Source organism: Piscinibacter gummiphilus (assembly GCF_032681285.1).
GTDB lineage: Bacteria > Pseudomonadota > Gammaproteobacteria > Burkholderiales > Burkholderiaceae_C > Rhizobacter > Rhizobacter gummiphilus_A.
Window position 1 is genome coordinate 335,554 of record NZ_CP136336.1, and the last position, 53,457, is coordinate 389,010.

The 53,457-nt window shown below is 68.2% G+C and carries 60 protein-coding genes and 1 riboswitch (2 of these 61 cut by a window edge); of the genes, 25 read left to right on the forward strand and 35 right to left on the reverse strand.

The window, feature by feature from the left end; translation table 11 throughout:
* Together RXV79_RS01600 and RXV79_RS01605 are read left to right on the forward strand one after the other, a co-directional pair.
* Positions 1–378, forward strand: partial view of an RNA polymerase factor sigma-54 gene (locus RXV79_RS01600; protein ID WP_316701613.1) — the final stretch only. The gene continues 1,143 nt to the left of window position 1, outside the view; only the last 378 of its 1,521 coding nucleotides appear in the window; the start codon falls outside the window, past its left edge; it ends in the stop codon at positions 376–378.
* Positions 379–390: 12 nt separating this feature from the next.
* Positions 391–1,635: a THUMP domain-containing class I SAM-dependent RNA methyltransferase gene (locus tag RXV79_RS01605; protein WP_316701614.1), complete on the forward strand. Its 1,245-nt coding sequence runs from the start codon at positions 391–393 to the stop codon at positions 1,633–1,635.
* Here the strand turns inward: RXV79_RS01605 and RXV79_RS01610 are convergent.
* From RXV79_RS01610 to RXV79_RS01655, 10 genes are all read right to left on the reverse strand, one after another.
* Positions 1,624–3,003 carry a sensor histidine kinase gene (locus RXV79_RS01610; RefSeq protein WP_316701615.1) on the reverse strand — a complete coding sequence of 460 codons (1,380 nt, stop codon included), beginning with the start codon at positions 3,001–3,003 and terminating at the stop codon, positions 1,624–1,626. The genes RXV79_RS01605 and RXV79_RS01610 overlap by 12 nt on opposite strands.
* Positions 3,004–3,044: 41 nt before the next feature.
* Complete coding sequence (locus RXV79_RS01615) at positions 3,045–4,217, reverse strand: MFS transporter (protein ID WP_316701616.1); 1,173 nt, start codon at positions 4,215–4,217, stop codon at positions 3,045–3,047.
* Positions 4,218–4,227: 10 nt separating this feature from the next.
* On the reverse strand, positions 4,228–4,944 hold the full coding sequence (locus RXV79_RS01620; protein WP_316701617.1) for a 16S rRNA (uracil(1498)-N(3))-methyltransferase: 717 nt from the start codon (positions 4,942–4,944) through the stop codon (positions 4,228–4,230).
* Positions 4,945–4,991: 47 nt separating this feature from the next.
* Positions 4,992–5,492, reverse strand: a complete 501-nt coding sequence (locus RXV79_RS01625) for a hypothetical protein (RefSeq protein WP_413816657.1) — start codon at positions 5,490–5,492, stop codon at positions 4,992–4,994.
* Between the two features lie 25 nt (positions 5,493–5,517).
* On the reverse strand, positions 5,518–6,018 hold the full coding sequence (locus RXV79_RS01630) for a hypothetical protein (protein WP_316701618.1): 501 nt from the start codon (positions 6,016–6,018) through the stop codon (positions 5,518–5,520).
* 195 nt (positions 6,019–6,213) lie between these two features.
* Positions 6,214–7,887, reverse strand: coding sequence for a long-chain-fatty-acid--CoA ligase (locus RXV79_RS01635; protein ID WP_316701620.1), 1,674 nt, complete (start codon positions 7,885–7,887; stop codon positions 6,214–6,216).
* 211 nt (positions 7,888–8,098) lie between these two features.
* Positions 8,099–9,523 (reverse strand): NAD(P)(+) transhydrogenase (Re/Si-specific) subunit beta, encoded by a 1,425-nt coding sequence (locus tag RXV79_RS01640; RefSeq protein ID WP_296723995.1) that lies wholly within the window; start codon positions 9,521–9,523, stop codon positions 8,099–8,101.
* Complete coding sequence (locus RXV79_RS01645; RefSeq protein WP_316701625.1) at positions 9,520–9,840, reverse strand: NAD(P) transhydrogenase subunit alpha part 2; 321 nt, start codon at positions 9,838–9,840, stop codon at positions 9,520–9,522. The genes RXV79_RS01640 and RXV79_RS01645 overlap by 4 nt, the downstream gene beginning before the upstream one ends.
* An 18-nt stretch (positions 9,841–9,858) precedes the next feature.
* Positions 9,859–10,224: an aspartate 1-decarboxylase gene (gene panD, locus RXV79_RS01650; protein WP_316701627.1), complete on the reverse strand. Its 366-nt coding sequence runs from the start codon at positions 10,222–10,224 to the stop codon at positions 9,859–9,861.
* A gap of 9 nt (positions 10,225–10,233) precedes the next feature.
* A complete protein-coding gene (locus RXV79_RS01655; protein ID WP_316701628.1) occupies positions 10,234–11,349 on the reverse strand; it encodes a Re/Si-specific NAD(P)(+) transhydrogenase subunit alpha in 1,116 nt (371 codons plus the stop codon).
* Between the two features lie 136 nt (positions 11,350–11,485).
* On the opposite strand from RXV79_RS01655, the gene RXV79_RS01660 reads away from it, so the two are divergent.
* The 3 genes from RXV79_RS01660 to RXV79_RS01670 all read left to right on the forward strand — a co-directional run bounded on the left by RXV79_RS01660 (position 11,486) and on the right by RXV79_RS01670 (position 12,957).
* Entirely contained in the window at positions 11,486–11,989 is a 504-nt protein-coding gene (locus RXV79_RS01660) for an NUDIX hydrolase (protein WP_316701629.1), read from the forward strand.
* A gap of 82 nt (positions 11,990–12,071) precedes the next feature.
* Positions 12,072–12,563 (forward strand): DUF1579 domain-containing protein, encoded by a 492-nt coding sequence (locus RXV79_RS01665; RefSeq protein WP_316701630.1) that lies wholly within the window; start codon positions 12,072–12,074, stop codon positions 12,561–12,563.
* A complete protein-coding gene (locus RXV79_RS01670) occupies positions 12,553–12,957 on the forward strand; it encodes a hypothetical protein (protein ID WP_316701631.1) in 405 nt (134 codons plus the stop codon). The genes RXV79_RS01665 and RXV79_RS01670 overlap by 11 nt, the downstream gene beginning before the upstream one ends.
* 16 nt (positions 12,958–12,973) lie before the next feature.
* On the opposite strand, the gene RXV79_RS01675 is transcribed toward RXV79_RS01670, so the two are convergent.
* Positions 12,974–13,669: a BamJ family beta-barrel-assembly machinery protein gene (locus RXV79_RS01675; RefSeq protein ID WP_316701632.1), complete on the reverse strand. Its 696-nt coding sequence runs from the start codon at positions 13,667–13,669 to the stop codon at positions 12,974–12,976.
* A 99-nt stretch (positions 13,670–13,768) separates the two neighbouring features.
* On the opposite strand from RXV79_RS01675, the gene RXV79_RS01680 reads away from it, so the two are divergent.
* Complete coding sequence (locus RXV79_RS01680; RefSeq protein WP_316701633.1) at positions 13,769–14,182, forward strand: MerR family DNA-binding transcriptional regulator; 414 nt, start codon at positions 13,769–13,771, stop codon at positions 14,180–14,182.
* Positions 14,179–14,589, forward strand: coding sequence for a PaaI family thioesterase (locus tag RXV79_RS01685; protein ID WP_316701634.1), 411 nt, complete (start codon positions 14,179–14,181; stop codon positions 14,587–14,589). The genes RXV79_RS01680 and RXV79_RS01685 overlap by 4 nt, the downstream gene beginning before the upstream one ends.
* On the opposite strand, the gene RXV79_RS01690 is transcribed toward RXV79_RS01685, so the two are convergent.
* The gene (locus tag RXV79_RS01690) at positions 14,576–14,872 is read right to left on the reverse strand and encodes a DUF1330 domain-containing protein (RefSeq protein WP_316701635.1); all 297 of its coding nucleotides are present in this window, start codon (positions 14,870–14,872) and stop codon (positions 14,576–14,578) included. The genes RXV79_RS01685 and RXV79_RS01690 overlap by 14 nt on opposite strands.
* A gap of 12 nt (positions 14,873–14,884) precedes the next feature.
* Positions 14,885–15,529: a 3,4-dihydroxy-2-butanone-4-phosphate synthase gene (ribB, locus tag RXV79_RS01695; protein WP_316701637.1), complete on the reverse strand. Its 645-nt coding sequence runs from the start codon at positions 15,527–15,529 to the stop codon at positions 14,885–14,887.
* A 91-nt stretch (positions 15,530–15,620) separates the two neighbouring features.
* A riboswitch (FMN riboswitch) is annotated at positions 15,621–15,771 on the reverse strand.
* Positions 15,772–15,959: 188 nt separating this feature from the next.
* Here ribB and RXV79_RS01700 point away from each other — a divergent pair.
* The 4 genes from RXV79_RS01700 to RXV79_RS01715 all read left to right on the forward strand — a co-directional run bounded on the left by RXV79_RS01700 (position 15,960) and on the right by RXV79_RS01715 (position 21,366).
* The gene (locus RXV79_RS01700) at positions 15,960–16,937 is read left to right on the forward strand and encodes a TRAP transporter substrate-binding protein (protein ID WP_316701639.1); all 978 of its coding nucleotides are present in this window, start codon (positions 15,960–15,962) and stop codon (positions 16,935–16,937) included.
* 71 nt (positions 16,938–17,008) lie between these two features.
* The gene (gene mnmA, locus RXV79_RS01705; protein ID WP_316701640.1) at positions 17,009–18,136 is read left to right on the forward strand and encodes a tRNA 2-thiouridine(34) synthase MnmA; all 1,128 of its coding nucleotides are present in this window, start codon (positions 17,009–17,011) and stop codon (positions 18,134–18,136) included.
* A gap of 153 nt (positions 18,137–18,289) precedes the next feature.
* Entirely contained in the window at positions 18,290–18,895 is a 606-nt protein-coding gene (locus RXV79_RS01710; RefSeq protein ID WP_316701642.1) for a methylamine utilization protein, read from the forward strand.
* Positions 18,896–18,906: 11 nt separating this feature from the next.
* A complete protein-coding gene (locus RXV79_RS01715) occupies positions 18,907–21,366 on the forward strand; it encodes a putative bifunctional diguanylate cyclase/phosphodiesterase (protein WP_316701643.1) in 2,460 nt (819 codons plus the stop codon).
* 28 nt (positions 21,367–21,394) lie between these two features.
* Here the strand turns inward: RXV79_RS01715 and RXV79_RS01720 are convergent, their stop codons facing one another.
* From RXV79_RS01720 to RXV79_RS01735, 4 genes are read right to left on the reverse strand one after another with little or no spacing between them, the layout of a single operon-like run.
* The gene (locus RXV79_RS01720) at positions 21,395–21,829 is read right to left on the reverse strand and encodes an ExbD/TolR family protein (protein WP_316701644.1); all 435 of its coding nucleotides are present in this window, start codon (positions 21,827–21,829) and stop codon (positions 21,395–21,397) included.
* Positions 21,830–21,832: 3 nt separating this feature from the next.
* A complete protein-coding gene (locus RXV79_RS01725) occupies positions 21,833–22,498 on the reverse strand; it encodes a MotA/TolQ/ExbB proton channel family protein (protein ID WP_316701645.1) in 666 nt (221 codons plus the stop codon).
* Between the two features lie 2 nt (positions 22,499–22,500).
* Positions 22,501–23,313 carry a 4-hydroxy-tetrahydrodipicolinate reductase gene (gene dapB / locus RXV79_RS01730; RefSeq protein ID WP_316701647.1) on the reverse strand — a complete coding sequence of 271 codons (813 nt, stop codon included), beginning with the start codon at positions 23,311–23,313 and terminating at the stop codon, positions 22,501–22,503.
* Positions 23,310–23,831 (reverse strand): outer membrane protein assembly factor BamE, encoded by a 522-nt coding sequence (locus RXV79_RS01735; RefSeq protein WP_316701649.1) that lies wholly within the window; start codon positions 23,829–23,831, stop codon positions 23,310–23,312. Before RXV79_RS01735 ends, dapB begins: the two co-directional genes overlap by 4 nt.
* 104 nt (positions 23,832–23,935) lie before the next feature.
* Here RXV79_RS01735 and fur point away from each other — a divergent pair, with 104 nt between their 5' ends.
* On the forward strand, positions 23,936–24,367 hold the full coding sequence (fur, locus tag RXV79_RS01740; protein WP_316701651.1) for a ferric iron uptake transcriptional regulator: 432 nt from the start codon (positions 23,936–23,938) through the stop codon (positions 24,365–24,367).
* Between the two features lie 5 nt (positions 24,368–24,372).
* On the opposite strand, the gene hprK is transcribed toward fur, so the two are convergent.
* The 3 genes from hprK to hpf all read right to left on the reverse strand — a co-directional run bounded on the left by hprK (position 24,373) and on the right by hpf (position 26,416).
* Entirely contained in the window at positions 24,373–25,323 is a 951-nt protein-coding gene (gene hprK / locus RXV79_RS01745; RefSeq protein ID WP_296723953.1) for an HPr(Ser) kinase/phosphatase, read from the reverse strand.
* Between the two features lie 34 nt (positions 25,324–25,357).
* Positions 25,358–25,828, reverse strand: coding sequence for a PTS IIA-like nitrogen regulatory protein PtsN (gene ptsN / locus RXV79_RS01750; protein WP_296723951.1), 471 nt, complete (start codon positions 25,826–25,828; stop codon positions 25,358–25,360).
* Positions 25,829–26,077: 249 nt separating this feature from the next.
* Positions 26,078–26,416, reverse strand: a complete 339-nt coding sequence (hpf, locus tag RXV79_RS01755) for a ribosome hibernation-promoting factor, HPF/YfiA family (RefSeq protein WP_296723949.1) — start codon at positions 26,414–26,416, stop codon at positions 26,078–26,080.
* A 484-nt stretch (positions 26,417–26,900) separates the two neighbouring features.
* On the opposite strand from hpf, the gene corA reads away from it, so the two are divergent.
* Both corA and RXV79_RS01765 read left to right on the forward strand, forming a co-directional pair.
* Positions 26,901–27,863, forward strand: coding sequence for a magnesium/cobalt transporter CorA (corA, locus tag RXV79_RS01760; RefSeq protein WP_316701652.1), 963 nt, complete (start codon positions 26,901–26,903; stop codon positions 27,861–27,863).
* Positions 27,864–27,893: 30 nt separating this feature from the next.
* Positions 27,894–28,760, forward strand: coding sequence for a 2-keto-4-pentenoate hydratase (locus RXV79_RS01765; RefSeq protein ID WP_316701653.1), 867 nt, complete (start codon positions 27,894–27,896; stop codon positions 28,758–28,760).
* Here RXV79_RS01765 and RXV79_RS01770 read toward each other — a convergent pair whose 3' ends face one another.
* On the reverse strand, positions 28,761–29,081 hold the full coding sequence (locus tag RXV79_RS01770; protein ID WP_316701654.1) for a metalloregulator ArsR/SmtB family transcription factor: 321 nt from the start codon (positions 29,079–29,081) through the stop codon (positions 28,761–28,763).
* Between the two features lie 74 nt (positions 29,082–29,155).
* On the opposite strand from RXV79_RS01770, the gene RXV79_RS01775 reads away from it, so the two are divergent.
* Positions 29,156–29,575 carry a thiol-disulfide oxidoreductase DCC family protein gene (locus RXV79_RS01775; RefSeq protein WP_316701655.1) on the forward strand — a complete coding sequence of 140 codons (420 nt, stop codon included), beginning with the start codon at positions 29,156–29,158 and terminating at the stop codon, positions 29,573–29,575.
* Positions 29,576–29,604: 29 nt separating this feature from the next.
* Positions 29,605–30,318, forward strand: coding sequence for a bifunctional 2-polyprenyl-6-hydroxyphenol methylase/3-demethylubiquinol 3-O-methyltransferase UbiG (gene ubiG / locus RXV79_RS01780; protein ID WP_316701656.1), 714 nt, complete (start codon positions 29,605–29,607; stop codon positions 30,316–30,318).
* On the opposite strand, the gene RXV79_RS01785 is transcribed toward ubiG, so the two are convergent.
* From RXV79_RS01785 to RXV79_RS01825, 9 genes are all read right to left on the reverse strand, one after another.
* Complete coding sequence (locus RXV79_RS01785) at positions 30,310–30,765, reverse strand: nuclear transport factor 2 family protein (protein WP_413816658.1); 456 nt, start codon at positions 30,763–30,765, stop codon at positions 30,310–30,312. The two genes, ubiG and RXV79_RS01785, sit on opposite strands and share 9 nt — an antisense overlap.
* Complete coding sequence (locus tag RXV79_RS01790) at positions 30,747–31,520, reverse strand: SDR family NAD(P)-dependent oxidoreductase (protein WP_316701658.1); 774 nt, start codon at positions 31,518–31,520, stop codon at positions 30,747–30,749. Before RXV79_RS01790 ends, RXV79_RS01785 begins: the two co-directional genes overlap by 19 nt.
* 1 nt (position 31,521) lies before the next feature.
* Positions 31,522–32,049, reverse strand: a complete 528-nt coding sequence (locus RXV79_RS01795; protein ID WP_316701659.1) for a DUF3833 domain-containing protein — start codon at positions 32,047–32,049, stop codon at positions 31,522–31,524.
* Positions 32,046–33,320 (reverse strand): MFS transporter, encoded by a 1,275-nt coding sequence (locus RXV79_RS01800; RefSeq protein WP_316701660.1) that lies wholly within the window; start codon positions 33,318–33,320, stop codon positions 32,046–32,048. Before RXV79_RS01800 ends, RXV79_RS01795 begins: the two co-directional genes overlap by 4 nt.
* Positions 33,317–33,844, reverse strand: coding sequence for a chalcone isomerase family protein (locus RXV79_RS01805; protein ID WP_316701662.1), 528 nt, complete (start codon positions 33,842–33,844; stop codon positions 33,317–33,319). The genes RXV79_RS01800 and RXV79_RS01805 overlap by 4 nt, the downstream gene beginning before the upstream one ends.
* Before the next feature lie 2 nt (positions 33,845–33,846).
* Positions 33,847–35,073, reverse strand: coding sequence for a cyclopropane-fatty-acyl-phospholipid synthase family protein (locus RXV79_RS01810; RefSeq protein WP_316701664.1), 1,227 nt, complete (start codon positions 35,071–35,073; stop codon positions 33,847–33,849).
* 24 nt (positions 35,074–35,097) lie between these two features.
* Positions 35,098–35,889 (reverse strand): DUF1365 domain-containing protein, encoded by a 792-nt coding sequence (locus tag RXV79_RS01815; RefSeq protein ID WP_316701665.1) that lies wholly within the window; start codon positions 35,887–35,889, stop codon positions 35,098–35,100.
* Entirely contained in the window at positions 35,886–37,199 is a 1,314-nt protein-coding gene (locus tag RXV79_RS01820) for an NAD(P)/FAD-dependent oxidoreductase (RefSeq protein ID WP_316701666.1), read from the reverse strand. The genes RXV79_RS01815 and RXV79_RS01820 overlap by 4 nt, the downstream gene beginning before the upstream one ends.
* Positions 37,200–37,508: 309 nt before the next feature.
* Complete coding sequence (locus RXV79_RS01825; protein ID WP_316701667.1) at positions 37,509–38,063, reverse strand: glutathione peroxidase; 555 nt, start codon at positions 38,061–38,063, stop codon at positions 37,509–37,511.
* A 159-nt stretch (positions 38,064–38,222) separates the two neighbouring features.
* Between RXV79_RS01825 and RXV79_RS01830 the strand changes: the two genes are divergently transcribed.
* Positions 38,223–39,098: a ferritin family protein gene (locus tag RXV79_RS01830; RefSeq protein WP_296723902.1), complete on the forward strand. Its 876-nt coding sequence runs from the start codon at positions 38,223–38,225 to the stop codon at positions 39,096–39,098.
* A 66-nt stretch (positions 39,099–39,164) separates the two neighbouring features.
* Here the strand turns inward: RXV79_RS01830 and RXV79_RS01835 are convergent, their stop codons facing one another.
* On the reverse strand, positions 39,165–39,812 hold the full coding sequence (locus RXV79_RS01835) for a glutathione S-transferase family protein (protein ID WP_316701668.1): 648 nt from the start codon (positions 39,810–39,812) through the stop codon (positions 39,165–39,167).
* Positions 39,813–39,898: 86 nt separating this feature from the next.
* On the opposite strand from RXV79_RS01835, the gene rfaE2 reads away from it, so the two are divergent.
* A complete protein-coding gene (rfaE2, locus tag RXV79_RS01840) occupies positions 39,899–40,375 on the forward strand; it encodes a D-glycero-beta-D-manno-heptose 1-phosphate adenylyltransferase (RefSeq protein ID WP_316701669.1) in 477 nt (158 codons plus the stop codon).
* A 1-nt stretch (position 40,376) separates the two neighbouring features.
* Here rfaE2 and RXV79_RS01845 read toward each other — a convergent pair whose 3' ends face one another.
* Genes RXV79_RS01845 through glnE form a run of 3 tightly spaced genes read right to left on the reverse strand, consistent with a single transcriptional unit; the run spans position 40,377 to position 44,604 of the window.
* Positions 40,377–41,270: a DMT family transporter gene (locus RXV79_RS01845; RefSeq protein WP_316701670.1), complete on the reverse strand. Its 894-nt coding sequence runs from the start codon at positions 41,268–41,270 to the stop codon at positions 40,377–40,379.
* Positions 41,267–41,878 carry a rhombosortase gene (gene rrtA, locus RXV79_RS01850; RefSeq protein ID WP_316701671.1) on the reverse strand — a complete coding sequence of 204 codons (612 nt, stop codon included), beginning with the start codon at positions 41,876–41,878 and terminating at the stop codon, positions 41,267–41,269. The genes RXV79_RS01845 and rrtA overlap by 4 nt, the downstream gene beginning before the upstream one ends.
* The gene (gene glnE, locus RXV79_RS01855) at positions 41,875–44,604 is read right to left on the reverse strand and encodes a bifunctional [glutamate--ammonia ligase]-adenylyl-L-tyrosine phosphorylase/[glutamate--ammonia-ligase] adenylyltransferase (protein WP_316701673.1); all 2,730 of its coding nucleotides are present in this window, start codon (positions 44,602–44,604) and stop codon (positions 41,875–41,877) included. Before glnE ends, rrtA begins: the two co-directional genes overlap by 4 nt.
* Positions 44,605–44,710: 106 nt before the next feature.
* On the opposite strand from glnE, the gene RXV79_RS01860 reads away from it, so the two are divergent.
* Positions 44,711–45,514, forward strand: coding sequence for a carbon-nitrogen hydrolase family protein (locus tag RXV79_RS01860; protein WP_316701674.1), 804 nt, complete (start codon positions 44,711–44,713; stop codon positions 45,512–45,514).
* Positions 45,515–45,604: 90 nt separating this feature from the next.
* Here RXV79_RS01860 and RXV79_RS01865 read toward each other — a convergent pair whose 3' ends face one another.
* Positions 45,605–46,822 (reverse strand): FAD-dependent monooxygenase, encoded by a 1,218-nt coding sequence (locus tag RXV79_RS01865; protein WP_316701675.1) that lies wholly within the window; start codon positions 46,820–46,822, stop codon positions 45,605–45,607.
* A gap of 246 nt (positions 46,823–47,068) precedes the next feature.
* Between RXV79_RS01865 and RXV79_RS01870 the strand changes: the two genes are divergently transcribed.
* The 6 genes from RXV79_RS01870 to RXV79_RS01895 form a co-directional block, all read left to right on the forward strand.
* Entirely contained in the window at positions 47,069–47,596 is a 528-nt protein-coding gene (locus RXV79_RS01870) for an FxDxF family PEP-CTERM protein (protein WP_316701677.1), read from the forward strand.
* Between the two features lie 105 nt (positions 47,597–47,701).
* Positions 47,702–48,739 carry an SPFH domain-containing protein gene (locus RXV79_RS01875; protein WP_316701680.1) on the forward strand — a complete coding sequence of 346 codons (1,038 nt, stop codon included), beginning with the start codon at positions 47,702–47,704 and terminating at the stop codon, positions 48,737–48,739.
* A gap of 22 nt (positions 48,740–48,761) precedes the next feature.
* Positions 48,762–50,342, forward strand: a complete 1,581-nt coding sequence (locus RXV79_RS01880; protein WP_316701682.1) for a DUF4178 domain-containing protein — start codon at positions 48,762–48,764, stop codon at positions 50,340–50,342.
* Between the two features lie 43 nt (positions 50,343–50,385).
* Complete coding sequence (locus RXV79_RS01885; RefSeq protein WP_316703956.1) at positions 50,386–50,604, forward strand: DUF350 domain-containing protein; 219 nt, start codon at positions 50,386–50,388, stop codon at positions 50,602–50,604.
* 4 nt (positions 50,605–50,608) lie between these two features.
* The gene (locus tag RXV79_RS01890; protein ID WP_316701684.1) at positions 50,609–52,156 is read left to right on the forward strand and encodes a polyamine aminopropyltransferase; all 1,548 of its coding nucleotides are present in this window, start codon (positions 50,609–50,611) and stop codon (positions 52,154–52,156) included.
* Positions 52,153–53,457: the 5' portion of a flavin monoamine oxidase family protein gene (locus tag RXV79_RS01895; protein WP_316701685.1), read on the forward strand. 297 nt of this gene lie beyond the right edge of the window; the window shows 1,305 of its 1,602 coding nt (coding positions 1–1,305); its start codon is at positions 52,153–52,155; its stop codon lies off the right edge, out of view. Before RXV79_RS01890 ends, RXV79_RS01895 begins: the two co-directional genes overlap by 4 nt.

Here is a 53,457-nt window from a genome sequence, read left to right on the forward strand (position 1 = left end):
AAGAGTTTCTTCACCCACGGCGAGATCGCGATGAAGCCGCTGGTGCTGCGCGAGATCGCCGACGAGCTCGGCCTGCATGAGTCGACCATCTCGCGCGTGACCACCGCCAAGTACATGGCGACGATGTTCGGCACCTTCGAGCTCAAGTACTTCTTCGGCTCCTCGCTCAACACCGAGGCCGGCGGCAACGCGTCGAGCACCGCGGTGCGGGCGCTCATCAAGCAGCTCGTGGCCGCCGAAGACACCGCCAAGCCGCTGTCGGACAGCCAGCTCTCGAAGATGCTCGAAGAGCAGGGCATCCAGGTGGCGCGACGCACGGTCGCGAAGTACCGCGAAGCGCTGCGCATCGCACCGGCCAACCTGCGAAAGGCGATGTGAGGTGACAAGCTAATGGCGCTGCCACTCTTCCTGCCTTGCGCGGCCGGTGTCGAGCCGCTGCTGGCCGACGAGGTGAAGCGCATCCTGCCGGGCCGCGAGGTGCATGTCGGCCGTGGGGGCGTGGGCGTCGATGGCGACCCGGCCGACGTGATGGCGCTCAACCTGGAAAGCCGCCTCGCGCAGCGTGTGCTGGCCGAAGTGGCCTCGGGCCCGTACTTCGCCGAAGACGACATCTACGCGCTGGCCCGAGGTGTGGACTGGACGCAATGGATCACCCCGCAGCACACGCTGCGTGTGGACACCACCGCCCACCGCAGCCCGCTGCGCAGCCTGAACTTCGTCGCGCTTCGCGTGAAAGACGCAGTCTGCGACGTGCTGCGCGACGCGACCGGCGAGCGCCCGAGCGTCGACACGCGCCACCCCGACCTGCCCCTCTCGCTGCACCTCGGCGAAACCCACGCTTCGGTCTACGTCGACACCTCCGGCGAAGCGCTCTTCAAGCGTGGCTGGCGCGAAGACAAGGGTGAGGCCCCGCTCAAGGAAACACTCGCCGCGGCGATGCTCGCGGCCGCCGGCTGGCGAGGCACGCCCGAGGCGGGTGGCGCCTTGCACGACCCGTGCTGCGGCTCCGGCACGATCGCCATCGAGGCAGCGCAGATCGCCTGCGGCGTGGCGCCCGGCCTGAAGCGCCGCTTCGCCTTCGAGCGCCTGCTGCCCTTCGCCGACGCCGACAGCCGTGCGCAGTGGCAGCGGCTCAAGAGCCATGCGCAGTCGCGCATCCACGCGAGTGCGGTGCCGATCTACGCGAGCGATGTGTCGTTTCGCATGGTCGACTTCGCGCGCCGCAACGCGCAGCGCGCAGGGGTGGAGCACGCCATCCAGTTCAACGGCGGCGATGCGCTGGAGCGGCCGGCTCCGCAGCTGCCCGAAGGCCTCGCCGGCACGCTGATGATCAACCCGCCGTATGGCGAGCGCATCGACGTGGCCGGCAAGGCGGCGCGGCCGTCGGTGCACGAGCACCCCGACGACAACCGAGCCGCGCCCGACGATTTCTTCCCGCGCCTGGCTGCGCATTGGAAACGCGCCTACACCCAGCACCCCGCGGGCTGGACGGCCTGGGTGCTGAGCCCCGACATGAAGCTGCCGAGCGCGATGCGCCTGAAGGAATCGCGCCGCGTGCCGATGTGGAACGGCCCCATCGAGTGCCGCCTCTTCCGCTTCGACCTCGTGGCCGGCTCCGCGCGATCAGTGGTGTGACGGCAGGCTGAAGTAGAACGTGGCGCCTTGATGGCGCTTGGCCTGTGCCCAAAGGCGCCCACCGTGCCGCTCGACGATGCGCTTGACGATGCTCAGGCCCACCCCGTGCCCCGGGAATCGCTGGCCGTGCAGACGCTGGAAGGGTTGAAACAGGCGCTCGGCCTCGTCGGCGTCGAAGCCCACGCCGTTGTCGCGCACGAAGCACACCTGCTCGCCGTCGCGCTCGAAGGCGCCCACCTCCACCTGCGGCGCCGCACCCTCGCGGCTGAACTTGAGCGCGTTGCCGAGCAGGTTCACGTACACCTGCCGCAGCAGGCCCGGGTCGGCCTCGACCGTGGGAAGCTCGCCCACGCGCACCGGCAGGTCGGCCGCTTCGGGCTGCGCCTGGCGCATCTGCTCCAGCGTGTCGCGTACGAAGGCCTGCAGGTCGATCGGTTGCAGGGCCAGGTCGGCATCGTTCACCCGCGCCAGTGCCAGCAGGTCGTTGACGAGCTGCCCGGAGGAATCGGCCTGCGTGGCGATGACCGCGAGCATGCGCTCGACCGTCGGCAGGTCGTGGCGGGCGAGTGCCTCGCTGGCAAGGCGCGACACCCCGGCGATGCCGCCGAGCGGGCCGCGCAGGTCGTGCGAGACGCTGCGGTTGAAGCTCTCCAGCCCGGCGACCATCTCGCGCAGCTCGGCGGTGCGCTGGGCCACGCGCTGCTCCAGCGTGTCGTTGAGCGACTGCAGGGCCGCCTCGGCCTGCTGGCGCCGGGCCAGCTCGTCGGCCGCTTGCTGCTGGGCCCGCAGAAGGCCGGTGGTGAGCACCGTCGTGCCGCTCACCACCATCGGCACGATCACCGCATAGCGCAGCAGCGGCACGTCGATCAGCCCCTGCCACGCGGCCACCAGCACGGCGGGGTACAGCATCATCGCGAGGAACACCAGGCTGTGGCCACGGCCCGGCTCCCGCCGCATGGCCCACAGGGCCAGCAGGCCATGGAAGGTGAGAAAGCCCGCAAACCCCGTGAACATGCCGAGCCGGCCAACCTGGCCGGTGTGCCCCATGACGAGCAGCGCCAGCGCGACCGCCGATGCCACCGCGGCGATGCGCCGGGCGGCCCGCTGCGGCACGCCGACGTACTGCACCAGTCCGAGGGTGAACAGCAGCACGGCCGGCACCGCGATGGTCCGCGCCACCAGGTTGGACCTGTCGCCCACGGGCTGCAGCTGCTGGTCGAAGGCGTAGACCACGCCGATCAGCAGATAGCTCAAGGCGAAGTACGCCGACCACGGCTCACGCTGGCGGCGCCACACGAGGAAGTGCAGCACGCTCAGCATGCCCGTCGTCAGCGCACCCGCGAGGGCGTAGACCTCGGTCATCTGCATCGTGTCAGTGAACGCCGGAACGGCACATCCGCTGCCTGGGGCTAACCAGCAGTGGCGAGCGCTCGCCGCTGCCGGCCCAGCCAGATCAGCGTGCCGGCCAGCACGGCCAGCGGCACCAGGGTGCCGAGGTTCATCCAGGTCCAGCCACCGGTGGTGACGAGCGCACCGGAGCCGAAGGCGGTGAGGGCCATGGTGATGTAGACCCAGAAATCCATGGCTGCCTGCGCGGTCGTGCGCTCTTCTGGACGGTAGGCTTCGGTGAAGAGCGTGGTGCCGCCGACGTAGAGGAAATTCCAGCCCACGCCGAGCAGCAGCAGGGCGCCGATGAAGTGCATGAGGTCGATGCCCGACAGCGCGATCACGACACACGCGATGTTGAGCACCAGGCCCACGACGAGGATCGGCATCACGCCGAAGCGCTTGATGAGGCTGCCGGTGAAGAAGCTCGGCACGAACATGCCGAGCACGTGCCACTCGAGCACCAGCGCGGCGCTGGAGAACGGGTGCTTGCACTGCGCCATCGCGATCGGCGTGGCCGTCATCAGCAGGCTCATCACGCCGTAACCGAGCGCACACGCCATCACCGAGGCGATGAACACCGGCTGGCGGGCGATCTCGCGCAGGGGCCGCCCCGGGTGGGTGGCACTCGGCAGCGGCAGGGGCGGGAACGGGATGAAGGAGATCACCGCGAGCGCCATCACGGCCACCACGACCAGCGCCGCATACGCGCCGGCAAAGGGCACCGGCAGCACGTCGCGCGTGAGGTTGGCGAGCTGCGGGCCCACCACGCCGCCGAGGATGCCGCCGGCCAGCACCCAGGAGATCGCACGCTCCTTGAAGGCGGGCGTGACGAGTTCGGTCGCCGCGAAGCGGTAGAGGCCGGCGCTCGCGTTGTAGTAGCCCGCGATCACCGTGCCGGCCACCAGCCACCAGAACTGGTGGGCCATTGCGGCCCAGGCGCACAGTGCGGTCGAGACCATCGCCACCAGCAGGCTCACCTGGAACGCGCGCCTTCGGCCCCAGGCTCGGTGATGGCGGGCCACGAGGCCGGTGAAGAGCGCGCCGCCCGCCACGTAGCCCATCACCGGCAGCGTGGCCAGCCAGATGTTGGGTGCGAGCTGCAGGCCGACCAGGCCGTTGATCGCGATGAAGGTGACGTTGTTGATCAGCAGGAAACCCTGGCAGAGGGTCAGCCACAGCAGCGATGCATTCATGGGGCGACTTTCAAAGCGAACGCAGGGAGAGATGGGCCAGCACGGCGAGCGGCGCGGTGTCGGCGCGCAGCACCCGCGGGCCGAGGCCCACGCGGCGGAAGCCGGCGGCTTCGGCGAGTTGCACTTCGGCGTCGCTCAGGCCGCCTTCGGGGCCGCTCAGGAACAAGGCCGCGCCCGTCTCTGGCAGGGCCGCGGTGCCGGCGCGGGGGTCGAGCACGCAGGCCGACATCCCGTCACGCACCGGCCCGTTCGCCAGCCATGCAGGCAAGGTGAGCACCGGCGCGATGGTGGGCACGCGGGTGCGCCCGCTCTGCTCACAGGCCGCGACCGCCACCGCCTGCCAGTGGGCCTGGCGTTTCTCGGCACGCTCGCCGGCCAGGCGCAGCACCGAGCGCTCGCACACGAGCGGCTGCAGCGCGGCCACGCCAAGCTCGGTGGCCTTCTCGACGAGCGTGTCCATGCGCTCGTTGGCCGGCATGCCGACCGCCAGCGTGACGTGCCGGGCCAGCTCGCGGTCGACCGGATCGTGCGTCAGGATCTGCACGCTCACCTGGCTGCGCCCCATCTGTTGCACGCGGGCCGAGCATTCGCCGCCCTGGCCATTGAAGAGCGTGAGGGCGTCGCCGGGCTGCAGGCGCAGCACCTGCACGTGCCGGGCCGGGCCGGGCGGCAGGTCGATCACGGTCTCGAGAGGAAGGGCTTGGTCGACGAACACGCGGGCGGGCATCCGGCGAGTGTGCCGCAAGCCGCACCGAGCAGCTCACTCCGCGCGCTTCAGCGCGCGATCCGGCGCAGCATCAGCCGCACACGTCGACGCAGCGCCTGCAGTGTGCGCCACAGCGCCGAGCGGTGCAGCGCGGCTTTCACGCGCGCCTTCGTCGCGATCCACCAGCCGAGCGCCCGCGCGAACCAGGCGTACTGCATCAGCTGCGCCTGTGTGAGCAGGTAGATGCGGCCCACGAGCGCGGTGCCGACGAGTTTCGCCACGACGATGACCAGGAGGCCGAGGCCGGCCTGGCCCCGGTGCATCAGCCACAGCGCGGCCAGCTTCACCGGGAAGAGCAGCACCGCGGGCACGATGAAGAGCAGCAGCGCGCCGAGCGGCGGCAGGCGCCGGATCGCGGCTTCGAGCCGTGCGAGCGGCGGCCAGCGGGCGCTCCACGCGACGCAGGCCGCGAGCGGGCGCCAGCCCCACTCCTCGACGAAGAGCACGACGGCGGCAACGCTCAGCAGCACGGCCCGAAGGCCGCGCCGCAGCGCTTGCACGAAATTCAAGATAAGCGGCCGGTCAGCCCGCCGGTCAACTGCCGTAGAGGGTGCGGCGGGCCTTGTCGGCGACGGCCACGCCCTTGCGCTCGCGGATCTGCTCGAGCACCCGGTCACCCACCGCGCGCAGCTCCTCGATGGTCGAGGCCTTCTCGACCGCAAGCGTGAGCGTGAAGCCGCGCAGGCCGAGTTCGCTCGAGATGAGCTGCGTCAGCCTGGCGGTGAACTGACCGTAGTCCATCTCCCCGGCTTCTTCGAGCGGCGGGGGCAGCGTCATCGGCTGGGTCGCGGCGCCGCCGCGGTCAGACGACGAGCCGGACGAACGCCCGTTCGACGACGAGGCGACCGGGGCGATCAATTGCAGCGATTCGAGGAACTTGAAGTCCTCGGGCTTCAGTCCGACCACGTTGGCCAGCAGCATCTCTTCGGTCTTGACCCCGTCGATCAGCAGCAGCAGGTTGCGCTGCAGGCGCTCTTTCACCAGCGCGCGTGCCTGCACTTCGGCTCGTCCTGCTTCGGTCTTGCTCCAGATCACTGACAACCTCCCGTGGACCACGTGGTTTCGGCGACGGGGCTCGGTTGGCCCCTCACCAAACTCCCTTGGGGTCTGTATGCACCCCTTCGGTCACCCGCGCGCGGCGACGTTCCGCATTAGAACCGCCTCGCCACGAAATTTTCACGAATTCCCGCCGCTTGCGAAGGTATTGCGTCACGGCGGGCCAGGCGGAAGTCAGGCGGCCTTGTCGCGCAGCTCGCGACGCAGGATCTTTCCGACCGGCGTCTTAGGCAGCTCGTTGCGGAACTCCACCACCTTGGGCCGTTTGTAGCCCGTCATGTTGGCCTCGCAATAGGCCCGCACATCGGCTTCGGTGACGGCGGGGTTGCTGCGCACGATGACGAGCTTCACCGCCTCGCCGGCCTTCGCGTCGGGCACGCCGACTGCGGCGCATTCGAGCACGCCGGGCATCTGCGTCACCACGTCTTCGACCTCGTTCGGGTACACGTTGAAGCCGCTCACGAGGATCATGTCCTTCTTGCGGTCGACGATGCGGAAGAAGCCGCGGTCGTCCACGGTGCCGATGTCGCCGGTGCGGAAGAAGCCGTCGGCCGTCATCACCTTCGCGGTCTCGTCGGGGCGCTGCCAGTAGCCGGCCATCACCTGCGGGCCGCGGATGGCGATCTCGCCCGGCGTGCCGGGCGGCACTTCGTTGCCGTCGTCATCGAGCAGCTTGAGCTCGGTGCCCGGCAGCGGCAGGCCGATGGTGCCGGTGAACTTGTCGCTGTCGGTCGGGTTGCAGGTGGCGGTGGGCGAGGTCTCCGACAGGCCGTAGCCTTCGACGATCGGGCAGCCGGTCTTCTCGAGCCACAGCTTAGCGGTGGCCTGCTGCACGGCCATGCCGCCACCCACCGAGATCCTGAGGTGGCTCCAGTCGACGGTGTTGAAGTCGGGGTGGTTGGCCATCGCCATGAAGAGCGTGTTCACCGCCGGGAAGCTGTGGATGCGCTCGCGCGACAGGTCCTTGAACACGGCGGGGATGTCGCGCGGGTTCGGGATGAGGATGTTGCAGCCGCCCATGCGCATACCGAGCATCATGTTCGAGGTGAAACCGAAGATGTGATACAGCGGCAGTGCGGCCACGGTGGTGATCTGCTCGCCGGGCGTCATCTTCTTCAGCGCCGGCTGGTACCAGGCTTCGCACTGCAACGTGTTGGCCACGAGGTTGCGATGCAGCAGCACCGCGCCCTTGCTCACGCCAGTGGTGCCGCCGGTGTACTGCAGCACGGCGATGTCGGTCGGCTTGGTGTCGGGTGCGCGGTAGGCGGCCTTGCGGCCGGCGGCCACGGCGTCCTTGAAGCGCACGGCGTTGGGCAGGCTGAACGCCGGCACCATCTTCTTCACGTTGCGCACGACGTAGTTGACGATCAGGCCCTTCAGGCCAAGCATGTCGCCCATCGAGGCGAGGATCACCTTCTTGGTCGGCACGGCGGCATAACAGGCCTGCAGCGTGGCGGCGAAGTTCTCGATGATGACGATGGCCTTGGCGCCCGAGTCCTTCAACTGGTGCTCGAGCTCGCGCGGGGTGTAGAGCGGGTTCACGTTCACCACCACCAGGCCGGCGCGGATGATCGCGGCCACGGCCACGGGGTACTGCGGCACGTTGGGCATCATGATCGCCACGCGGTCGCCCTTCTCCAGGCCCTGCGACTGCAGGTAGGCGGCAAGCGCCCGCGACTGCTCGTCGATCTGGGCGAAGGTGAAGCCCTTGCCCATGAACTTGTAGGCCGTGGCCGAGGCGTGCTTCTTGAACGACTCTTCGAGCAGGGCCAGCAACGACGGGTACTGCCCGAAGTCGATCTGCTCAGGCACGCTGGCCGGGTACTGCTTGAGCCACACTTTTTCCATTTTTGATTTCTCCGAAAGAGAGTCCGAGACCGCGGTCTGCATGAAGCGGGCGATTCTGACGTGGAACTGACGTGTACTCCATCAGGGGTTTCGAGCGAACGATCGTTCTTTTCTGAGTTTTTGCCTCTAGAAAGGGCCCCAAAAGACATCGGCCCAGACCCCCTTTGGAAGGGTCTGGGCCGAGAACTACGTCACGACTGGCGAGGCGTGCCTACTCGACCGCCTTCACCATGTCTTCCACGACCTTCTTCGCATCGCCGAAGACCATCATGGTCTTGTCCATGTAGAAGAGTTCGTTGTCAAGGCCGGCATAACCGGCGGCCATCGAGCGCTTGTTGACGATGATGGTCTTGGCCTTGTACGCCTCGAGGATGGGCATGCCGTAGATCGGGCTGCCCTTCACGTGCGCAGCCGGGTTCACCACGTCGTTGGCGCCGAGGATGATGGCCACGTCGGCCTGGCCGAATTCGCCGTTGATGTCTTCCATCTCGAAGACCTGGTCGTAGGGCACTTCGGCTTCGGCGAGCAGCACGTTCATGTGGCCCGGCATGCGGCCGGCCACCGGGTGGATGGCGTACTTCACCGTCACGCCCTTCTCGGTCAGCTTGGCGGCGAGTTCCTTCACCGCGTGCTGGGCGCGGGCGACGGCCAGGCCATAGCCCGGCACGATCACCACCGTCTCGGCATTGCCGAGCACGAAGGCTGCGTCGTCGGCGCTGCCGCTCTTCACGTTGCGCTGCTGCTGAGCGCCGCCCACCGCCGCCGTGGCGTCACCGCCAAAGCCGCCGAGGATCACGTTGAAGAACGAGCGGTTCATCGCCTTGCACATGATGTAGCTCAGGATCGCGCCCGACGAGCCCACCAGCGAACCGGCAATGATCAGCATGCTGTTGTTGAGCGAGAAGCCGATGCCGGCTGCCGCCCAGCCCGAGTAGCTGTTGAGCATCGACACCACCACCGGCATGTCGGCGCCGCCGATCGGGATGATGATCAGCACGCCCATCACGAAGCTCAGCGCGAGCATCGCGAAGAAGGCGTTCCAGTTGCCGGTGAACATGAACACGAGGCCGAGGCCCACGGTGGCCAGGCCCAGCACCAGGTTCAGCATGTGCTGGCCGGCGAACACGACCGGCGCACCCTGGAACAGGCGGAACTTGTACTTGCCCGAGAGCTTGCCGAAGGCGATCACCGAGCCGCTGAAGGTGATGGCGCCGATGGCCGCACCGAGGAAGAGCTCCAGCCGGTTGCCGGTGGGGATCGGGTCGCCCTTGGCCGCGATGTTGAACGCATGCGGCTCGGCCACGGCGGCCACCGCGATGAACACCGCGGCCAGGCCGATCATGCTGTGCATGAAGGCGACCAGCTCGGGCATCTTGGTCATCTCGACGCGCTTGGCCATGATGGCGCCGGCCGTGCCGCCCACCAGCAGGCCCAGCAGCACCCAGCCGAGGCCGAGGGCGCTGCCGCCGGCCAGCTTGACGATCAGGGCGCCGGTGGTCACCACGGCGATGGCCATGCCGACCATGCCGAAGAGGTTGCCGCGGATCGACGTGGTCGGGTGGCTCAGGCCCTTCAGGGCCTGGATGAAGCAGATGCTCGCAACGAGGTAGAGCAGCGTGACGACATTCATGCTCATTTCGCGCCCTCCTTGGCGGGGGCCTTCTTCTCTTTCTTCTTGAACATCTCGAGCATTCGCCGTGTGACCAGGAAGCCGCCGAAGACGTTGACCGCGGCCAGCGCCACGGCGAGCACGCCCATGGTCTTGCCAAGCGGTGTCTCGGTGAGTGCGGCGGCCAGCATGGCGCCCACGATCACGATGGCCGAGATGGCGTTGGTCACGGCCATCAGCGGGGTGTGCAGGGCGGGGGTGACCGTCCAGACCACGTGGTAGCCCACGTAGATCGCGAGCACGAAGATGATGAGGTTGGTGATGGTCGGCGAGATGATGTCCATCCGACGTTCTCCTTGTGATTAGAGCTTGCGAATTTCTTTGACGTGGTTGCGCTCGTCGAGCAGCACCACGGTCGGCTTGTAGGTGGCGGAGTTGACCTCGCTCATCGTCGCGTAGGTGCAGATGATGAGCAGGTCGCCCACATGTGCACGGCGGGCGGCGGCGCCGTTCAGGGAGATCGTCCCCGAGCCGCGCGGCGCCTTGATGATGTAGGTCGAGAAGCGCTCGCCGTTGTTGATGTTGTAGAGCTCGATGCGCTCGTACTCCACCATGTTGGCGGCTTCCAGCAGGTCTTCATCGATGCCGCACGAGCCCTCGTAGTGCAGGTCGGCTTCAGTGACGGTGGCGCGGTGCAACTTCGCCCGCAGCATCACTCGGTTGTTCATGCTGGCCTCTTACTTCCGCTTCACTTCGCCGCCCTGCGTCATCAGGCAGGCGGCCACGATGTCGTCGTCCATCGGCACGTTGAAGCCACCTTCCTTGGTGATGACGAGCTTCAGGAAGTCGAGCACGTTGCGCGCGTAGAGCGCGCTGGCATCGGCGGCCACGAGTGCCGGCAGGTTGGTCTCGCCGACCAGCGTGACGCCGTGCTTCACGACCGTCTTGTTGGCCTCGGTCAGCGGGCAGTTGCCGCCTTGCGCGGCGGCGAGGTCAACGATCACCGAGCCCGGCTTCATCGCCTTGACCATCTCTTCGGTCACGAGCACCGGCGCGGCGCGGCCGGGGATGAGGGCGGTGGTGATGACGATGTCGGCCGCGGCCACACGCTTGGCCACCTCGACCTTCTGGCGGTCGAGCCAGCTCTGCGGCATCGGCTTGGCGTAGCCGCCCACACCTTCGGCGGCTTCCTTCTCTTCCGGCGTGTCGTAGGACACGTCGATGAACTTCGCGCCCAGCGACTCGACCTGTTCCTTCACCGAAGGCCGCACGTCGGAGGCCTCGATCACCGCGCCCAGGCGCTTGGCGGTGGCAATCGCCTGCAGGCCAGCCACGCCCACGCCGAGGATCACGACGCGCGCGGCCTTCACCGTGCCGGCGGCGGTCATCAGCATCGGGAAGAAGCGCTGGTACTTGTCGGCGGCGATCATCACAGCCTTGTAGCCGGCGATGTTGGCCTGCGAGGACAGCACGTCCATGCTCTGCGCACGCGTCGTGCGCGGCGCGGCTTCGAGCGCGAAGCTCGTGAGGCCGGCGCGGGCGATGCGCTGCAGGCCGGCGGCGTCAAAGGGGTTGAGCATGCCGACGAGGTTGGCGCCGCTCTTCATCAGCGACAGCTCGGAGTCGACCGGCGCGCGCACCTTGAGCACCAGGTCGGCGCCCAAGGCCCCGGCCTGGTCGGTGATCTCGGCACCGGCGGCGATGTAGGCCTCGTCGGTGGCACTGGCGGCCACGCCGGCACCCGACTGGATGCGCAGGGTGTGCCCCTGGGCCTTGAGTTTCTTCGCGGTTTCAGGCGTGACGGCCACGCGCGTCTCACCGGCCACCGTCTCGAGCGGTACCCCAATCAACATGGAACTGACTCCTCCGTCGCGGGCGCAGCCCATCGAGCTTGCGCTGAACTTACAAAAACACGCGAGCGTAACGCATCGCGCGCACGTCGTCGTCGCCTTGGTGTCACAGGAGAGACACGCGACTACCATGCCGCCCATGTCTGAACGTTGGAAGCCCAGTGTCACCGTGGCCGCGGTCATCGAGCGCGTGGTTGACGGCGAGAGCCGCTTTCTGTTGGTGGAAGAAGACACCGCCGAAGGTCTGAAGCTCAACAACCCGGCCGGCCACCTTGAAGAGGGCGAGACGCCCGAGCAGGGCGTGCAGCGCGAGGTGCTCGAAGAGACGGCCTGCGCCTTCGCGCCGCAGTGCGTGGTGGGTGTGTACCTGTCGCGTTTCCAGCGGCCGGCCACCGGCGAAGACGTGACCTATGTGCGCCTGGCCTACGGCGGCACCGTCGGCGCGCCCGACCCGGCCCGCCGGCTCGACGAAGGCATCGTGCGCACCCTGTGGATGAGCCTGCCCGAGCTGCGCGCGAGCCGCGAGCGCCACCGCAGCGCCCTCGTGCTCGCCTGCATCGAAGACTATCTCGCCGGCCGGCGCCACCCGCTCTCGCTCGTGCACGCCGATGCGACGGTGCACACGCCCGAGATCAAGCGCTGAGCGGCACCCGTCCTGACAGGCCGTTGGCAGCAGCCCCCGCCCACGATCGGCCCTTTCGCCGCACAAGCACAGGAGCCGACACATGCCATTGCCCACCGCCCCCACCGCCCCCCACGATTTCGACTTCATCGTCGGCGACTGGCGCGTGCAGCACCGCCGCCTGAACGCCCGCCTCGCAGGCTGCACGGAATGGACCGCGTTCGAGGGCCTGTCGTCCACACGCCCGACCCTGGGGGGCTTCGGCAACCTCGAAGACAACCTGCTGCACTTGCCCGACGGCGAGGTGCGCGCCATCGCGGTGCGGTCCTACGACCCGGCGAGTGCCACCTGGGCGATCTGGTGGCTCGACGGCCGCCACCCGCATCGGCTCGACGTGCCGGTGGTGGGCCGGTTCTCCGAGGGCGTGGGGGTCTTCCACGCCGACGACACCCTCGACGGGCGGCCCATCCGCGTGCGCTTCATCTGGCGCCCCAACCCCGGGGCTCACCCGACCTGGGAGCAAGCCTTCTCGCCCGATGCCGGCGCCACCTGGGAAACCAACTGGACCATGGAGTTCACACGCCTTGAACGCTGAGCGCATCCGCCACGCCCTGCTGTGCGGCCTTGGCTGGCTGGCGCTCACCGGCCCGGCCGGCGCGCAGGTGGCCGGCGGCTGCAACTGCTTCCCGCCCGAGGTGCAGGAGAAGACCGCGCGCGAGGCGCTCGACAAGGCGCGGCTGGCGGTCTACGGCCGGGTGGTCGAGGTCGACGCCGCCACCGGCCGGGCGCTCTTGAGGGTGCTCGAATCGTTCAAGGGGCCGGCGAACGACGCGCTGGTGCCGCTCCTGCCCGCCACGGCGGCGTGCCTGGCGAGCAGCGTGAGGGTGGGCGACGAACGCCTGCTGCTCGCCTTCGACGAGCCGACGAGCGCCTGCGACACCCACCCGCCCGAGCACTATTTGCTCGCGGCCTTCCGCGCGCTGCGCTGACGGCCGCGGCCTCGCGTCACTTCGACGCGATCACTTCCAGCAGTTCCACCTCGAAGACGAGCGCCATGCTCGGCTCGATCTTGCCGCCGGGCGCGCCGCGCTTGCCGTAGCCGAGCTCGGGCGGAATGAAGAGCTTCCACTTGTCGCCGACCTTCATCTTCTGCAGCGCCTGCGTCCAGCCCGGGATCACCTGGTCGACCTGGAAGGTGGCCGGCTCGCCGCGCTTGATGGAGCTGTCGAACACCGTGCCGTCGAGCAGCGTGCCGGTGTAGTGCACCTTCACGCGGTCGGTCGCCTTCGGGCTTGCGCCCTTGCCACTTGCGATCACCTGGTACTGCAGGCCGCTCGGCAGCGCCGTCACGCCGGGCTTCTTGGCGTTCTCGGCCATGAACTTGGCGGCGGCTTCGCTGTTCTTCTTTTCGGCGGCTTCCATGCGGGCGGTGCGCTGCGCCATCAGCTGCTGCTGGAACTTGCCCATCACCTCGGCCTGCTGCTCCTGCGTGAGCGCGGGCTGCTTCTTCTTCAACGCGTCCTGCACGCCGCGCTGCAGCGCTTCGGTGTCGATGTCGGGCACCTCCTTGCTGACCGACGAGCCGAAGTTGAAGCCGATGGAATAGGCGGCCTTCTGCGCATCGGTGGTGAGCTTGGGCGCCGGGTCGGCGGCGAAGGCGGGCAGGGCGAGGCACAGGGCCAGGGCGAGGACGTGTTTCATGTCTCGGGGGTGTTGTAGTAGAGCGAGGCGCGAGTATCCTCTGTCCGCCGGTCGCGGCCGCGACCCTCGCACAGTGCGAGGCTTGCTAAGGTTGCCCGCATGAAGATTTCCGAACTGGCCCGCCGCACCGGCGTCTCGGTGCACCGACTGCGGCGCTACGAAGACGCCGGGCTGATCCACGCCGAACGCCAGCCTTCGGGCTACCGCGAGTTCGGCGAGCGCGCGGTGCGCGAGGTGGTGTTCCTCTCGATGGGCCGCGACCTCGGCTTTTCGCTCCAGGACCTCGGCGACGCCGTGCCGCGCTACCGGGCCGGCACGCTCACCTTCGAGCAAATGATCGAGGCCATGCAGGTGCGCATCGCCGAGGTCGACGCGCTCGTCGCCGAGCAGCGCGCGCTGCGCAAGAAGCTGGTCTCGCACATCGCCTGGCTGCAGCAACGCCAGCGCGAGGCCGACAAGCACCGCCTGGCCCCAAAGGGTGGCTGGGTTCGACCCCGAAAGGACCGACCATGACCCCCGAAGGCTATGCGCGCCACACGCGGCGCAGCCCACTCACCGATCCCTGGGAGCCACTGCTTTCCCGCGAGACGGCCGACTCGGTGCAGCTGGCGGTCGAGGTCCGCGACGCGCATTGCAATGGGCGTGGCTTCGCCCACGGCGGGCTCATCAGTGCCCTGGCCGACAACGCGATGGGCCTGTCGATCGTGCGCCTCGCACGCCAGCAGCCGGGGCAGGAGCAGGCCAGCGCCGTGACGGTGACGCTGGCGCTGGACTTCCTCGACGCCGCGCGCATCGGCGAATGGCTGGAGGTGCAGCCGAACGTGCTCAAGCTCGGCCGCACCCTGGCGTTCGCCGAATGCCGCGTGGTCTGTGGCGAGCGCCTCATCGCACGCGGCAACGCCAGCTTCAGGATGGTCTGAGGCCTCGCAACAGCAGCACCACCGCGTCCGCGCCGGCTTTGCGGTCGCGTGAGATCTCCTGGTACTCGGGCGACTCGGCAAACGCGCGGTAGGCCCCCTGGTCGGGGAAGGACATGAGCACCACCTTGTCGCGCGGCCACTCGCCTTCCACCACCAGGGGCGCCTCGTCGGCCACGAGCAGCGTGCCCTGGAAGCGCGAGAACACGCCGAAGAAGCGCGACTGGTACCGGTCGTAGGCGGCGCGGTCGGTGAACTTCAGCTGCGCCATCACGTAGACGGTCATCGCGGCACCTCCTCAGGCCAGTGCCGGCTCGCTCTGGCGCCGCCAGTGCACGATCTCGGCGATGGTGAGCGTGGGCAGGCCGTGGGCGAGCGCGAATCGGGTCACGTCTTCGCCGCGCGCCATCGTGCCGTCGGGATTCATCAGCTCGCACAGCACCGCGGCAGGCTTGAGGCCCGCCATGCACATGAGGTCGACCGAGCCTTCGGTGTGGCCGTCGCGCTCCAGCACGCCGCCGGGGCGTGCGCAGAGCGGGAAAACATGGCCTGGCCTCACCAGATCGCTGGGCTGCGCGCCCTCGGCAATCGCCGCGCGGATCGTCGTCACCCGGTCGGCCGCGCTCACGCCGGTGGCCACGCCATGCCGCGCTTCGATCGACACGGTGAAGGCCGTGCCGTAGCGGCTCTCGTTGCACGGCACCATGGGTTGCAGCGCGAGCTGATCCAGTCGATCGGGCGGCAGGCACAGGCAGACGATGCCGCTGCCCTCGCGGATGAACATCGCCATCACCTCGGGCGTGATGTGTTCGGCGGCGACGATGAGGTCGGCCTCGTTCTCGCGCTCGTCGTCGTCGAAGAGCAGGATGGGCCGGCCCGCGTAGAGCGCACGTAGCGCGGTTCGCAGTCGATGGGGGTAGGTGTTAAAGGTCGGTTGAGACATGAAACGCTCCTCGTGGGTTGACGAAAAACGTTCCAGGGCGCGCAAACGCATGACACCCACGCCGGTGGCCCGACTGGGCAGCCATGTGTCGGCACATCTTCTTGCATCCGGACTGTGACCGTCGGCCCTGGCCTTGCACCAGGTCTGCTGACCCTCACCCTGAGAAGAGCGAGGCGCTCGCGGGCTCGCGGCTTGCGCCGCATACCGCCGGTGGGGAATTTCGCCCCGCCCTGAAGACGTGTGCCGGCCTGAAGGCCGGCGCTGCGATCTTTGGTCAGCTCGCGCGCCGCGGCTGTCATCTGCACGACACCACGCGCCGTGTGACACACGCCACGGCATCGATTTTTCCGATGCCGCGACCGAAAAACTTTCCATCCACGGCGCGGGCCATGCGCTCCACCATGCGGCCACCGCCACGACAGGAGGCCCCATGCGACGCCGTCACCTGCTGCTCACCGCCGCCGCTACCCTCGCGCCTACCGCGGGCCGGGCCGCCGCGACAACCTGGACGCTGCCCACCGGCTACAAGGCCGATTCCTTCCAGGGCCAGAACGTCGCGCGTTTCGCGCGGATGGTGGAGGCCGGCACCGGCGGGAGCCTGCGCATCGAGGTGCAGCCCGACAACCAGGGCGTGCCGCTGGCGCAGATCGCCGCCGCCGTTCGTGCCGGCCGCGTGCAGGCGGGCGAGGTCATCATGACCGGCTTGGCGCAGGACATCCCCATCGCCGGCGCCGACGCCGTGCCCTTCGTCGTCGCCAGCTACGAGGACGCACAGCGCCTGTGGCAGCACCAGCGCCCGCTGGTCGAGCGCCACTTCGAGGCGCGCGGCTTGAAGCCGCTTTTTGCCGTGCCGTGGCCGCCGCAGGGGCTCTACACCATCCGCCCGGTGCGCAGCGCCGACGACCTGCGCGGCACCCGCATGCGCACCTACAACGCCACCACCGTGCGCATCGCGCAGCTGCTCGGCGCCGAGCCGGTCGACGTGCCGATGTCCAAGGTGGGCCAGGCGCTCGCCGAGGGTCGCATCGACACCATGATCACCTCCGCCGTGACCGGCGTGGAGAACAAGGTCTGGAGCGCCTTCAAGTTCTTCTACGAGATCAACGCCTGGTTCCCGAAGAACCTCACCTTCGCCAACGCCGCGGCGTATGCGGCGCTGTCGGACGCGCAGCGACAGGCGGTGCTTCAGTCCGCCAGCGCCGCCGAAACCGCCGGCTGGGCGGCCAGCCGCGTGGCCGCCACCGAATCGGCGCAGGAGCTGCGGCGCAACGGCCTGCGCACGGAGCCGGCGCCGCCGCTGCTGCAGCCGGTCATCCGCCGGCTCGGCGAGCGCTTCTCGCTCGAATGGCTGCATAGCGTGGGGCGCGAGGCCAACGAGGTGTTCGTGCCCTTCTACGCCGCGCGTTGAGGGCGGCGCGAGAAGGCCCGCAGTCTCCCTGCGCCAGCGCCGCCGGGGCGCGCTTCCTACAATCGCAACCCATGGTGAAAGAGCGTGTGGTCGTGGGCCTGAGCGGCGGTGTCGATTCCGCGGTGAGCGCGCACCTGCTCAAACAGCAGGGCCACGAGGTCATCGGCATCTTCATGAAGAACTGGGAAGACGATGACGACGACGAATACTGCTCGTCGCGCCAGGACTTTCTCGATGCCGCCTCGGTGGCCGACGTGCTCGGCATCGAGATCGAGCACGTGAACTTCGCCGCCGAGTACAAAGACCGCGTCTTCGCCGAGTTCCTGCGCGAGTACCAGGCCGGCCGCACACCCAATCCCGACGTGCTGTGCAATGCCGAGATCAAGTTCAAGGCCTTCCTCGACCACGCGATGCGCCTGGGCGCCGGGAAGATCGCGACCGGCCACTACGCCCGTGTGCGTGAGGTGAAGGGCGAATTCCAGCTGCTCAAGGGCCTGGATCCGTTGAAGGACCAGAGCTACTTCCTGCACCGCCTGACGCAGGCGCAGTTGAGCAAGACCATGTTCCCGGTCGGCGAGCTGCCCAAGACCGAGGTGCGCCGCATCGCCGCCGAGATCGGCCTGCCGAACGCGAAGAAGAAAGACTCGACCGGCATCTGCTTCATCGGCGAACGGCCGTTCCGCGAGTTCCTCAACCGCTACCTCGCCAACCAGCCCGGCCCCATCCTCGACGACCGTGGCCGCAAGGTGGGCGAGCACGTGGGCCTTTCCTTCTACACGCTGGGCCAGCGCAAGGGCATCGGCATCGGCGGCCTGAAGGAGCGCGGTGCGGCCAAGGGCGGCAGCGAGCACGAGCCCTGGTTCGTGGCGCGCAAGGACATGGCGCGCAACACGCTCTCGGTGGTGCAGGGCCATGACCACCCGTGGCTGCTCTCGTCGGGCCTCGCCGCCGACGACCTGAGCTGGGTGGCCGGCCAGCCGCCGAGGGCCGGCCCGGTGGCAGCCAAGACCCGCTATCGGCAGAGCGATGCGCCCTGCACCATCGCCCCGACGGCGAGCGGCTTCACGCTGCACTTCGACAGCCCGCAATGGGCCGTGACCCCCGGCCAGTCGGCCGTGATCTACGACGGCGAGGTCTGTCTGGGTGGGGGCGTGATCTCGGCGGCGATCACCGAGCCCGAGACGGCCGAAGCCAGGTAAGCCAGCGCTCATCAACACACGGCCAGGGAAATGACCGTGAACTGCTGCACGCCCCGGCGTGTGAGGGCTCGCGCGTCTTCAAGTCCCCCGGTTGCAAGCCGATACACCGAGGAGCCCGACCAACCGGCCGGGCGCTGCTGTCGACGCGCCCACATGCCCCGAATTCCTCTTGCCTTCGTCCTTGCGTTCAGCGTGCTGGTGCCGGCGCTCGCCCACGCCGCGGTCCACGTGGCCGTCACCGATGAGGGCGGGCGGCCGCTGGCGGACGCGGTGGTGATGCTCGACGCGACCGGCCCACGTCCGCCGGTCAAACCCATGCCCATGGTCGAGATCGCGCAGGCGCAGCGCAAATTCAACCCGAGCCTCACCGTGGTCACGGTCGGCACGCCGGTGAGCTTCCCGAACTTCGACACCGTGCGCCACCACGTGTATTCGTTCTCGCCGATCAAGACCTTCGAGCTGAAGCTCTACGCCGGCGTGCCCGCCAAGCCCATCGTGTTCGACAAGCCCGGCGCCGCCGTGCTCGGCTGCAACATCCACGACCGCATGGCGGCCTGGGTGGTGGTGGTCGACACGCCGTATTTCGCGCGCACCGATGCCCAGGGCCAGGTGCGGCTCGAGGGCGTGCCGCCCGGCCCCTACCGCCTGCGCGCCTGGCACGCCGGGGTGCCGGCGGGCAAGGAGCCGGCGCCCGTGGCCTTCACGGTCGCAGGGGGCGACGCCCGCGCCCAACTCAGCCTGCCGGCGGCGCCGCTGTGAGCCATACGACCATGAGCGCCCCGTCGCCCCGCCCCGGACCGATCGCGCGGGTGCGGCGCTGGCTGCGCAAGTCGCTCAGCGCCCGCATCGTGTTCGTGTTCCTCGGCCTGCTGCTGGTGGTGCAGGGCCTGAGCTTCCTCGCCATCCGCGCCAGCATCGACCACAACGCGCGTGCCGCGATCGCAGGCGATCTCGAAGTGGGCGAGCGGCTGCTCAGGCGCCTGCTGCTGCAAAACGCCGCCAAGCTCACCGAGGGCGCGACGTTGCTCGCCGCCGACTACGGTTTCCGCTCGGCCGTGACGAGCGGCGACGAGGCCACCATCGGCTCGGTGCTCGGCAACCACGGCGAGCGCATCGGCGCGAGCGTTGCCGCGCTGCTCGACACCGACTTCAAGCTGCGCGCCTCGGCCCAGGCCGATGCGCGCTCGCTGCAGCCGGTGTTGAACCGCCTGGGCCAGCTGCACGATCGCAAGGCTGCGGGCGACGTGGTGATGGTCGACAACCGGCCCTTCCAGTTCGTGCTGGTGCCGCTGCGAGCGCCCGTCACGGTGGGCTGGGTGCTGATGGGCTTTCCGGTCGACCAGCGGCTGGTCGACGAAATGCTCGGCTATTCGTCGCTGCACGTCATTCTGGAAGCGCGGCCCACGCCGCAGGCGCCGTGGACGCTGCTGCTGTCGACGCTGCCGCAGGAGTCGCGCAGCGCCTTTTTGCGGCTGGAACAGGGCGTCGACCGCGACCAGTCCGGCAGCGTCGTGCTGCCCAGCGGCGAATACCAGACCCGCGCCGTGCCGCTGACCGAAGGCGACGTGCCCGGCCCCGCGGTCTCGGCCTTGCTGATGCTCTCGGTCGACGAGGCGGTGGCCCCGTTCCGCCAGCTGCAGCTTGGCCTGGCCGCGCTCACGGTGCTCGGCGTGCTGGTGTTCGGCATCGGCAGCGTGCTCACGGCGCGCCGGGTCACGACGCCGCTGCGTCGCCTGGCCGCCGCGGCCGAACGCCTGGGCGCGGGCGACTACGCCACCCCGCTCGGCGGCCAGCACCGCACCGACGAGGTCGGCGACCTGGCCCACGCCTTCGAACGCATGCGCATCAACGTGGCTGGCCAGCAGGAAGAGATCCTCAAGCTCGCCTATTGGGACAGCCTCACCGGCCTGCCCAACCGCGTGCAGTTCCGCAACGCGGTGGTCGAGGCGATGGTGCAGGCGCAGGCCGACCGCCGCTCCATCGCCGTGGTGATGCTCGACCTCGACCGCTTCAAGCACGTCAACGACGTGCTGGGTTACCGCTTCGGCGACCTCATGCTCAAGGGCGTGGCCGAGCGCCTGTCGCAACAGGCGGTGCGCAACGGCGACCTGGTGGCACGCCTGGGCGGCGACGAGTTCGCCGTGTTGCTGGCCGACCTGGAGCCGAACGACGACCTCGCCCACACCCGCTCGGTGGCCCAACGCCTGCATGCGGCGTTCGCCGACGTGATGACGCTCGAAGACCACACCGTCGACATGAACGCGAGCTTCGGCATGGCGGTGTGGCCTCACCACGCGCAGGACGCCGACGGCCTGCTCAATCGCGCCGAAGTGGCGATGTACCAGTCCAAACGGCGCAACGACGGGCCGGTGCTCTACGACCCCGCGTTCGACGCCGCCAGCAGCCAGACGCTCACGCTGCTGGGCGAGCTGCGCCATGCCGTCGACCACCGCGAGCTGCGCCTGTACCTGCAGCCCAAGCTCGCGCTCGACACGGGCCACGTCGTCGGCGCCGAGGCGCTGCTGCGCTGGGAGCATCCGCGGCGCGGGCTGGTGCCGCCGATGGAGTTCATTCCGTTTGCCGAGCAGACCGGCTTCATCCGCACGCTCACGCTGTGGGTGTTCGAAGAGGCGGCGCGCATGTGGCGCGTGCTCAACGAGGCGGGGCTGCGCATCACCATCTCCGTCAACCTCTCGACACGAGACCTGCTCGACGTGGAACTGCCGCAGAAGTTCGAGGCCCTGCTCGTCAAGCACATCGTGCCGGCCGAGGGCTTCTGCCTGGAGATCACCGAGAGCTCGATCATGGACGACCCCCAGCGTGCGATGAGCACGCTGGAGCGCCTGTCGGGCCTGGGCTTTCGCCTGTCGATCGACGACTTCGGTACCGGCTATTCCTCGCTCGCCTACCTGAAGCGCCTGCCGGTCGACGAGATCAAGATCGACCGCTCGTTCGTGATGAGCATGGAGAAAGACCCCAACGATGCGCGCATCGTGCGCTCGACCATCGACCTCGCGCACGGCCTGGGCCTCACCGTGGTGGCCGAGGGGGTGGAGAACGCGCAGGTGTGGCAGTTGCTGCGCGAGCAGGCGTGCGACGAAGCGCAGGGTTTCCACATGAGCCGGCCGCTGCCGAGCAGCGAATTCATCTCGTGGTCCACCGGCTGGACGACGCGCCTGTCGGCGATGAAGCTCAAGGGCGAGAGCCGGATGAACGTCACCTTGCACTGAGCCTCGGTGCCGGGCGCGTGGCCGCAGCTCAGGGTTTCTGGCCTTCGGCGGGAGCGGGTTCGGCCACGAAGCCGATGCGGTTGAGGCCGGCCTTCTGCACCGCGCCGATCAGTTCGGCCACACGGCCGTAGGGCACGGTCTTGTCGGCGCGCAGCTGCACCTCGGTCTGCGGGTTCTTGCGGGCCGCCTGGGCCACACGCTCGGCGAAGGCGGCGGCGTTGACCGGCTGGTCGGCGATGAAGAGCCGGCCTTGCGGGTCGATCGAGACCGCGATGAAGTCGGGCTGGTCGCTCGCGGTGGCGGCGTCGCTCTTGGGCAGGTCGAGCTTGAGGCTCGAGCTCATCAGCGGTGCGGTGATCATGAAGATCACCAGCAGCACCAGCATCACGTCGATCAGCGGCGTCATGTTGATGTCGCTCATCGGCGGGGGCGCCGAGCTGCGGTCGAGGCGGCCGAAGGCCATCGCTCAAGCCTCGGTTTGAGTGGCCGAGGGCTCGGCCAGCAGCTCGCGCAGGTCGTGGGCGAAGCCTTCGAGATCGGCTTCGCAGGCGGCCACGCGCTTGTTGTAGACGTTGTAGGCCAGTACCGCCGGAATGGCGACGGCCAGGCCCGCGGCCGTCATCACGAGCGCTTCACCGACCGGGCCCGACACGCGGTCGATCGTCACCGTGCCGGCGGCCGAGATGCTGAGCAGCGCGTGGTAGATGCCCCAGACCGTGCCGAAGAGGCCGATGAAGGGCGCGGTGCTGCCGATGGAGGCGAGCATCACCTGGCCGAACTGCAGCTGCGTGAGCACGCGGTGCAGCGCGTCGCGCAGGCGGCGCGTGAGCTGCGAGGCGAGGTGGCCGCGCGATTCGAGCGTCTGGCCCGCGTGCGAGGCGGTGGCGGCGGCGAGCAAGGGGCGCAGCACACCTTCGCGGTCGAACACGGCGAGCTGCTTTTCACCGTCGTCGAGCGACCCGGCGCCCCAGAAGGCCGGCACCGCACGCGCGATGTCGCGCTTCACGCGGCCCAGCACCCAGCCCTTCCAGAAGATCAGCACCCAGGCGCTGATCGACATGAGCAACAGCAGCACGGCCACCGCACGCGTGATGGCGTCGCCCTGTTGCCAGAACTGTGCGAAGCCGCCCATGTTCAGCGCAGCCCCAGCACGTCGTTCATGGTGAAGAGGCCGCTTTGCTTGTCTCGCAGGAAGCGCGCGGCGCGCACGCTGCCTTGCGCATAGCCGGCGCGGCTGCCGCTCTTGTGCGAGATCTCGATGCGCTCGCCGGTGCCGGCGAAGAGGGCAGTGTGGTCGCCGATGATGTCGCCGCCGCGAATGGTGGCGAAGCCGATGGTCGAGGGGTCGCGCTCGCCGGTCACGCCTTCGCGCGCATAGACGGCGCAGTCTTTCAGGTTCTTGCCGAGGGCCGCGGCGATGGTCTCGCCCATCGCGAGTGCCGTGCCGCTCGGCGCGTCAACCTTGTGGCGGTGGTGGGCTTCGATGATCTCGATGTCGTAGCCCTCGCTGAGCGCGCGGGCGGCGACGTCGAGCAGTCGCATCAGCACGTTGACGCCCACGCTCATGTTGGGCGACTGCACGATGGCGATGTGCTTGGCCTGGGCGGCGATCTCGGCCTTCTGCGTGTCGGAGAGGCCGGTGGTGCCGATGACGAGCTTCACGCCCAGCTCGCGGCACACCGCCAGGTGCGCCATCGTGCCTTCGGGACGGGTGAAGTCGATCAGCACCTCGGCGTTCGCGAGGCCGCTTTTCAAGTCGGCCGTGATGTGCACGCCGCTCGTGCGGCCGAGGAAGCCGGCGGCGTCTTGCCCGAGGGCGGGGCTGCCGGGCACGTCGAGCGCGCCGGCGAGTTGGCAGTCGTCGGCGGCCATCACCGCTTCGATCAGCATGCGGCCCATGCGGCCGGAGGCGCCGGCAACGGCGATGCGCAGGGGAGCGTTGCTCATGTGCGGGGCTCCAGCGGCGGATAGGTGCGCGCCGGGCCTTCAGGCGCAGAGGCGGCCGGCTCGGGCTTGGGCGGCACCGGCAGGGCCTTGATCTCCTCCGGCGTCAGCGCGAGCTTGGGCGCCTTGCGCGGCGTCTTCGCGGTGTCGATCGACGACACGAAATCGCGCTCGGAGGGCAGGTCGGGGGCGTCGAGGCTCTTCAGCTTCTCGCCTTCGAAGAGTGCCACCACCTTGCGCTGCTGGGGCTCGGCGCCCTGGCGGCGGATGGTGAAGACGTAGTCCCAACGGTCGGCATGGAAGACGTCGGTGAGCAGCGGCGAGCCGAGGATGTCGCGCACCTGGGTGCGCGTCTGTCCGGGTTTGACGAGCGCGACCTGCTCCTGGGTCAGCACGTTGCCCTGCACGACCTCGATGCGGTAGGGGGTGATGAAGCCGAGGAAGTGGTCGCTGGATTGCAGCGAACTGCAGCCCGCGAGCAGGATGGCGGCCAGCGGGCTGGCAATGCGAGGAAACGACATGCGCATGGGGCGTTGCAGAAGGGGTGGCGGCCTGCTGAGGTGAGGCCAACCTCGATATGATCCGCGGATTCTAGGGGTGCGTTGCGCCCTGCTGGACAGCCCCCATGTCAAACGCCGAAGACCTCAAGAGCAGTGGCCTCAAGGCCACGCTCCCCCGCATCAAGATCCTGGACGTGTTCCACCAGTCCAGCCAACGGCACATGACCGCGGAAGACGTGTTCAAGTCGCTGCTGACGGAAGGGGCCGACATCGGCCTGGCCACGGTCTACCGGGTGCTGATGCAGTTCGAGCAGGCGGGCATCCTGTCGCGCAACCATTTCGAGTCGGGCAAGGCGGTATTCGAGCTCAACGAGGGCAAGCACCACGACCACCTGGTGTGCATCGACTGCGGGCGTGTGGAGGAGTTCTACGACCCCGAGATCGAGAAGCGGCAGAACGCCATTGCCGAAACCAAGGGCTTTCAGCTGCAGGACCACGCGCTGTCGCTCTACGCGGTCTGCACCAAGAAGAACTGCCAGTACAAGACCGGCAAGTAAAGGCCCTATTCGGGCTTCTGCATGGCCTTCTGGTGCCGCTCGATGAACTCGCGGTAGGTGTCGATGCCGCGCAGCTGCAGGATGGTGTTGCGCACGGCCGCCTCGACCAGCACAGCCAGGTTGCGGCCGGCGTCCACCGCGATCACCACCTTGCGGATCGGGACGCTGAGCACGTCTTCGTTCAGCGGCTCGTAGGGCAGGCGTTCGAAGTCGCGCTCCAGCGTCTCCTTGCGCACCAGGTGCACGATGAGCTTCAAGCGCATCTTGCGGCGCACCGCGGTCTCGCCAAAGATCGACTTGATGTCGAGCAGGCCGATGCCGCGCACTTCGAGCAGGTTCATCAGCAGCTCGGGGCAGCGGCCTTCGATGGCGGTCTGCGAGATGCGGTAGAGGTCGACGGCATCGTCGGCCACCAGGCCGTGGCCGCGCGAGATCAGTTCCAGGCCGAGTTCGCTCTTGCCGAGGCCCGATTCGCCGGTCAGCAGGACGCCCACGCCCAGGATGTCCATGAAGACCCCATGCCGCGTCGTGCGCTCTGCGAACAGCTGCGCCAGGTAGCCGCGCACCACGTCGATCACGTGGCCGGCCGAGCCGTCGGTGACGAAGAGCGGGATGTCGGCGCGGTCGCACAGCGCCACCAGCTTGTCGGGTGGCGTCTGGTTGTCGGCCACGATGACCACCGGCGGCTCCAGCGTCACGATGCGCTGGATGCGGCGTTCCTGGTCTTCGGGAGACGAGTCCTGCAGGTAGGCGACCTCACGCCGGCCGACGATCTGCACCCGGTAGGGGTGGATGTAGTTGAGGTAGCCCACCAGGTCGGCCGCCGATTGCGCATTGCGCACAGCGGCTTCGTCGAAGCGACGCTCGGGGTGGGCATGGCCGGCAACCCATTCCCAACGCAGGGCCGGCCGGTGTTCTTCGAACAGCGCTTCCGCGCTGATGACTGAGGGCTTCACGCGGCGAGGATAAACCGAGTGGCGAGCTGGCCGCTCAGGCGACCGACTTCAACGGTTCCCAGTTGGAGATCAGCTCATGCACCTTCGCTGCCGTGTGCTCGGTCTTGAGACGCTCGCGCAACTCGCGATCGCTCAGCATCTCGGCGATCTCGGACAGGATCTCGAGGTGGCGCTGGGTGGCCGCTTCGGGCACCAGCAGGAAGATCAGGAGGCTCACCGGCTCGTCGTCCGGTGCGTCGAAGGGAATCGGCTGCTGGACGCGCACCACCGCAGCCAGCGGATTCTTCAAACCCTTGATGCGGCCGTGGGGGATGGCCACGCCATGGCCGAGGCCGGTGGAGCCGAGCCGCTCGCGCGCAAACAGGTTGTCGGTGACCGTGGCACGCGCGATGGAGTGCTGGTTTTCGAACAGCAGACCGGCGTGCTCGAACGCGCGCTTCTTGCTGGTGGCCTCTACGTCAACGAGTACGTTGGCGAGCGGCAGGATGGCGGACAGTCGGTTCATCGCAGGTCACGTTCGAGCCTCGCAAGAGGCGCCTGGTTCCACGGGCGACCAGGGTGACCGATCATAGAACCGGGCCCTTTCCTTGCGCACGCTCGTGCATCGGCAATGCGAGGAATTGTGCACTCGCTGCTGCGCAGCAGCAACGAGTGCTGCTCACCGGGCCCCTGTGTGTGGTGAACGTGCGAAAACGGAGCGCGCACGAAAAAGCGGCCCGTGGGCCGCTTTCATGCACTGGAAAGAGGCGTTGCCTCAGAGCGTGGCATCCATGCGCTTGGGCGCGAGGTGGTGGTGGTCCTGCAGCTTGTCCTTGTGCCGCATGACCTGGCGGTCGAGCTTGTCCATCAGCTGGTCGATCGCGGCGTAGAGGTCTTCGTGCGAGTGCTCGACGAAGATGTCCTTGCCCTTCACGTGCAGCGTGACCTCGGCCTTCTGCCTTCGTTCCTTCTCCTTCAGCTTCTCTACCGACAGCAGCACGTTGATGTCCACGACTTGATCGAAGTGACGCGTGATCCGGTCCAATTTCGTAAGCACGTACTCACGCAGGGCTGGGCTCACATCGAGGTGATGGCCGCTGATCGTCAAATTCATCGGGGACTCCTTTCGCAAGGCGGGTGGGAAAAGCGGGGAAGGAAGAGAGAGAGGAGGGGGAGGCGGGGAAGAGGGGGCGGAAATCGCAGTGGTCGAGACCAGTGTGCGCCCGAAACCGGAGAGTGACAAGCGGGTGACAACGACGTTCGCAGGCTTGTTCGCGCGCATTCCTGCGTCGGATCAAGCCGCTGTCTTTTCCATCACGGAAGCAGCGTTTTTCGACGGGCTTTCGCGGGTTGACTCGGCTTGATGACCGTGCAGAACGGGTGTGATAATCCGCCGTTTTCGTACACGGAGTGCGACCCCCGCATATGGACAGCAGTCACCCTCGGTGACCGTCCGCTCTGACGCTCGACAGGTGCCCACCCCTCGGTGAAGCGCCCGTGGCCCTGGGTGAGACGGTTCCCCGCGTTAGCCCCTCTCCCTTTATTGGCCACCACCCCACGGCGCCCCATGCAGCCCGTGCGGACCTGTCGGAGCCCGCATGCTCAACGTCTTTACGCTGGCCAATGGCCGGCTGTTCCAGGAAGAAATCGAAAACCCCGGCGCACTCGCCAACGTGCGCCCGGTGTGGGTCGACCTGGAAGCCCCCACCCCCGAAGAGAAGACCTGGATCGCCGAACGTTTCGGCGTGACCATCCCCGAAGACGTGGTCGACGACGACCTGGAGGAATCGGCCCGCTTCTATGAGGAAGACAACGGCGAGCTGCACATCCGCTCGGACTTCCTGATCGACGATGACGATACCCGCCGCAACGTGCGGGTCGCCTTCATCCTGCACAACAAGGTGCTGTTCTCGATCCACGGCGAAGACCTGCCCGTCTTCCGCCTGCTGCGCCTGCGCGCGCGCCGCATCCCCGCGCTGATCGAAGACGCGAAGGACGTGCTGCTCAAGCTCTACGACGCCGACGCCGAGTACAGCGCCGATGCACTCGAAGGCATCTACGACAACCTCGAAAAAGTCAGCGCGCGTGTGCTGAAGGAAGAGGTCAACGACCAGGCCGCCGGCCAGGCGCTCGCCGCCATCGCCAAAGAGGAAGACTTGAACGGCCGCATCCGCCGCAACGTGATGGACACGCGCCGTGCCTTGAGCTTCATGATGCGCAGCCGCATGCTCAATGCGGAGCAGTTCGAGGAGGCCCGCCAGATCCTGCGCGACATCGACTCGCTCGACTCGCACACCGCCTTCCTCTTCGACAAGATCAACTTCCTGATGGACGCCACCGTCGGCTTCATCAACATCAACCAGAACAAGATCATCAAGATCTTCTCGGTGGCGAGCGTGGCCTTGCTGCCGCCGACGCTGATCGCGAGCATCTACGGCATGAACTTCCAGGCCATGCCCGAGCTGACCTGGCGTTTCGGCTATCCGTTCGCCATCGGCCTGATGATCGTCAGCATCGTGTCGCCCTTCTGGTACTTCAACCGCAAGGGCTGGCTCAAGTAAGGTGTGACCACATCCGGAGGAGAGCTCGCCATGACCGTTCTGCGTTTCGTCGTTGCCCTGGTTCTTGTTGCCGCCGCCGCGGCGTCGCAGGCCGAGTGCCTGAGCGATGCCCAGGCTGCGGCCCTCGTCGACGCCTTCGTCGCCAAGACACCTGCCGCCAACCCGGAGGGTCTCAACGAGGCCGACGGCGCTTGCAGCCGCGCCAAGGTCAACGCGGCGCTCGCCAAGCGCTACGGCACGGTGGTCGGCTACAAGGCCGGCCTCACCAACCCGGCGGTGCAGAAGCGCTTCAACTACGACCGCCCGGTGTGGGGCGTGCTCTACCAGGGCATGCTGCTGCCCAATGGCAGCACTGTCGAAGCAGGCTTCGGGGCGCGGCCGCTGTACGAGGCCGACCTGCTGGTGCGTGTGAAGAGCGCCGCGGTCAACGATGCCAAGACCCCGGAAGACGTGCTGGCGGCCATCGACCAGCTCATACCCTTCATCGAGCTGCCCGACCTCATGGTGCAGGCGCCGCCCAAGCTCAACGGCCCGGCGATCAGCGCGATCAACGTCGGCGCACGGCTCGGCGTGACGGGCACGCCGGTCGCGATTCCGCTGTATCGGGCCGAGCGTTTTGCGATGCTCGATGCGCTGCGCGACATGACGGTGGTGCTGAGCGACGCGAGCGGTGCCGAGCTGGCACGCGGCAAGGGCAGCGACATCCTCGGCCACCCGCTCAACGCCGTCGTGTGGCTGGCCGAGGCGCTGGCCAAAGAGGGCAAGGCCATGAAGCCGGGTGACCTGATCAGCCTCGGCTCCTTCTCGCCGCTGCTGCCGCCCAAGGCCGGCGCGGGCGCCACCGTCACCTACATCGGACTGCCCGATGCCAAGCCGGTGTCGGTGAGCTTCAAGTAGTCAGCGCGCCGGCTTCTTCTTCGAAGCCGCGAGCGCCTTGCTTTCCTTCTTGAGCCCCCGCGACACCGGGCACACCACCTGCATGAACGACGCCAGCGTGCTGGCGAGGTTGTCGCCCTGCAGTCGGTAAAACACGAACTGCCCGCGCTTCTCGCCGGTCACGAGCCCGGCCGACTCCAGGATCTTCAGGTGCTTGGACAGCGAGGGCTTCGTCATGTCGAAGCGCGAAGCGATCTCGCCGGCGGACAACTCCGTCTCGGCGAGGTACGCGAGGATCTTGCGGCGCGGCGTGGACGCCAGGGCTTCGAACACTTTGTCCATGGCGGCAGATGATAGCGCTGCTAGTTGATTATTTAATTAGGCAGTTAGCTAATTAACGCTTTATGATGGGCGCCATGGAAGCGACCCACTCCACTCGCCAGACGCCCGTTCCCCCTGCCACCGCAGAGCCGGCACCCGATGCCGCGGCCACCGTCTACTACAACAGCGCCTGCCCGGTGTGTGACGCCGGCATCCGATCGCAGCGCGAGCGCATGCAAGGCTGCAACGTGCACTGGGTCGACGTGCACCAGAACCCGCAATCCGCCCAGGCGCTGGGCCTCGATCTGGAGCAAGTGCGCGAGCGCCTGCATGTCCGCGCCGCGGACGGGCACATGCACATCGGCGCCGATGCGCTGGCCGCACTCTGGTCGCAGTCGCCCGGCCAACGCTGGCTGGGTGCGCTGGCGCGCCGCCTGCGCTGGCTCGGCCGGCCGCTCTACAACGCCTTCGCCCGCGGCCTCTATCGCTGGAATCGCCGGCGCGGCCATTGGTGACATACCGTCTTCGCCACAAGGAGGGAGCCATGAGCACACTCAACGCCGACCCCGCGGAACTCGCCCGTTTCAACGCCCTGGCCGAGCGCTGGTGGGACGAAGACTCCGAATTCCGCCCCCTGCACCGCATCAACCCGCATCGCCTCGACTGGATCGATGCCCTGGCTGGCCTTCGCGGCAAGCAGGTGCTCGACGTCGGCTGCGGCGGCGGCATCCTCGCGGAAAGCATGGCCCGGCGTGGCGCCCGGGTGGATGGCATCGACATGGCCGCGATGCCCTTGCGCATCGCGCGCGCCCATGCCGAGCGGGTGGGCGAAGCGAACGTCGCCTACGCCGACAGCAGCGCCGAAGACTGGGCGCAGCATCACGCCGGCCGCTACGACGTGGTCACCTGCATGGAGATGCTGGAGCACGTGCCCGACCCCGCCGCCGTGGTGGCAGCCTGCGCACGCCTGGCCAGGCCGGGCGGCTGGGTGTTCTTCTCCACCATCAACCGCAACCCGTTGAGCTACCTCGTGGCGATCGTCGGTGCGGAGCGGGTGCTGCGCCTCTTGCCGCGAGGCACCCACACCTACTCGCGCCTCATCAGGCCGGCCGAACTGCGGGGCATGGCCACACGTGCCGGCTTGTCGCTGCACGAGCAGCGCGGCCTCGGCTACAACCCGCTGACGCAGCGCTTCCGCCTGCACCGCTTCATGGGCATCGGCTACCTGCTGGCGATGCGGGCCGGCGCTTCAGCCTGACGCGCGCTTCTTCAGCCAGCGCATCAGGCTGCCCACCAGCGGCAGCTTCTCGTACAGCTCTTCGGCAGCGTCCCAGTAGTCGCGGTGGTGCAGGATGAGTCCGATCGCGTCGAGCTGCAGCTGCGAGCCGCCGTGCACCGTCTGCAGGCCCTCGCGGTAGCGCTTGAAGCGGAAGAGAAAGTCCCAGCTCAGGAAACACTGATCGCCTTGCACGATGACGTCGCGCACCACGAAGCGCGGCTCGTCGAGCGCGTCGAACATGTGGCGGAAGACCTGCTGGACCGCCGACAGGCCGCGCACGTCGTTGAACGGGTCCTTGAAGTGCGCCTTTGCCGCATAGAACTCGCCGAGCCGCGCCACGTCGTCGCGCGTGAAGTGCTCGAAAAGCTCGACGATGCGTGCGACACGCGGATCGGCCGTCTTCTGCGTCACAGGCCCGTGCTCCATCGGATGGCGCGGAAGTAGAGCGCGTCGCTCACGTGCGTCAATGCCTTCAGGCACAAGGTGAAGCGCTTGGGGAAATGGATCTCGAAGCGCCCTTGCGCCCAGCCCTTCAGGATCTCTTCGGCCGCCTGCTCGGGTGTGAGCAAGGCCGGCATCGCGAATTCGTTCTGCGCGGTGAGCGGCGTTTCGACAAACCCGGGGTTGATGACCGACGCTCCGATGCCCAGCGGCTCCAGGTCGAGATAGAGCGTCTGGGCGAGATTGATGAGGGCCGCTTTGGTCGGCCCATACGCGAGCGAATTGGGCAGTCCGCGGTAGCCGGCCACGCTGGAGACGAGGCTCAGGTGCCCGCTCTTTTGCTGCAGCAGCACCGGCAGCACCGCATCGAGCAGGTGCAGGGCGCCGATGTAGTTGACCTGCTGGTGGCGCACCGCTTCGTCGAGGTCGAACTGCGTGGCCCGCAGCGCCTTGTAGTAGCCGGCGCAGTAGAGCGCGAGGTCGATGCGGCCGTGGTGCAGCACCAGCTGCTGCGCCGCGCGTGACACCGCATCGCGGTCCGTCACGTCCAGCGGCAGCCCCACGCTGCCGGGGTGGCTCTTCTCGAAGGCCTTGAGCGCGCCCTCGTTGCGGGCCGACACGATGACCTGTGCGCCGCGGGCATGCAGTGCGGCGGCGGTGGCGCGGCCGATGCCGGTCGAGGCGCCGACGAGCCAGACCACCTGGCCGTTCCAGTCGGTGATGCGAGGGTTGAGTGGCATGTCAGTGGGCCTTCTGGAACGCGAGCGTGACTTCGCCGAGGCGGATGCCGAACTTGCTCATCACCGCGCGGTTGAGCATCACACGCTCGTCCATCAGGTACATCCAGTCGTCGAACTGCACCTCGTAGACCTTGCCGTCCACCGGCAGCTTCAGCGTGTAGTTCCACTGGAAGGCGTTGCCGGCCACCTGGCCGTTGGCCGTGCCGACCACGTCGTCGGCCGTGCCGGTGTAGCGCCCGCCGTCGAGCTTCTTCAGGCGCCAGATGCGGCGGTCGGTCTTGCCGTCGCTGTAGGTGAAGGCCTCGTCGAGCGTGCCTTCGTTGCCCACCCATTGGCACTTCATCAGCACGGTGAAGCGGCGCACGACCTTGCCGGAGCGGTCGCTGAAGATGCCGTGGGCGACCACGTCGCCATTGAAATAGCGCTGCAGGTCGAGCGTGGGTTTCTCCGCGGCGTAGTCTTGCGGCGTTGGCGATGCGCACCCGGTGAGGGCGAGTGCGCAAGCGAGGGTGAGGGCGAGTCTTTTCATTGAAGTTCCCGGTGACGCCACAGCAGCGCTGCGGCAATGAGCTTGAGCACGCACGGCAAGACGCAGTACGCGAGGGTGAGGGCCTGCAAGGCGTCGGCACCCTTCGTGCCGGGCGCATAACCGAAGGCCTGGAGCACCGGCAGGGCGATGCCCGCGGCGAGCGCGAGGTTGAGCTTGGTCGCGAAGTTCCACCAGCCGAAGTACGCCCCTTCGGCGCGGCCCGCATGCCCTGCGCGCTGCACGACGCCGGCCAGCAGCGCAGCCGGCAGGGCGAGGTCGGCGCCCAGCGCGATACCGCTCAGCACGCAGATGGCGGTGTAGGCGGCGACGTCACCGGCCGACAGCACGGCCGCCCAGGCGAACACCAGCACCGACAGCCCCATGCCCACGAGCCAGCTGCGCGCCAGGCCTAGGCGCGCCACGAGCCGCACCCACAGCGGCACCGACACGGCCGCCGCGGCGAAGTAGCTGGCAAGGAAGAGCGGCTCGTAGGCTGGTGCCTGCAGGCGGTCTCGGATGAAGAAGAGCACCAGCGTGGCGGGCACCGCACTCGCGATGCCGTTGAGCAGGTAGACGGCGAGCAGGCGGCGAAACGCCGGGGTGCCGAACGGCAGGGCGAGCGAGTGCGTGGGCCACACCGCCAGCCGGCGCGGTGCGGGCGCCTGCCGCATGAGCGCCAGTGCGAGGCACAGCACGATGGCAAACACCAGCGTGCTCACCTGCAGGCCGGCCGTCGACGGCAGCACGCTGGCCACCAACACGCCGCACAGCGCGAGGCCTTCGCGCCAGGCGACGACCCCCGCGCGCTCCTGTTCGTTGCCGCCCAGCCGCGCGCCCCAGGCCTGGTGGATGACGCTGATCACGCTGTAGGCGAGGTAGGTGACGACGAGCAGCCCCCCGCACCACACGAGCAGCGACGTGGTGCTCGCCGACACCGCGGGAAAGAAGAGCCCGCGAAAGCCGAGGGCCAGCACCACGGCGGCGCCGGCCATCGCGAGCCAGGCGGCGCGGGCCGAGCGGTCGAGCAGCGCATCGGCCCAGCGGCCGATCCACGGGTCGACGAACGCGTCGAGCAGGCGGGCGGCGAGCAACACGGCGCCGAGCGCGGCGAGTGGCACGCCGAACTCGGCGGCGTAGTGGTTGGGTAGGGTGACGTAGAGCGGCAGCGCGACGAAGGCCAGCGGGAAGCCGGGCGCGCCGTAGCGCAGGCCCTGCCAACCCCGCGCCGGCGGCGACGAGGACGCTGACGACGATGAAGCGAGGGCGCTCATGCCAGGCCCAGCAAGGACCGCCGCAGCGCCGGTTCGGAGCTGCGGGGCGACAGCCAGATGCCGATGAAGAGCCGCGCGAACGCGGCATCGCGCACCTCGCGCCCGGCCTTGCCGTTGACGAAGAAGCGAATGCCTTCGCCGGGCCGGTAGAGGCCGGTGATGCGGTCGCCGGCCTTCACGTCGGGAAAGGCCTGCTCCATCGCGGCGAGCCAGGCGTTGCCCTTGTCGGCAGGCACCTCGCCGACCTTGCGCATTTCGACCAGCGACCGTTCGGCGATCAGCTTGCCGACGAGTTCACGCGCGTATTCGAGTTCGAGCGCCACCGGGTGCAGGGCGTAGTCGTCGGGCTTGAAGCCCTCGGTCACCCACAGGCGGGCGTCGTAGACACGCAGGCCGAAGAAGCGCAGCAGGCCCTGGCCCTGCAGCTTGGCGCCCGGCAGCTCGGCGCTCAGCTCGACCGGCCGCGACTGTGCCGCCCAGGGTAGGGCCAGCAAGGCGGCGAGGAGCGGGCGGCGCGCGAGCATGGTCAGTCGCGCTGCAGGGTGAACTGCATGACGCCGGTGTTGCCGGTGGCGAACGCGGCCTCGCAGTAGCCGAGGTAGAACTCCCAGATGCGCATGAAGCGGGTGTCGAAGCCGAGGCGGCGCACCTTGGTTTCTTCGGCGAGGAAACGCTCGCGCCAGCGCTTGAGCGTCTCGGCGTAGTCGGCGCCGAATGAGAGCTCATTCACCACACGCAGGCCGGCTTTCGCTGCGGCTTCGCGGAAGGCGCTCGGGCTCGGCAGCAGGCCGCCGGGGAAGATGTACTGCTGGATGAAGTCGGTCGACTTCACGTAGCGCTCGAAGAGGTCGTCGCGGATCGTGATGCTCTGGATGCAGGCCTTGCCGCCGGGCTTGAGGTTGCGCTTGAGCGTGTCGAAGTAGCCGCTCCAGTATTCGCGGCCGACGGCTTCGAACATCTCGATCGAGCAGATGGCATCGAAGGGGCCGTCGGTGATGTCGCGGTAGTCCTGGAAGCGCAGCTCGCCCGCGAGGCCGGCGTCGCGCAGGCGCTGCTGGCCCCAGGCGAGTTGTTCGCTGGAGAGCGTCACGCCGGTCACGCTGGCGTTGAAATCACGCGCCGCGCTTTCCGCGAGTGCACCCCAGCCGCAGCCGATCTCGAGCACGCGGTCGCCGGCCTTCACATCGCATTCACGCAGGGCGCGCCGCACCTTGGCCCATTGCGCGCCGACGAGGTCACCGCTCGCATCGCCCTCGAACCAGGCGCTCGAGTAGTTCATCGTCGGGTCGAGCCAGAGGCGATAGAAGTCGTTGCCCAGGTCGTAGTGGGCGTGGATGTTCTTCTTGCTGCCGGTGCGCGAGTTGCGGTTGAAGAGGTGCCGCACGCGGTAGAGCAGCGAACCGCACCAGCTGCCGTAGACCACCTGCTCGATCTCGTCGCGGTTGGCGATGAAGAGCTTGAGCAGCGTGGTGAGGTCGGGCGTCGTCCAGTCGCCGGCGATGAAGGTCTCGGCGAAACCGATGTCGCCCGACTTGAGTGCGGCGCCGCAGACGTTCCAGTTGCGCAGGCGAATGGCGGCGCGCAGACCTTGGGTCTGGCCGAAATGGAGTTGCGTGCCGTCAGGCAACTGCACGTCGAGGCTGCCGTGGCGCAACTGGGCCAGCAGGCGGAAGACAGCGCGTGCGGTGGCCGGGGCGCTGTCGGGCAACGACCGCTGCAGCGGGTTGAGGGAGGCGTGGGTGGTGGTGTTCATCGTCTGGGTCTCTCGCAGGGGCGCTCAGCGGGTGATGAAGGCCCGAGGCGGCTCGGGCTTGCGAAAGAACGGCACGTGCCGGGTCCACAACTTGAGCGCCTGCCAATGGATGCGCGCGACGACGAAGACCGTCATCAGCGGCATGCCGAAGAAGGCGCGCAGCGCCGAAGACCGGGTCAGCGGCTCCAGCCGGCCCGCCACGCTGGTCTTCAGCAGCGGGCCCTGCTCGTCGTCGTGGTCGATCCGAACCACCGTTCTTTGTGCGTCCTTACGCGCGCCGTCCGCCTGTGGATGCAGTGCGGTGCGCAGGAAGCGAAAGCGGTAGCGGCCGCTGACGCTGCAAAAAGGCGAAACGTGGAAAACCTTGTCGGCCTGCAGTTCCTGCCCGAAGGCGAGGTGCTCGCCGCGCAGCAGGTAGCAGTGGCGTTCGCCGAAGGTGTTGTTGACCTCGACCACGATGGCGGCGAGCGAGTCGTCGCGGCGGTGGCAGTACCAGAAGCTCACCGGCTTGAAGGTGTGGCCGAGCACGCGCGGGTAGCAGTGCAGCCAGACCTCGCCGTCGGCGTCGGTGATGCCTTCGCTCGTCAACAGGTCGTCGACCCAGGCGAGGCTGTCGTTGCGGCCGTCGCCATGGTCGCGGTCGTGGAAGCTGATGAGGCCGAAGCGGTTGCGCCTGAGCTGCGTCGACGCCTGCGCGCGCAGGCTGCGCATCGGCAGCATGAGGAAGTAGGTGCGGTAGCTGAAGTCGTTCACCACCGGGCGCAGGCGCGTGTGGCGCACCTGGCCGGAGCCGATCATCGGAGCGGCGGTGCTCATGCGGCCTCGCGCGCCGGCTCGTGCAAGCGCACAGGCAGCGATTCGCCGACCCAGCGGCGCCGCATGCCGTTGACCACCGCCTGCGCCGACATCAGGCCGTCTTCGTGGAAGCCGTAGCGTGTCCACGCGCCGCAGAACCAGGTGTGTTGCTGGCCTTGCAGGGCTGGCACCTTCGCCTGCGCTGCAATCGCGGCGCGGTCGAACACCGGGTGGGCGTAGTCGATCTCGGCGTGCACGCTGGCCGCGTCGGGCTCACGCACCGGGTTCAGCGACACCAGCACCGGCTGCTGGAAGGGCAGCGGCTGCAGCTTGTTGAGCAGGTAGTGCAGGCAGACCGCGGCTTCTTCGCGCGGGGCGTCGGTGGCGCGCTCGTAGTTCCACGCTGCCCAGGCGAGCGGGCGTTGGGGCAGCACCGAGGTGTCGGTGTGCAGCACGGCGCGGTTGCGGTGGTAGCGGACGGCGCCGAGCACGGCGCGCTCGTCGGGCGTGGCGTCGGCCAGCAGCGCAAGCGACTGGTCGCTGTGGCAGGCGAGCACCACTTCGTCGAAGCGCTCGCTGCCGTGGTCGGTGACGACGGTCGCCCCCTGCGGGGTGCGGCGCACGCTGCGCACGGGGGTGTTGAGACGCCGGTCGGCGATGCGCGGCAGCATCTTGCGCACGTATTCGCGGGCACCGCCCGTGACGGTGAACCAGCGCGGCCGGTTCGCGACCTGCAGCAGCCCGTGGTTGTGGCAGAAGCGGATCATGGTCGCGATCGGGAAACGCAACATCTGGTCGGTCGGGCATGACCAGATGCAGCCGATCATGGGCAGGAAGTACCAGTCGCGGAACGCGGCCGAGAAACGGTGTTCGGCGAGGAACTCGCCGATGGGCTGCTGCAGTTGGGCGTCATCGCCGCGCACGGCGAGCGTGGTGGTGAGCCGGTTGAAGCGCAGGATGTCGCGCAGCATGCCGAGGAAAGCCGGCCTCAGGAGGTTGCGGCGCTGCGCGAAGACGGTGTTGAGGTCGCTGCCGCTCCATTCCAGGCCGAGGTCGGGCACCTGCACGGAAAACGACATGTCCGACGGGACCGTGGCCACCCCGAGTTCACCGAAGAGGCGGATCAGCTGGGGATAGGTGCGCTCGTTGAAAACGAGGAAGCCGGTGTCGACACCGTGCGTCACCCCATCGAGCGTGAGATCGACGGTGTTGGTGTGGCCCCCGAAATAAGAGCCGGCCTCGAACAGCGTGACGTGGGTGTCGTCGGCCAGCGAGTACGCGGTGGCCAGACCCGAGATGCCCGAGCCGATGACAGCGACGCGGCGGCTCATGCCACCGCCCGCGTCAGGCTGTGAGGGGCGTGCGGCGCGCCGGAACGTGCGGGCCGCGAAATAAAGATTGCTGCACAGCGCCCCGGGGGGAACAAGGGAGGGAGGAGGGAGGAGGAAAACCGCCCCGGGATTCCAACCGGATCAACCGGCTGGCTGTGCAGCATAGAACTGGTCGCTACCGGCCCACAGTGTGCGCCGGCCTGGGGTTTGAAGCACTCCCCAGGTCGAAGTTCCCTGAATCTGATGTTGGCGTCGGCCATGGCCCACTCCGTTGTGAACTGAGTGGTATGAAATATAACTCATCAGTCTTCATTTTGCATCAAGCAGTTTCTCGACCGTGCTGACGAAGACGCTGCTGTCGGGTGACGTGGTGCTGCCGAAACTGTGGACGCTGCGTCCGTCGCGAGCGACCACATACTTATGGAAGTTCCAGCGGGGCGCTTCGCCGGTGATCTGCTGCAGCTCGGCGTAGAGCGGATGGCGCTGTGGACCGGCGGCCGCCGCCACGCGCGTCTTCACGAACATCGGGAACTTGACGCCGTAGGTGTTCTCGCAGAACTCGGCGATGGTCTTGTTGTCGCCCGGCTCCTGCGAGAAGTCGTTGGACGGGAAGCCCAGCACCACGAGGCCGCGGTCCTTGTACTTGCTGTGCAGCGCCTCCAGCCCCTTGTACTGGCCGGTGAAGCCGCAAAAGCTCGCGGTGTTGACGATCACCACGACCTTGCCGGCGTACTGGCACAGGTTTTGGGGTTTCTCGTCCTGCAGGCGCGGCACCTCGCGCTTGAGCAGAGGCGGGCACTCCGCCGCCTGGGAGGCGCCGGCCACGAGGGCGAGGCAGACGAACAGCAGGTGTCGAACGGGCATGGTGGGTCCTCCACAGAAACTAGAGAGCGCAATGCTGCGCCCTTCCTGGCGCTTACGCACGCGCCGAAAGTCCGGATGCGCGCCCGGGATGGTGGCGCGTGCACACGCCTGTCACATCCGACCCCCGTAAAATGCGGGGTCTACCTTTGAAAGCTGATCATGCTTTACCCCGAACTTTTCAAGCAGCTCGAAGCCGTGCGCTGGAACATGGACACGGACATCCCTTGGGATCAGTTCGATGGCAGCCAGCTCAGCGAAGAGCAAGCCCAGACCATCAAGATGAACGCGATCACCGAGTGGTCGGCGTTGCCCGCGACCGAGATGTTCCTGCGCGACAACCGCGATGACAGCGACTTCTCGGCCTTCATGAGCGTGTGGTTCTTCGAAGAGCAGAAGCATTCGCTGGTGCTGATGGAGTACCTGCGCCGCTTCCGCCCCGACCTCGTGCCCACCGAGCAGGAGCTGCATGAAGTGCGCTTCGAGTTCGACCCGGCCCCGGCGCTCGAGACGCTGATGCTGCACTTCTGCGGCGAGATCCGCCTGAACCACTGGTACCGCCGAGCCGCCGAGTGGCACACCGAGCCGGTCATCAAGGCCATCTACGAAACGCTCGCCCGCGACGAAGCCCGCCACGGTGGTGCGTATCTGCGCTACATGAAGCGCGCGCTGCAGAAGTTCGGCGACGAGGCGCGTGCCGCCTTCGCCAAGGTGGGCGTGCTGATGGCCAGCGCCCGCCGCACCGCGCAGGCGCTGCACCCGACCAACCTGCACGTGAACGAGAAGCTCTTCCCGCGCGACACCATCCAGAGCCGTCTGCCCAACCCGCAGTGGCTGGAGCAGTGGCTCGACAAGCAGATCCAGTTCGACGCCGTGTGGGAGACCAAGGTCGTCGAGCGCATCCTGCACAACATGAGCTTGCTGATGGAGCGCAGCTTTGCGAGCGTCCAGGAACTGAACCGCTTCCGCAAGGAAGTGACGGCCGCGGTGGCCGCAGCCGCGAAGGGCAAGTCGCAGGGCGGTCCGCTGCCGGCCTGATCAACCGCCAGCGCTCGGAACGAACAAGGCCCGCATCCGCGGGCCTTGTCGTTTTCAGCCTCTGGCTCAGCCCTTGGCCTTTTCCTGGTCGGCCTTGCGGTCGGCCGTCACCTTCTGCGCCGACGGGCGCTCGCCAATGAACTTGGTGTACGCGCGGGTGTCGATGCCGGCGGCGGCCAGGAGGTCTTCGCCGTACACCGCCCTGGTGGCCATGCTCACGAGCGGCAGGCTCGGGTAGGCGGCGCAGTCGGCGAGCGTGAAGGTGTCGCCGGCCACGTAGGGCGAGAACTTCGCCAGGCGCTTGAAGCCGGCGATGTTCTTCTCGAGCTGCTTGCGGATGCGTGCCTGGTTGGCTTCGCTCAGCTCGCCACCGAAGAAGGCCTTGTAGTGCAGCTCGCGTGCCACGAGCTCAAGGTGCAGGTCGATGAAGGTGCACAGCTCGCGCACCTTGGCGGCCTGCCACGGGTCGGCCGGCACCAGTGCGGGCGTCGGGTAAGCGGCTTCAAGGTAGTCGGCGATGACCTGGCTTTCGCACATCGCGCCTTGCGGCGTGCGCAGGAAGGGTACCTTGCCGAGCGGGCTGTCCTTCAGCACCTCGTCGTCGGTGCGGCCGGTCTTCACCATCTCTTCGGCGAAGGGGATGCCTTTTTCGAGCAGCACCATCTTCACCTTGTTGTAGTAGTTCGAGATGGTCGAGCCGCAGAGCGTGATCATGGGAGTCTCCTGTCCTGATGTGACGACGGGCCAGTCTAGGTGGGGGCTGCGCACGGCGGCTGCCTCGCAGGTGACAATCCCGCGCCATGAGTGCCACCTTCTTCGACAAGCTGTGCCCCCGCGGCGAACTGCCCTCGCGCCTGGCGCAACTGCCGCGGCCGATGGTCTTCACCAACGGCGTGTTCGACATCCTGCACCGCGGCCACGTGACCTACCTCGCGCAGGCGCGTGCGCTCGGTGCCTGCCTGGTGCTCGGGCTCAACAGCGACGCCTCGGCACGCCTGCTCGGCAAGGGCCCCGACCGCCCGCTCAACGCCGAGACCGACCGGGCCTGCGTGCTGGCCGCTCTCGAAAGCGTGAGCCTGGTGACGCTCTTCGACGAGAAGACGCCGGTCGAGCTCTTGAAGATCGTCAAGCCCGACCTCTACGTGAAGGGCGGCGACTACGACATCGAGACACTCGACGAAACCCAGCTCGTGCGCAGCTGGGGTGGCGATGCGCGGGCGATCTCCTTCGTCGACGGCTACTCGACCACCTCGCTGGTCAAGCGCATCCGGGGCTAGCTCACTTCCGGTTCACGAGCACCATGCCGACGGCGACGCCGGCCAGTGCGAGAAGCAGGCGCAGCGTCAGCGGTTCGCTGAGCATCACCACGCCCATCAAGAGCCCGAACACCGGCGTGAGCAGCGTGAAGGCCGCGAGTCGCGTGGCCGGGTAGTGGCGGATGAGCCAGAACCACAGCAGGTAGCTGGCGAACACGACGATCACCGTCTGGTAGGCGAGCGAGGCAACGGCCATGATCGACAGCGAACGTGGCATCGGCTCGCCCAGCCACCAGGTGCCGATCGCGAGCAGCACGCCCGACACACCGAGCTGATAGGCGAGCGTTTTCTCCGCTGATGCGGACGCCAGCTTCGTTGCGCGGATCGACAGCGTCGTGGCAGCCCACAGCGCCGCGGCCAGCACGCCCAGCGCATCACCGATCCACTGCTTCGGGCCGATCGCCGGTTGCGTGAAGCCTTCGGCGAAGGCGCTCGCCACGCCCGTGAACGCGAGCACCAGCCCCGCCGTCTGCACCCAGTCCAGCCGTTCCGACTTCGCGATGAAGGGCATGCCCAAAGCGACGATGAAGGGGGCGAAGTAGATGAACACGATCATGCGCGACGCGGTCGTGTACTGCAGCCCGATGAAGATGCAGGCGAACTCGGCGGCGAAGAGCGCCCCCGCGAGCAGGCCGCCGGGCAACGTGCCGTCGCGCTGGAAGAGCGGGATGCGCCGCCACCACGCCCACAGCATCACCAGCCCCACGCCGCCCAGCGAGCGGACGGTGGCCTGCACCAGCGGCGCCACTTCGCCGAGCGCTGCCTTGGCGGCGACCTGGTTCAGGCCCCAGAGAAAGCTGCAGCCGATGAGCGACACGACGGCCAGCGTGTCGAGGTGGGTCTTGCGGTCGGTCATGGTGAGAGGCGGGGTGGCGCGTTGAGCCGGCGCAGGGCGTGCGCGGCCAGTGCGAGGGTGGTGCCGGCAAGCACGCCGGTCACGTGGGCGATGGGGGCGATGGCGATGTCCCAGCCGTCTTGCTGCTGCACGGCGCCACGCCAGGGGGTCTCGCTCAGGATCTTGGCGATGAGGCCGGCGCACAAGGCGGTGGCGATCAGGCGCTGCCCGCGCGTGCCGGTGATGAAGAGGTGCACGAGGCCGATGGCCACGCCCGCATGCACCACGCCTGACAGTCCACCGTAGTGGCGCAGATCGGGCGCGAGCCAGAAGAAGGCGAGGTGCGTGAGTGGCCAGGCCAGGGCCCAGCTGATGGTGGCCGAGGTGGGCAGGCGCGAGACCCAGCCGAACGCGGCCGTGAGCGCGAGCCCGGTCAGGTTGCCGATCAGGTGCAGACGGCTGTAGTGCACGAAGGCCGCGCTCCATGCACGCCAGGGGTCGTCGACGATCGCATCGGGGCGCCACTCGAGCACCGCCCGCGCTGTCGGGCCTTGTGCGATCAGGCTGCCGGCGAGCAGCACCAGCGCCATGGCACACCAGGCGACGCCGGGGCGATGCCGTTGGTTCAAGCGAAGACCGTGCGCCACAGCGCGAGCACGGCATCGCGCTCGGCCGCGGCGCTGGCCGGGTCGACCTGCGTGGGCTTCTCGTCGAGCCGTGCACGGTGCTGCGCGCGGCGCAGCTCGCGGTAGGCGTCGGCCGCCGCGCTGCCCACACCGGCGGGCAGCAGGCCGCAGGCTTCGGCGCGCTGCAGCAGCGCGATGTTGCCCACGTTGTCGAGCAGGCCCGGGTGCTGGCGGCCGTGCGCAAGCACGAGGTACTGCACGGCGAACTCGGCGTCGACCATGCCGCCCGGGCTGTGCTTCACGTCGAAGAAGCCTTCCTTCACCGGGCGCGCGGCGCGCAGCTTCTCGCGCATGGCCTGAATTTCGCCGCGCAACGCCAGCGGGTCGCGCTCGGCGCAGATGACCGCGCGGCGCACGGCTTCAAAACGTGACGCCAGGCCGGGCGCGCCGGCGCAATAGCGGGCGCGTGTGATGGCCTGGTGCTCCCAGGTCCAGGCGGTGTTGCTGCCGCGGCCTTCCTGGTAGTTCTTGTACGAGGTGAGCGAGGTGACGAGCAGGCCCGAATTGCCGTTGGGCCGCAGCGCCGTGTCGATGTCGAAGAGTTCGCCGACGGCGGTGCGCGTGGTCAGCCAGTTGATCAGCTTGCGCACGAAGGCACCGTAGGCGACGACCGCGGTGTCGTTGTCGGTCTCGGCGGTGTCGTCGAAGATGAAGACGAGGTCGAGGTCGCTGCCGTAGCCGAGTTCCTTTCCACCGAGCTTGCCGTAGGCGATGACGCCGAACTGCGGCGTGTCGCGGTGGCGCTGCTTCAGGTGCTGCCAGGCCCAGCTGATGCAGCACTCGACGGTGGCATCGGCCAGCGCCGAGAGGTCGTCGGCCACCTGCTCGACGGTGATGTGGCCTTCGACGTCGCGCACCAGGGTGCGGAAGACCTCGGCGTGGTGCGCGCGGCGCAGCGTGTCGAGCAGCGATTCTTCGTCGGCCTGGTTGAAGCGGCTCCAGGCGGTGTGGCGCGCTTCGAGGTCGGCGATGTAGCTGTCGCGCTCGAAGCGGCCGTGCAGCAGGCGCTCGTCGGCCAGCTCGTCGATCACGCCGGGGTGGCGCATCAGGAACTGCGCCGGCCAGCGTGCGAGGCCGAGCAGGCGCAGCAGGCGGTTCTGCACCTCGGGGCGCTCGACCAGCAGCGCGAGATAACTTTCGCGGCGCAGCAGCGGCTCGAGCCAGTCGATGAAGCGGCCCGCCGCCTCCTGGCTGCAGCTGCCGTCGGCCACGGCCTGGGCGGAGCGCATCACGAGCTTGGACAGGCGCAGCTTGCTCTCTTCGCGCAGCATGCGCACGCGCGGGTGGTCGATCCAGCCGCGCACACGGTCGGCCAGAGCGGGCGGCAGGCGTTCGATGAAGGCGGGGCTGTCGACCGGCTGCGGCGGCAGGCCGCAGGAGCGGCAGCCATCGTTGCTCGCGGGGCTGGCCGGCGCCTTGCCGTCGTGCAGCAGCGCGTCGAACTCCATCGCCACGAACTCGCGCGTCTCGCCCAGGTGCTGCAGCAGCTCGCAGGTGTCTTCGGTGCAGGTGAAGCCCATGCTGCGGGCAATCCAGCCGAGGTCGGCATCCGACGTGGGCAGGACATGCGTCTGCTGGTCGTCGAGGAACTGGATGCGGTGCTCCACTCGGCGCAGGAAGACATAGGCCTCGGCCAGGCGCTTGGCGCTCTCGGGCTTCATCAGGCCGCCGGCGGCGAGCTTGTCGAGGGCTTTCAGCGTCGAACGCGTGCGCATCTCGGGGAACTGGCCGCCACGCACCACCTGCAGCAGCTGCACGATGAACTCGATCTCGCGGATGCCACCGCGCGAGAGCTTCACGTCGTTGGCGCGCTCGGGGCGGCCGGCGGCGCGGCGCTGGGCTTCTTCGCGCACCTTGCGGTGCAGCTGCCGCAGGCCGTCGAAGACACCGTAGTCGAGGTAGCGCCGGTAGACGAAAGGGGTGACGGTCGCCGCGAGGTGCTTCGCACGGCCGCTCGTGATGCTGGCCGACGGCGCGATCACCCGGCTCTTGAGCCAGGCGAAACGCTCCCACTCGCGCCCTTGCACGAGGAAGTATTCCTCCAGCATCGACAGGCTCACGACCGGCGGGCCCGAGTTGCCGTTGGGTCGCAGTGCGAGGTCGACGCGGAAGACGAAGCCGTCGTCGGTGGTGTCGCCGATCAGCGTGTAGAGGCTGCGTGCCACCTGCGCGAAGTACTCGTGCGCGGTGATGACCTTGGGGCCGCTCGTCTGGCCGTCTTCTTCGTAGACGTAGATGAGGTCGACGTCGGACGAGACGTTGAGCTCGTGCGCGCCGAGCTTGCCCATGCCGACGACCCAGAAGTCGATGCGCTCGCCACGCTCGTTGAGTGGCGGGCCGTGGCGCTCGTCCTGGTCGGCGTAGGCCTGGATCAGCGCGCGGTCAAGGGTGGCTTCGGCCAACTCGGTCATCGCGCGGGTGATGTCGGTCATCGGCGCGGCCTGCTCGACATCGAGCACGGCCAGGCGTTCGATGACCACGTGGCGTGCCACGCGCAGCGCGCTTGGCAGGGCGCGGCCTCGCGCCAGCAGTTCGTCGATCAGCGCATCGATGCTCGCGCGCAGCGGCAGGCCCGGCGCCAGCAGCGGCAGTTCGGCTTCATAACGGCGGCGCACCCGCTGTACGAAGCGGCTGTGGTCTGCGCCGGCGGCGGAGGTCTCGGTGCCCATGGCGCGCGGATTTTGCCGCAGGCTTAACCGCCTTGCGGCAGCGTGGCTTAGGCGCATCGGTAAGCTTGTGCGACCCTTCTCACACATCCGACACAGGAGAGCCGCCATGTGGATTGCTGCGCTGCAAACGGTCGCCACGCCGGATGTGGAACGCAACCTCGAGACCGCCCGCCGCCTGATGGCCCAGGCGGCGCGCGACGGCGCGCAGCTGGTGGTGCTGCCGGAGTACTTCTGCTTCATGGGCCACCACGACCGCGACAAGCTGGCCCTGGCCGAGGTGCCAGGCGAGGGGCCGATCCAGGCCATGCTCGCCGAGACTGCCAGGCGCCATGCCATATGGGTCGTGGGGGGCACCTTGCCCTTGCGCAGCGAGCAGGCCGATCGGGTGTTCAACGCGAGCTGCGTCTATTCCCCCGAGGGGGTGCTCGCCGCCCGCTATGACAAGGTCCACCTCTTCCGTTACGACAACGGCCGCGAGAGTTACGACGAAGGCCGCGTGCTGCAGGCGGGTCAGCTGCCGCAGGCTTGCGAGGTGGGTGGGCTGCGCCTCGGTCTCAGCGTGTGCTACGACCTGCGATTCCCCGAGCTCTACCGTGCGCTGATGACGCCACCGTGCGACCTGATCGCCGTGCCATCGGCCTTCACCCACACCACCGGCCGTGCGCACTGGGAGGTGCTGCTGCGGGCCCGCGCGATCGAGAACCAGTGCTACGTGATCGCCGCCGCGCAAGGCGGGCTGCACGAGAACGGCCGGCGCACCTGGGGCCACAGCCTCATCGTCGACCCGTGGGGCGAGGTGCTGGCGATGGTCGAAGAAGGCGAGGGCGTCGCGATGGCGCAGCTCGACCCGAAGCGCATTGCCGAGGTGCGTGCGCAGCTGCCGGCGCTGACACACCGGCGCTTGTGCTGATGACGGCCCCTCAGCCGCGTGTACGCGGCCGATCCCCCGAGGTGATGCCGGCCGGCTTGGGAGCGGCCCGGCGCTCGGCCGGCGCGCTGCTCAGCGCGAGCCGTACATCATCTGGCGCGCGAGCGCCGATTTGACCGGCTTCAACACCTGCAGCGCCGCGAGGCCCAGCCCGCGGGCCGCACCGGCGCCCGGCAGCTTCCAGGTGAAGCTGCGCGCCAGAAAATCGGTGGCGGCGATCATGGCCCAGCGGTCGGGCGCACGTTGCCATTCCAGCTTGCGCAGCACGCCTGGGACGTCGTTCGAGCGGGCCAAGGCCTGCACGAGCTCGAAGCCATCGCGCAGCCCGAGGTTGAGCCCTTGGCCGGCGACCGGGTGCAGCGTTTGCGCGGCATTGCCGATGCGCACCGTGCGGCCCTGCGTGAGCGTGCGTTCGGCGACCAGCCCGAGTTGAAAGCACTTGAGCGGCGAGACCGCGCTGAGCGGGCCGACTTCGGGGTGGAAGAGGGTGTTGAGCACAGCCAGCCGCTGCGTGTCGTTGAGTTCCAGCACCGGGTCGTCTTCGGCGTTGACACACCACACGAGCGCGGCGCGACCGTCTTTCAGCGGCAGTAGTGCCGCCGGGCCGTGGCGCGTGAAACGTTCGTAGGCGACGCCGGGGCGGGCCTTGGCGAGCTGCACCGTGCCCACCCAGGCGTGCTGGCCATAGTCGTGGCGCAGGGGAGGCTTCGCCGGCTTGGCCACCGAGCTGGCTGCTTCGTTCGTGTAGATGCCACCTTCGGCCACCACCACCAGATCGAAGTTGTCGGCGATGCCAGCATCCACTTCGACGCTGTTGGCCAGGGGCTTCAAGGCGCGCACCGTGGCGCCGAAGCAGGCCTGCAGGCGACCAGGCTCACGCTCGCAGGCGGCCAGCCACGCGGCTTGCAGCGGGGCCACGATCGCGCCGTAGCTCAACACCGCGCCCAGCAGCGGCACCCGCTCTTCGGCGGCGCTGATGCGCACCTCGGGTTCGCCGATCACCTCGGCCAGCAGCCCGCCGAGCGAAGGCGCCTGCTGCGACACATGCACTTCGGCGATGGCCTGCGCCCGCTCGCCGTCCCATGCGCCCAGACGCTGCAGCAACTGCACGCTGCCCAGCGACAAGGCCAGCGTGCGAGGGTCGGCCGATACATCTTGCGTGGCGGCGCGGCTGTCGTAGAGGCTCACGCGGGCCTGCGGCAAGGCGCGTGCGGCGTGCAGCGCGAGGCTCAGGCCGACCGGCCCGGCGCCCACGACGGCGAGCCGCAAAGAAGGGGCGAGTTCAGACATGGGCCGCAGCATACGCGCGCGGTGTGCGTTCGCCCTTAATTCGGGGAAACCGGCCTCGGCTGAGAGGTATTTCACACCCCGCGGCCACTTCGAAAAAATCTACCGTTCTCTTCCACCTGATCGAGGGGGGCGTTCCCACGCGCCGCGCCCCGTGAACGGGGGGCCGCGTTGCAACACCGCGGGCATGCGCACTGGCACATTCGGATACGTATTCAGACATCACCAAAAACACCCCGGAGGTTGTTTATGAAGTTCAAGGCGCTGGCTCTGCTCTTGCTGGCAATGGTTGCAGGCACCCCTGCCTCGGCCGCGTGCACCCAGACATTCAACCTCGGCGTGATGGGCCCTCCGGCGCTGCGTGTGTTTGGCAACGACTTCGGGTCGACCACGCACTTCGAGGACTGCTACAACTTCACGCTCACCGGCGCGGCCGACTCCTTCGGCGCGACCTTCGAGTTCGACCTCTCGTCGCTGCGCAACATCGACATCAGCTCGCTGAGCCTGACCGGCGGCAGCCTGTCCAGCGCGCTGACCGACACCTCGCCCTCGAGCTTCAGCTTCAGCAACCTCGCCGCCGGTGTCTATCAGTTCGTGGTGACGGGTGACGTCACCGGCCGCAATGGCTTCGACTGGTTCGGCCAGGTCGGCTATGTCGGCGCGATGGTCACCGCGAACGCCGTGGCGGCGCCGGTGCCCGAGCCCGGGACCTACGCGCTCCTGGCCGTGGGCCTGCTGGCCGTGGGTGCGACGGTGCGCCGCCGTCAGCAGAGCTGATCGTCATTCCGGGTGTGTCTTGCAAAGCGGGCTTCGGCCCGCTTTTGCTTTTTCCGGGCCCATGTTCGCCCCTATGATCGTCTGCCTCTTCAACGGGAGATCACCATGGGCCTGATGGATTTCATCAAGAAACAGTTCATCGACGTTCTGGAATGGACGGAGTCCGCCGACGGCGTGCTCGCCTGGCGCTACCCGATGGCTGGCAACGAAATCCAGTACGGCGGCTCGCTCACCGTGCGCGAGTCTCAGATGGCCGTCTTCGTGAACGAAGGCAAGGTGGCCGACGTCTTCGGCCCCGGCATGTACAAGCTCACGACGCAGACGCTGCCGGTGCTCACCTACCTCAAGAATTGGGACAAGCTCTTCCAGAGCCCGTTCAAGAGCGACGTCTACTTCTTCAGCACCCGCCAGCAGATCGACCAGCGCTGGGGCACCACGCAGCCGGTCACGATCCGCGACAAGGACTTCGGCGCCGTGCGCCTGCGTGCCTTCGGCAACTACAGCTACCGCATCGTCGACCCGAAGCTCTTTCACACCGAGATCTCGGGCACGCGTGACACCTACACCGTCAACGACCTCGACGGCCAGCTGCGCGGGCTGATGCTGCAGCACATCTCGGATGCGGTGGCCTCGAGCGGCGTGGCCTTCCTCGACCTCGCGGCCAACCAGATCGAATTCGCCAAGGCGCTGCAGGAAGCGACCGCCCCGTCGTTCGCGGCGCTGGGCCTGAAGCTCGAAGGCGTGACGATGCAAAGTGTCTCGCTGCCCGAAGAGCTGCAGAAGATCCTCGACCAGAAGATCGGCATGGGCATGGTCGGCAACGACATGGGCAAGTTCATGCAGTACCAGACGGCGCAATCGATCCCGAAGTTCGCCGAAGGCGCGGGCTCCGGCGGCGGTGGCGTGGCGGGCGATGCGATGGGCCTTGGTGCCGGCGTCGCGCTCGGCCAGGTGCTCGCGGGGCAGCTGGCCAGCGGCCTGCAAGGTGGCGGGCAGCAGGCAGCGGCCGCTGCCGCAGCGGCCATCCGCCCCGACGAGGTGATGGCCACGATCGAGAAGCTGGCCGACCTCAAGGGCAAGGGCATCCTCACGCAGGAAGAGTTCGACGCCAAGAAAGCGGAACTGCTGAAGAAGCTGGTCTGACCGACCCGCGCCTGCACCGCTCTTGGCAACAGAACCCAGCCCACAGCGCGCCTACCGCGCCGCGTGCCCCAACTGCGGCGCGCCGGTCGACTTCCGCTCGGCCGCGTCGGCCTTCGCCGTCTGCAGCTTCTGCCGCAGCACCCTCGTCCGCGAGGGCGAGGCTTTGCGCAAGATCGGCGAAAGCGCCGAACTCTTCGATGACCACTCACCGCTGCAGTTAGGCGCGGGTGGCAAGTACCAGGGCAGCGGCTTCACGCTCGTGGGCCGCCTGCAGTACCGCTACAAGGACGGCACCTGGAACGAGTGGCATGCGCTCTTCGACAACGGCCGCAGTGGCTGGCTGAGCGAAGACAACGGCCGCTACGTCATCGCATTCGATGCGGAGCTGGGTGGCGGCGCCCCGCCGGCCGAACAGCTGCGCCCCGGTGCGCAGCAGGTCGTTTCGGGCCAGCCGTGGACGGTCGCTTCCGTCACGGCCGCCAAGCTGATCGCCGCGCAAGGCGAACTGCCCTTCAAGCCGAACACCGAACGTGGCTTCGTGGTCGCCGACCTGCGCAGCACGCGCGACGAGGTCGGCACGCTCGACTACAGCGACGCGGGCGCGCCCAAGTGGTCGATCGGCCGCTCGGTCGCGATCAGCGAACTCGCGATGACCGGCCTCGCCGAAGGCGCGGAGAAAACACTCAAGGCCCGCAGCATCGAGTGCCCGAGCTGCGGCACCTCGCTCGAAATCAAGCTCTCGACCACGCAGTCGATCGTCTGCCACCAGTGCCATGCGGTCGTCGACCTCACCTCGGCCGACGGTGCGGGCAAAGGTGTCGGTGGCGACCTCGCCCACTACGCACAGGACAACGGCGACGAGCCGCAGATCCCGCTCGGCCGGATGGGCACGCTCAAGCTCGGCAAGACAGCCCGTGCGTGGCAGGTGGTCGGCTACGTCGAGCGTTGCGAAGAAGGCGAAGACGAGCAAAGCTTCTGGCGCGAGTACCTGCTCTATCACCGCGAGGAGGGTTTCGCCTTCCTCGTCGACGCCGAAGACGGCTGGAGCTGGTCGGCCCCGATCACCGGCGTGCCCGCCCCTTCGGGCCAGGGCGTGCGCTACCAGGGCGCGCAGTACCGCGAGATGTACCGCTACACCGGCCGGATCACCTATGTGCTGGGCGAGTTCTACTGGCAGCTCAAGCGCGGCGAGCGCACGAGCAACGTCGATTACCAGGGCCCGGGCGGCAAGCGCCTCAACCTCGAGGTGACCGAAGGCGAGCAGGTCTGGTCGGCCGGCGAGACACTGAATGCGGCCGACGTGGCCAAGGCCTTCCGCCTGGCGCCCGAGACGAGCGCCGCGCTCAAGCGCGATGCCGGCCCGACCTCGGGCAACGCGGCCAGCCTGCTGGCGAAGATCTTCTTCTGGGTGTTCGTCGTGGTGGTGCTCTTGATGATGTTCCGCTGCAGCGACGACGACCGGCGCGACTGCGAGCCGCTGCGCGCCAGCTACGGCGAAGCCTCGCAGGAATACCAGAGCTGCCTGGCCAGCAACCGCAGCAGCGGTTACCGCACGAGCGGTGGGTCGTGGGGTGGTTTCTCCAGCGGCGGGGGCCACAAGTGACGTCACCGCATCTGCTTCTCAATTTCTCAAGGAGAGTCCCATGATGGGTATCGAATGGTTGAAGCCCAGCGTCTTCTTCGGGTCCATCCTGTACGCGCTGGTCGGCGTGTTCGTGTTCTGGATCAGCTTCGTCATCGTCGACAAGCTCACCCCGTATGACCTGTGGGGCGAGATCGTCGAGAAGAAGAACGTGGCGTTGGCGATCGTGGTGGGTGCGATGTGCATCGCCATCGGCCTGATCGTCGCGGCGGCCATCCACTAGTGCGTTGAACACCACCGAGCCGGCCGCGCGCATCCGCCCGGCCGAAGTGGCGCTGCTGGCGTCGGTCTTCGTCGTCGCCGCGTGCGGGCTGGTCTACGAACTCGCGGCGGGGGCGCTCGCGAGTTACCTGCTGGGCGACTCCGTCCTCCAGTTCTCCACCATCATCGGCAGCTACCTCTTTGCGATGGGCATCGGCTCGTGGCTGTCGCGCTATTTCGAGCGCCAGCTGGTGGCGCACTTCCTGCGCATCGAGCTGCTGGTGGGGCTGATCGGCGGGCTCATGCCGGCGGCGCTCTTTGCGTTGCAGGCGCTGCCCTCGATGAGCTTCCGCTTCGTGCTGTACGGCCTCGTGTTGCTGGTCGGCACGCTGGTGGGGCTGGAGATCCCGCTCGTCATGCGCATCCTGAAGCGCCACTTCAGCGAGCGTTATGCGCTGAAGGACCTGGTCTCGCAGGTGCTGACCTTTGACTACCTCGGCGCGCTCGCCGTGGCGGTCGCTTTTCCGCTGCTGCTCGTGCCGCACCTCGGCCTCGTGCGCACCGGCGCCTTCTTCGGCCTGCTCAACGCCGCGGTCGCGGTGTGGGCGCTGTGGCTCTTTCGCGGTGAGCTGCGGCAGCTCGGGTCGCACGTGATCGCCTGCGTGGGCGTGGTGGCGGCGCTGCTGGGCGCGATGGCCTACGCCGACCGCATCAGCACCTGGGCCGAAGACCGCTTCTACGCCGACCGCATCGTCTACAGCGAGACCAGCCGCTACCAGCGTGTGGTCGTCACCTCGGGGCGCGCCGGGGTGCGCCTCTTCCTCAACGGCAACTTGCAGTTCCACTCGCGCGACGAGTACCGCTACCACGAGGCCCTGGTGCACCCGGCGATGGCCGCGCACGGTGCGCCCAAGCGTGTGCTGGTGCTGGGCGGTGGCGACGGCATGGCGGTGCGCGAGGTGCTCAAGCACCCGAGCGTCGAATCGGTGACGCTGGTCGAACTCGACCCGCACATGACGAAGCTCTTCGCCGAGCAACCGATGCTGCGCGAGCTCAACGGCGATGCGCTGCGTTCGCCCAAGCTCACGATCGTCAACGCCGATGCCTTTGCCTGGCTCGAGCAAAACCCCGGCAGCTTCGACGTGATCGTGGTCGACTTCCCCGACCCCACCAATTTCTCGCTCGGCAAGCTCTACACCACGAGCTTCTATGCGCTGCTCGACGCGCATCTCTCGGCCTCGGGTTATGCGGTGGTGCAAACCACCTCGCCGCTCATCGCACGCAAGAGCTACTGGACAGTGGCCGCCACGCTCGAAGCGGCGGGCCTCACCACCACGCCGTACCACGCGCATGTGCCGAGCTTCGGTGAGTGGGGCTTCATCCTGGCCAGCCGCCGCCCCTTCCGCCTGCCCACCGCGCTGCCGAGCGGCCTGCGCTTCCTCACCGTCGACGGCCTGCCGGGCTTGCTGCAGTTCCCGCCCGACATGGCGCGTGTGCCGGCCGAGCCGAACCGCCTGTCGAACCAGGTGCTGGTGCAGACCTTCGAGCAGGAATGGGGCAAGGTGCACCCGTGAGCCTGCGTCGGCGCACCTTGCTGTCGGCGGGGGTGGGCTTGCCGCTGGTCGCGGGCTGCTGGCGTGCACCGGAAGTCCGGTACGACGGCGGCTGGGTCGGCGCGCAGCACGCCCGCGGCCACCGCCTGCGCGACCTGAAGAGCGGCGCGCTGCCCACGCCTGCCGTCACCCGCCGTGCCCAGGTACTCGTCGTCGGCGCCGGTGTGGCGGGCCTCGCGTGTGCACGGGCGCTGGCGCAGCGCAAGGTCGACGACGTGCAACTCCTCGACCTGGAAGACAGCGCCGGGGGCAACAGCCGAGGCCACCGGATCGCCGGCATGGCCTGCCCGCTCGGCGCGCACTACCTGCCGGTGCCTGGCGAGGCCGATGTCGAGGTGGTGGCGCTGCTGGAAGAGCTCGGCCTGAGCCGCATCGAACACGGCAAGCGTGTCTACGACGAGCGCCACCTCTGTCACAGCCCGCAGGAGCGGCTCTTCATCGGCGGCCAGTGGCAGGAAGGTTTGCTGCCGGTCCACGATCAACCCGAGGCCACGCTCGCGCAATACCGCCGTTTCGCCGAGGCGGTGACGAAAGCCGCTGCGCTCGGCTTCAGCCTGCCGACCGCGCACGCCCCGTGGACAGCCGCGCACCAGGCGCTCGATGCGCAGAGCTTCGCGCACTGGCTCGACCAGCATCGTTTCGACGCAGCCGCCCTGCGCACCTACCTCGACTATTGCTGCCGCGACGACTATGGCGCCGGGGCCGCGCAGGTGTCGGCCTGGGCGGGGCTGCACTACTTCGCCAGCCGGCATGGGTTCCACGCGCCGGGTGACGCGGAAGCCGACACCCGCGAGGGCGTGCTCACCTGGCCGCAGGGGAATGGCTGGCTCACCGAGCGCCTGGCTCAGCCGCACCGAGAGCGTCTGCATGCGGGTTCGATCGCGCTGCGCGTGGACGAGGGCCGCCATGAAGTGACCGTCGACGTGTGGAACGCGCCCGCCGAGCGCGCCGAGCGTTGGGTCGCGAGGCAGGTGGTGATGGCCGCGCCGCTCTTCATCGCGCAACGCCTGCTGGCCACAACGCCTTCCGCCCTGCCGGCTGCCGTGGCGCAGATGCGCCACGCACCCTGGCTCGTGGCCAACCTGCACATCGACACCCCGCTCGACGACGCCGGTGGCGCCCCGCCCGCCTGGGACAACGTGCTGCACGGCAGCCCCGCGCTCGGCTACGTGAACGCCATGCACCAGAGCACCCGGCCCCACCCCGGCCCGACGGTGCTCACGAGCTACTGGGCGCTCGGCGGTGACAACCCGCAGCAGCTG

Excerpts from the sequence above, each read along its gene's own strand:
- RXV79_RS01605 (WP_316701614.1), top strand. The coding sequence starts at position 391 with ATGGCGCTGCCACTCTTCCTGCCTTGCGCGGCCGGTGTCGAGCCGCTG.
- RXV79_RS01610 (WP_316701615.1), bottom strand. The coding sequence starts at position 3,003 with ATGCAGATGACCGAGGTCTACGCCCTCGCGGGTGCGCTGACGACGGGC.
- RXV79_RS01615 (WP_316701616.1), bottom strand. The coding sequence starts at position 4,217 with ATGAATGCATCGCTGCTGTGGCTGACCCTCTGCCAGGGTTTCCTGCTG.
- RXV79_RS01620 (WP_316701617.1), bottom strand. The coding sequence starts at position 4,944 with ATGCCCGCCCGCGTGTTCGTCGACCAAGCCCTTCCTCTCGAGACCGTG.
- RXV79_RS01635 (WP_316701620.1), bottom strand. The coding sequence starts at position 7,887 with ATGGAAAAAGTGTGGCTCAAGCAGTACCCGGCCAGCGTGCCTGAGCAG.
- RXV79_RS01640 (WP_296723995.1), bottom strand. The coding sequence starts at position 9,523 with ATGAGCATGAATGTCGTCACGCTGCTCTACCTCGTTGCGAGCATCTGC.
- RXV79_RS01645 (WP_316701625.1), bottom strand. The coding sequence starts at position 9,840 with ATGGACATCATCTCGCCGACCATCACCAACCTCATCATCTTCGTGCTC.
- panD (WP_316701627.1), bottom strand. The coding sequence starts at position 10,224 with ATGAACAACCGAGTGATGCTGCGGGCGAAGTTGCACCGCGCCACCGTC.
- RXV79_RS01655 (WP_316701628.1), bottom strand. The coding sequence starts at position 11,349 with ATGTTGATTGGGGTACCGCTCGAGACGGTGGCCGGTGAGACGCGCGTG.
- RXV79_RS01660 (WP_316701629.1), top strand. The coding sequence starts at position 11,486 with ATGTCTGAACGTTGGAAGCCCAGTGTCACCGTGGCCGCGGTCATCGAG.
- RXV79_RS01665 (WP_316701630.1), top strand. The coding sequence starts at position 12,072 with ATGCCATTGCCCACCGCCCCCACCGCCCCCCACGATTTCGACTTCATC.
- RXV79_RS01675 (WP_316701632.1), bottom strand. The coding sequence starts at position 13,669 with ATGAAACACGTCCTCGCCCTGGCCCTGTGCCTCGCCCTGCCCGCCTTC.
- RXV79_RS01680 (WP_316701633.1), top strand. The coding sequence starts at position 13,769 with ATGAAGATTTCCGAACTGGCCCGCCGCACCGGCGTCTCGGTGCACCGA.
- RXV79_RS01685 (WP_316701634.1), top strand. The coding sequence starts at position 14,179 with ATGACCCCCGAAGGCTATGCGCGCCACACGCGGCGCAGCCCACTCACC.
- RXV79_RS01690 (WP_316701635.1), bottom strand. The coding sequence starts at position 14,872 with ATGACCGTCTACGTGATGGCGCAGCTGAAGTTCACCGACCGCGCCGCC.
- ribB (WP_316701637.1), bottom strand. The coding sequence starts at position 15,529 with ATGTCTCAACCGACCTTTAACACCTACCCCCATCGACTGCGAACCGCG.
- RXV79_RS01700 (WP_316701639.1), top strand. The coding sequence starts at position 15,960 with ATGCGACGCCGTCACCTGCTGCTCACCGCCGCCGCTACCCTCGCGCCT.
- mnmA (WP_316701640.1), top strand. The coding sequence starts at position 17,009 with ATGGTGAAAGAGCGTGTGGTCGTGGGCCTGAGCGGCGGTGTCGATTCC.
- RXV79_RS01710 (WP_316701642.1), top strand. The coding sequence starts at position 18,290 with ATGCCCCGAATTCCTCTTGCCTTCGTCCTTGCGTTCAGCGTGCTGGTG.
- RXV79_RS01715 (WP_316701643.1), top strand. The coding sequence starts at position 18,907 with ATGAGCGCCCCGTCGCCCCGCCCCGGACCGATCGCGCGGGTGCGGCGC.
- RXV79_RS01720 (WP_316701644.1), bottom strand. The coding sequence starts at position 21,829 with ATGGCCTTCGGCCGCCTCGACCGCAGCTCGGCGCCCCCGCCGATGAGC.
- RXV79_RS01725 (WP_316701645.1), bottom strand. The coding sequence starts at position 22,498 with ATGGGCGGCTTCGCACAGTTCTGGCAACAGGGCGACGCCATCACGCGT.
- dapB (WP_316701647.1), bottom strand. The coding sequence starts at position 23,313 with ATGAGCAACGCTCCCCTGCGCATCGCCGTTGCCGGCGCCTCCGGCCGC.
- RXV79_RS01735 (WP_316701649.1), bottom strand. The coding sequence starts at position 23,831 with ATGTCGTTTCCTCGCATTGCCAGCCCGCTGGCCGCCATCCTGCTCGCG.
- fur (WP_316701651.1), top strand. The coding sequence starts at position 23,936 with ATGTCAAACGCCGAAGACCTCAAGAGCAGTGGCCTCAAGGCCACGCTC.
- ptsN (WP_296723951.1), bottom strand. The coding sequence starts at position 25,828 with ATGAACCGACTGTCCGCCATCCTGCCGCTCGCCAACGTACTCGTTGAC.
- hpf (WP_296723949.1), bottom strand. The coding sequence starts at position 26,416 with ATGAATTTGACGATCAGCGGCCATCACCTCGATGTGAGCCCAGCCCTG.
- corA (WP_316701652.1), top strand. The coding sequence starts at position 26,901 with ATGCTCAACGTCTTTACGCTGGCCAATGGCCGGCTGTTCCAGGAAGAA.
- RXV79_RS01765 (WP_316701653.1), top strand. The coding sequence starts at position 27,894 with ATGACCGTTCTGCGTTTCGTCGTTGCCCTGGTTCTTGTTGCCGCCGCC.
- RXV79_RS01770 (WP_316701654.1), bottom strand. The coding sequence starts at position 29,081 with ATGGACAAAGTGTTCGAAGCCCTGGCGTCCACGCCGCGCCGCAAGATC.
- RXV79_RS01775 (WP_316701655.1), top strand. The coding sequence starts at position 29,156 with ATGGAAGCGACCCACTCCACTCGCCAGACGCCCGTTCCCCCTGCCACC.
- ubiG (WP_316701656.1), top strand. The coding sequence starts at position 29,605 with ATGAGCACACTCAACGCCGACCCCGCGGAACTCGCCCGTTTCAACGCC.
- RXV79_RS01785 (WP_413816658.1), bottom strand. The coding sequence starts at position 30,765 with ATGGAGCACGGGCCTGTGACGCAGAAGACGGCCGATCCGCGTGTCGCA.
- RXV79_RS01790 (WP_316701658.1), bottom strand. The coding sequence starts at position 31,520 with ATGCCACTCAACCCTCGCATCACCGACTGGAACGGCCAGGTGGTCTGG.
- RXV79_RS01795 (WP_316701659.1), bottom strand. The coding sequence starts at position 32,049 with ATGAAAAGACTCGCCCTCACCCTCGCTTGCGCACTCGCCCTCACCGGG.
- RXV79_RS01800 (WP_316701660.1), bottom strand. The coding sequence starts at position 33,320 with ATGAGCGCCCTCGCTTCATCGTCGTCAGCGTCCTCGTCGCCGCCGGCG.
- RXV79_RS01805 (WP_316701662.1), bottom strand. The coding sequence starts at position 33,844 with ATGCTCGCGCGCCGCCCGCTCCTCGCCGCCTTGCTGGCCCTACCCTGG.
- RXV79_RS01810 (WP_316701664.1), bottom strand. The coding sequence starts at position 35,073 with ATGAACACCACCACCCACGCCTCCCTCAACCCGCTGCAGCGGTCGTTG.
- RXV79_RS01815 (WP_316701665.1), bottom strand. The coding sequence starts at position 35,889 with ATGAGCACCGCCGCTCCGATGATCGGCTCCGGCCAGGTGCGCCACACG.
- RXV79_RS01820 (WP_316701666.1), bottom strand. The coding sequence starts at position 37,199 with ATGAGCCGCCGCGTCGCTGTCATCGGCTCGGGCATCTCGGGTCTGGCC.
- RXV79_RS01825 (WP_316701667.1), bottom strand. The coding sequence starts at position 38,063 with ATGCCCGTTCGACACCTGCTGTTCGTCTGCCTCGCCCTCGTGGCCGGC.
- RXV79_RS01830 (WP_296723902.1), top strand. The coding sequence starts at position 38,223 with ATGCTTTACCCCGAACTTTTCAAGCAGCTCGAAGCCGTGCGCTGGAAC.
- RXV79_RS01835 (WP_316701668.1), bottom strand. The coding sequence starts at position 39,812 with ATGATCACGCTCTGCGGCTCGACCATCTCGAACTACTACAACAAGGTG.
- rfaE2 (WP_316701669.1), top strand. The coding sequence starts at position 39,899 with ATGAGTGCCACCTTCTTCGACAAGCTGTGCCCCCGCGGCGAACTGCCC.
- RXV79_RS01845 (WP_316701670.1), bottom strand. The coding sequence starts at position 41,270 with ATGACCGACCGCAAGACCCACCTCGACACGCTGGCCGTCGTGTCGCTC.
- glnE (WP_316701673.1), bottom strand. The coding sequence starts at position 44,604 with ATGGGCACCGAGACCTCCGCCGCCGGCGCAGACCACAGCCGCTTCGTA.
- RXV79_RS01860 (WP_316701674.1), top strand. The coding sequence starts at position 44,711 with ATGTGGATTGCTGCGCTGCAAACGGTCGCCACGCCGGATGTGGAACGC.
- RXV79_RS01865 (WP_316701675.1), bottom strand. The coding sequence starts at position 46,822 with ATGTCTGAACTCGCCCCTTCTTTGCGGCTCGCCGTCGTGGGCGCCGGG.
- RXV79_RS01870 (WP_316701677.1), top strand. The coding sequence starts at position 47,069 with ATGAAGTTCAAGGCGCTGGCTCTGCTCTTGCTGGCAATGGTTGCAGGC.
- RXV79_RS01875 (WP_316701680.1), top strand. The coding sequence starts at position 47,702 with ATGGGCCTGATGGATTTCATCAAGAAACAGTTCATCGACGTTCTGGAA.
- RXV79_RS01885 (WP_316703956.1), top strand. The coding sequence starts at position 50,386 with ATGGGTATCGAATGGTTGAAGCCCAGCGTCTTCTTCGGGTCCATCCTG.